Raw genomic sequence first — 53,484 nt, forward strand, 5'->3', positions numbered from 1 at the left:
GCCTTCTTGCCGTTGGCCAGCTTGAGGCCATGCTGGAAGCTGGGCGTACCAAGACCAGCGTACTCACAAGCCTTGACCCACACCTCATACAAGGCAGCGGCGCGCGGGGCCTCGCCTTGCAGCATGTCGCGGCGCTTGGCCAGCATGCGTTCGCGCACGTAGTCCTGGAACGACAGCGTGCTCATGGCCAGGGTTTCGGTGTCCTGCGCCACGCTGCTGCTGGCCGAGAACGCCTGCGGCGCGGGCAGCTGGTCGGCGGCGCGCTGCTGCAGGCGGCTGGGGGCCTGGGGCGCAGCGGCTGGCTGCGGCGCACGCACGGGGGGTGCGCCGTCGTCCATACCGGGCAAGGCGCGCAGGCCTTCCTCGGTCATGGCCAGCACCTCAAAGCCGTCTTCGGTGGTGCGGGTCGATAGGATCACCGCCGCATCGCCCAGCGAGGCTTTGACTTTGTTCATGGCCTCCCGCGAAGTGGGAGCTAAAAAGCGTTGGACGTTCATGCGGGTTCTCCTAGGATCGGGCCAATCCGAATCAGGTGCGTTTCTGGAATTTCACTGTGGGCCAGCACTTGCAGGCGCGGCGCGGCGCGGCGCAGCAAGCGGGCCATGGCGGAGCGGATGGCGTCGGGCACCAACAGGCACGCTGGCACACCCGCTTCCTCTTGTTTGTTGGCCACGGCAGCGGCCGATTTGGTGAGCATGTCGGCCACGCCGGGGTCGAGTGCGGCCATCGGGCCACCGCTGAGGGCTTGCGTGAGCAAGCGCTCCAAGCCAGGTTCGATGGCGATGACTTCCAGCTCGTTGACCGGGCCGTAAATCTGCTGCACGATGGCCGGGGCCAGCGCCTGGCGCACACGCCGGGCCAGCTCCACCGGGTCTTGCGTCTGGCTGGCGTGCTCGGCCAGCGCCTCGATGATGGTGCGGATGTCGCGGATGTTCACAGCTTCGTCGAGCAGAAGCTGCAACACTTTCTGGAACACACCGATGGACACCATTTTGGGGACGACTTCTTCAATCAGTTTGGGAGCGAGTTTGGCCACATGTTCCACCAGCTCCTGGGTCTCGGTGCGAGACAGCAACTTGGCCGCGTGGACTTGCATCAAGTGTGACAAATGTGTGGCCAGCACGGTCTCTGAATCAACAACGGTATAACCGGCCATTTGTGCGGTTTCCTTCTGGCGCTCGTCAATCCACTGCGCGGGCAGACCAAAAGCGGGGTCGGTGGTGGCGGTGCCAATCAGCGGCGTCTTGATGTGGCCGGGGTTGATGGCCAGGTGCTGGCCCGGGAACACCTCGCCCTCGCCCACCACCACGCCGCGCAGCGTGATGCGGTAGTTGCTCGGGCGCAGCTCCAGGTTGTCGCGCACATGCACAGCGGGCGGCAAGAAGCCCACTTCCTGCGCAAACTTCTTGCGCACACCCTTGATGCGGGTCAGCAAGTCGCCCTGGCGGGTCTTGTCCACCAGCGTGATCAGGCGGTAGCCCAGCTCCAGGCCCAGCAAGTCCACCGGCTGCAGGTCGTCCCAGCTGGCCTCGCCCCCTTCGGGCGGGGCGGCAGCGGCAGCGGCGGCCTGCACCTCGGCCTCCGACGGCTTGGGCTTGGCCTGCTCGCGCGCCTGCCAGTACGCCAGACCGCCAAACAGGGCCGCAAAGCCCAGGAACACCGTGTGCGGCATGCCCGGCACCACGCCCAGCAGGAACAGCACGCCGCCCGTCACGCCCAGCACCTTGGGCGACTCGAACATCTGGCCCACGATCTGCGCGCCCAGCTCCTCTTCCTTGCCCACGCGCGACACCACCATCGCCGACGCCACCGAAATCAGCAGGCCCGGAATCTGCGCCACCAGCGCATCGCCCACCGCCAGCGTGATGTAGCTGTCGGCCGCCGCGCCCACCGACAGGCCGTGCTGGAACACGCCAATCGCAAAGCCGCCCACGATGTTGATGACCAGGATCAGGATGCCGGCCACCGCGTCGCCGCGCACGAACTTGGACGCACCGTCCATCGAGCCAAAGAAGTCGGCCTCGTCGCCCACCTCGGCGCGGCGGCGCTTGGCCTCGGCCTGGTCGATGAGGCCGGCGTTCATGTCGGCGTCGATGGCCATCTGCTTGCCCGGCATCGCGTCCAGCGTGAAGCGTGCGCCCACTTCAGCAATGCGCTCCGCGCCCTTGGTGATCACCACAAAGTTGATCACCACCAGAATCAGGAACACGATCAGGCCCACGGCAAAGTTGCCGCCAATCAGGAAAGTGCCAAACGCCTCGATCACCGCACCGGCAGCACCCGGGCCGCTGTGCCCTTCCACCAGCACCACCCGCGTGGAGGCCACGTTGAGCGACAACCGCAGCAGCGTGGTCAGCAGCAGCACGGTCGGGAAGGCGGCAAAGTCCAGCGCACGCTTCATGTACGCCGACACCATCATCACCATCAGCGCCAGGCCAATGTTGAGGGTGAAGAAGATGTCCAGCACCCAGGCGGGTAGCGGCAGCACCATCATCGACAGCACCAGCATCACCAGCAGTGGCGCGGCCAGGCCGCTGACGTGGGCTGCGTTGCGCTGCAGCCAGACCTGGATTTTTTGCAGTTGGGGGTTCATGGTCAAAACTCGGTGCAAACGTCAGGCCACGGTGGCGGCGGGGGCGGTATCGCGGCCGTGGTGCGGGTCGAGCTCCACCGGCACATCGGGCACAGGGGGCTGGCCGGGCATGGGGCCTTCGCCACGCAGGGCGGCGCGCAGCTGGTACACATACGCCAGCACCTGCGCCACGGCGGTAAAGAGCTGGGTCGGGATCTGCTGGTCGATCTCGGTGTGCGCGTACAGCGCACGCGCCAGCATGGGCGACTGCAGCACCGGCACCTTGTGCTCCTGCGCCATGTCGCGGATGCGCAGCGCAATCATGTCGGCGCCCTTGGCAATCACCTGCGGCGCAGACATGGAGTCGTCGTACTTGAGCGCCACCGCATAGTGGGTCGGGTTCATCACCACCAAGTCGGCCTCGGGCACGCGCTTGACGCTGTTGCCCTGCGAGATCTCGCGCTGGAATTGGCGCCGGCGGCCCTTCATCTCGGGGTTGCCTTCGCTTTCCTTGTGCTCGTCCTTGACCTCCTGCAGCGACATGCGCAGGCGGCGCTGGTGCAAGAAGCGCTGCAGCGGCACGTCAATCAGCGTCACCACCAGCACCACCGCCAACAACGATGTCACACCCGACACCAGCCATTCGCGCAACTGGCTCAGCGACGCCTCCAGCGGGCGCAACATCAGGCTGGCAAAGTCGAGCAAATGCTTTTGTACAAAGAAGCCGGCAATCACCCCCATCACCAGCATGATGAAGGTCAACTTAAGCACCTCTACCGCCTGCTGGGCCGAGAACAGGCGGCCAAAGCCACTCAACGGGCTGACCTTGGAAAACTTGGGCATCAGCGACTCGGTGCTGTAGGCGTAGGCGCCCGAGGCCACCATCGCCACCAGCGCGGCCAGCGCCACCAGCACGCCCAGCGGCAGGTACGACAGCAGCGCCAGCTGGCTCATGTCCACCAGCGCCTCGCCCATGGCCTGCGGGTGCTTGATGATGGATTCGTCGAACGAGAACAGGCGGCGCAAGCCCTCGCGCATGCGGTCGAACATCCACGCCGCCAGCCACGACAGCGTCAGCATGCCCCCGCCCAGCACGACCAGATGCGTCAGGTCGCGCGAACGCGGCACCTGGCCTTGTTCTTTGGCCTTTTGCAGCCGCCGGGGGGTGGCGGGTAAGGTACGGTCTTGGGAGGAGTCCATGTGCGGTTTACCAGTGGTGAACCGCATTGTCTGGTGGCATGGGCCACCGCTAAAGCGCAATAAAGCCGGGAAAACCCGGCTTCATCGCTGTTGGCTGTGCTGGTGTGTGGCCCGCACGAGGCCACCCGGGGCGTCAGAAGCCCAGGCTGGCCAGCAAGTCGTCCACTTCGGACTGGTTGCTGACCACGTCGGTGCGCCCTTCGGGGTCCACCACCGGCCCGGCCAGCGCCGAATGCTCGGGCGTGCCCACCGGCGCGTGGCTGTGTGAAGACGCAATTTTGGGCAAAGGTGGCAACATCTCCGTCACCACCGCCTCCACCGATGCCGGCACCACCACCACCGGCGGTTGTGGCGCAGCCTGTACCAACAACTGCACCAACTGAGCTTCAATCGTTGCGGCCAAGTTCACCACACGTTTGATGACCTGTCCCGTCAAATCGTGGAAATCCTGCGCCATCATGATGTCGGTCAGGTGCTGGTCGGTACGGCGTGCATCCTGTTGGATTTTTTCTGTCCACTCCAGCAATTCAGGCATCGCCCACTTTAAACCAGGCACGCCGCGTATGGTGCGCAGCAACTGCTCGGTGTGCTCAATCACACGTTCCTGCTCCAATTTGGCTTCGTCTACGCGGTTGAGCACTTTTTCGGCGGCTTCACCCGTTAAACGGGCAATGTACTGCAAGCGACTGCGCGCGTCGGGCAGTTCATCGACGGCATCTTTGAGCACCGGGGTGTAGCCCAACTCATTGAGCGACTCGTGCAACTGGCGCGTGATCGATCCTAGGCGCTGGAACACCTCGGTCGACTTGAGACTGTCGTGGGTATCGGGCTCGCTGCTCATAAGCGGTCTCCTACCAACCCATTTTCTTGAAAATGTTGCTCAACTTCTCTTCAAGAGTGGCTTTGGTAAAGGGTTTGACAATGTAACCGGCGGCACCGCCCTGTGCAGCGGCAATAATGTCTTCCTTGCGCGCTTCAGCGGTCACCATCAGCACCGGAATGTGCTTGAGGGTTTCGTCCGACTTGATGCTGGTCAGCAATTCAAAGCCGTTCATGTTGGGCATATTGATATCGCTGACCACGATGTCGAACTTGCCATTCTGCAGCTTGTGCAGCGCCACCGAGCCGTCCTCGGCCTCGTCCGCGTCGGGGTAGCCGATTTCCTTGAGCAGGTTGCGCACGATGCGGCGCATGGTGGAAAAGTCGTCAACGATCAAAAATTTTAATTCAGGCATAAAAAGCTCCGAGGGGAGAGGGTTACAGTGTAAGGTGTGCGGCGATCCTGCAGCCAGCGTGGCTGCAGAACCCCGCAAGGTGCGACGGGGTCAAGGCGACGCAGGCGCGGCGGCAGCAGGTTGCTCGGCCCCGGCGGGGGCCAGCTCCGCCTCGGTGTCGGCGGCAATGGCCTCGAACGATTTGAGCATGCGCTCCTCGGCTTCCTTGGTCATGACCAGGATGCTGATGCGCCGGTTGATGGGATCGAACGGCTTGTCGGCCAGCAGCGGCGCGCTGGAGGACAACCCCACCACGCGCGCCAGCTTGCCATCGGGCAGCCCGGCCTGCACCAGCTCGCGCCGCGACGCGTTGGCGCGGTCGGCCGACAGCTCCCAGTTGCTGTAGTTGCGGTCGCCGCTGGCGTAGGGCGTGGCGTCGGTGTGGCCCGACAGCGAGATACGGTTTTCCACATCCTTCATGGCCAGGCCAATCTCGACCAGGATGTCGCGCATGTAGGGCTTGACCAAGGCGCGGCCGCTGTCGAACATCGGGCGCTGCTGGTCGTCCACGATCTGGATGTTGAGGCCGTCCTGCACCTTCTCGAGCTTGATCTGGTTCTTGAACTCGGCCAGCTTGGGCGTGCTGTTGATGACGTCCTCGATCTTCTTCTTCAGGTTCTCGAGGCGCAGCTTGTCCTGGCGCAGCATCTCGGCGCGCGCAATCTGGGCGCCCAGCGTCTTCATGCTGCGCTCGGCGTCACCGCCATCGACCTGGCCCACGCTGCGGCTCAAGTCCTTGCCGCCGCCGGGCAGGATGCTGTCGCTGTTGCCGGTGCCGTCCCCGCCCATCAGCGCCACCTTGAGCGGCATAGAAAAATATTCCGAGATGCCCTGCAGGTCGCCCTTGGCGGTGGAGCCCAGCAGCCACATCAGCAGGAAGAACGCCATCATCGCCGTCACGAAGTCGGCGTAGGCAATCTTCCAGGCGCCCCCATGCGCCGCGTGGCCGCCCTTCTTGACGCGCTTGACGATGATGGGCTGCAGCTGCTTGCCGGAAGTGGAGGGACTGCTCATGGCGCGCCGGTGAGGTGGTTGGGTTACTTCTTGGTCTTGACGTAGGCTTCAAGCTCAACGAAGGTCGGCCGCTCGGTCGAGAACAGCACCTTGCGCCCGAACTCGATCGCGGTCATGGGCGCGTAGCCCTGCATGCTGGCCAGCAGCGTGGTCTTGATGCACTGCAGCTCCTTACTGCCCTCTTCGCTTTTCTGGTCCAGCAGGCCCGCCAGCGGCTCGGCAAAGCCATAGGCCAGGAAGATGCCGAGGAAGGTGCCCACCAGCGCCGAGCCGATCATGCCGCCCAGCACCGCCGGCGGCTGGCCCACCGAGCCCATGGTCTTGATCACGCCCAGCACCGCCGCCACAATGCCGAACGCGGGCAAGGCGCCCGCCAGGCGGTTGAGGGCCGCCACCACCGCGTGATCCTCCTGGTGGTGGGTGTCGATCTCGCTGTCCATCAGGGCCTCGATCTCGTGCGCGTTGAGGTTGCCCGACACCATCATGCGCAGGTAGTCGGTGGTGAACTCGACCACGTGGTGGTCGCTGCCCACGGTGGGGTATTTCTGGAACAGCGCCGAGTTCTCGGGGTTCTCGACGTCGTCCTCGATCGCCATCAGGCCTTCCTTACGCGCCTTTTGCAAGATCTCGTACAGCAGCGCCAGCAGCTCCAGGTAGCGCTCCTTGCTGTAGGGCGAGCCCTTGAACACCGTGGGCAGCTTCTTGAGCACCGCCTTGAGCACCTTGGGCGGGTTGTTCACCACGAACGCCCCCAGAGCACCACCAAAGATGGTGATCAACTCGAAAGGCAATGCCGCCAGGATCACCCCGATATTGCCGCCGTGGACGATGTACACCCCAAAGATGCAGATCAATGCCACCGAGTAACCAATCACCACCAACATGCGCGTACATCCCGTATTTTGAAAGCCTGCCACTACTTCGGCAACTGCGCCGGTCTCTTGATGCCTTAATCCGGGCGCAAGCGGTTTGTGGCGTACTGGCGCCACGCCTGCCAGCGTTGCCACCAGGGCCGCCAGCGGTGCTGTGACTGCTGCCACCAGCGCCAGCCACCCCACAGGCGCCAGCCCCAGCGCCACACCCAGCGTGGGCGCCACCACAGCACGGCCAGTGCCAGCGCAGCGGGCACCAGCGGGTGCTGGCGCATCCAGTGCCAGGCGGCGCGCACCTGCACGGCACGCTCCAGCCACGGCTGGGCGGCATGGGCATGCTGCACCAGGCGATCGCGCAACTGCGACGATTCCTGCACCAGCGCCAGACGGCGCTCCAGCAGGCGCTGGCGGCGGGCCGACATCATGGCGGCGTCAGGCGGTCTTCGTCGCGCCGGAACTCGTCCAGCGTGGCCTGGAACCAGCGCCGGGTCTGCGCCCAGCGCGCCTTGGCCAGCCCCACCGCCACCGCCCCCAGCGTCAGGAACACGGTGGTGAACACGGCCAGCGCCAGCAGCCGGTGGCTGTCCCACAGCAGCACCGTCAGCAACACAGCCAGAAACGCCAGCCCCAGCACCAGCAGCAACACCGCCGCCAGGCCCAGCAACAAAACCTCCAGCACGCTCAAGGCGTGCTCACGCGCCTCGACGCTGAACAGCTCCAGCCGCACCCGCAGCCACTGCAGGCCGTCGTGCAGCCAACCGCTGGCACCGCGTGGCGGTGGTGGTGCCGAGGGCGCAGCCGCTGCGCCGCTGCGGGCCGCCGGTTCAGGGCGCGACATCACGGCCACGCAACGCAGCGGTGTGGCTCACGCCCAGGCTCAACGGCGGCCAATCAGCAGGCCAATGACCAAGCCTGCACCCGCGGCCACGCCAATCGAGCGCCACGGATGGTCGTGAACGTAGTCGTCGGTGGCGTGGGCCACTTCGCGGGTCTTGGCGCGCAAGGCTTCTTCGGCGTCGGCCAGCTTGATGCGGGCGCTGCGCAGGTTGTCTTGCATGCGGGCACGCAATTCGGCCACGCGCTCGCCAGTTTGGCTGGCAGTGGCTTGCAGCAGTTCTTCTGCGTCACTCACCACCACACGCAGGTCGGACAACAGTTTTTCTTTGGGTTCAAGGCCGATTTGGTTTTGTTCAGACATGAGCGTCTCCCGTCCAGGTTGAAGAAGGTTTCACTATATCAGGCAGCGGCCTTGCCCGCGTCGGGGTTGCGCAAACGGATGTGCAGTTCGCGCAATTGTTTCTCGTCCACCAAGCTTGGGGCTTGCGTGAGCAAGCACTGGGCACGCTGGGTTTTCGGGAAAGCAATCACGTCGCGGATGGACTCGGCCTTGGTCATCAGCGTGATCAGGCGATCCAAACCGAAGGCCAGGCCACCGTGCGGGGGCGCGCCGTATTGCAGCGCGTCCAGCAGGAAGCCGAACTTGATCTGTGCGTCTTCGGGCGTGATGTTGAGCGCGCTGAACACCTTGCTTTGCACGTCGGCACGGTGAATACGCACCGAACCGCCACCCAGCTCCCAACCGTTGAGCACCATGTCGTAGGCCTTGGCAATGCACTTGCCCGGATCGGTGTCCATGTACTCTTCGTGGCCGTCCTTGGGCGCGGTGAAGGGGTGGTGGACCGCGTTCCAGCGGTTGTCGTCCTCGTCGTATTCGAACATCGGGAAGTCCACCACCCACAGCGGGGCCCAGCGGTCTTCAAAGAAGCCTTCTTTCTTGCCCAGTTCGCTGTGGCCGATTTTGATGCGCAGTGCGCCAATCGCATCGTTGACAACCTTGGTTTTGTCGGCACCAAAGAACAGGATGTCGCCGTTTTGTGCGCCAGAACGCTCCAGAATGGCGGCAATGGCCGCATCGTGCAGGTTCTTGACGATGGGCGATTGCAGACCGTCGCGGCCAGCGGCCAGGTCATTGACCTTGATCCAGGCCAAGCCCTTGGCACCGTAGATCTTGACAAATTCGGTGTAAGCGTCGATCTCGCTGCGCGGCATGGCGGCACCGCCCGGCACGCGCAGGGCCACCACGCGGCCATTCTTCATCTGGGCCGGGGCACTGAAGACTTTGAAGTCCACATCGGCCATCACGTCGGTCAGCTCGGTGAACTGCAACTTGACGCGCAGATCGGGCTTGTCGGAGCCGTACAGGTGCATGGCCTCGGCGTAAGCCATGACCGGGAAGTCGCCCAGATCCACGCCCATCGCATGCTGGAACACGCTCTTGATCATGCCTTGGAACATCGTGCGGATGTCCTCTTCGGTCATGAACGAGGTCTCGATATCGATCTGGGTGAATTCGGGCTGGCGGTCGGCGCGCAGGTCCTCGTCGCGGAAGCACTTGGTGATTTGGTAGTAGCGGTCGTAACCGGCCACCATCAGCAGCTGCTTGAACAGCTGGGGCGACTGCGGCAGCGCGAAGAACTGGCCGTCGTGGACGCGGCTGGGCACCAGGTAGTCGCGCGCACCTTCGGGCGTGGACTTGGTGAGCATCGGGGTTTCGATGTCGATGAAGCCGTTGGCATCCAAGAACTTGCGCACTTCCATCGCCACTTTGTAGCGCAGCATCAGGTTCTTCTGCATGTACGGGCGGCGCAGATCCAACACGCGGTGCGTCAGGCGGGTGGTTTCGCTCAGGTTGTCGTCGTCGATCTGGAACGGCGGCGTGACCGAGGCGTTGAGCACATTGATCTCGTGGCACAGCACTTCGATCTTGCCGCTTTTGAGGTTGTCGTTGATGGTGCCGGCGGGGCGCGCACGCACCAGACCCTTGATCTGAACGCAGAACTCGTTGCGCAGGACTTCGGCCACCGCAAACATCTCGGGACGGTCGGGGTCACACACCACTTGCACATAACCTTCGCGGTCGCGCAGATCGACGAAGATCACACCACCGTGGTCGCGGCGGCGGTTGACCCAGCCGCACAGGGTCACGGTTTGGCCCAGCAGGGCTTCGGTCACCAGACCGCAGTATTCAGAACGCATTGCCATGTTGTGTTTGCTTTCGGTATCGCGTCAGGCGCGCGGCGAGGCGGCTTCGGCAGAGGGAGGAAGGGGAACGCCTTTCGCACCAGTTGGCACGATCACGCCCATGGAAATTACATACGTCAGCGCCTCATCGACGCTCATCGCGAGTTCGATGCAGTCGCTCTTGCGCACCATCACAAAGTAGCCCCCGGTCGGGTTGGGGGTGGTGGGTACATACACGCTGACAAATTCTTGCGTGTTGAGGTGGGTGGCCACGTCGCCACCGGGGCTGCCGGTCAAAAAGGCGATGGTCCACACCCCTTCGCGCGGCCACTGCACCAGCAAGGCCTTGCGAAAGGCGTTGCCTTTTTCAGAAAACAGGGTGTCGGACACCTGCTTGACGCTGGAATAGATGGAGCGCACCACCGGAATGCGGTGCAGCAGCGCGTGCCACCAATTGACCAGCTTGTTGCCGACAAAGTTGGAGGCCAACGCGCCAATGCTCAACAGCACCAGCAACGCAAACAACACGCCCAGGCCAGGAATGCGCACACCCAGCCACTGCTCGGGCTGCCACGAGGCGGGCAGGATGGTCAAGGTCTGGTCCAGCGTGGACACCACCCAATCCAGCACCCACAAGGTGATGATGAGCGGGGCCAGCGCCAGCAACCCGCTCAACAGCCATTTGCGCAAGGCGGCCATGGACACCATCAACTCAATGACAGCCGCAGGCCGCGCCACAGGCGGCCGGGGCGCTGCTGCTGGCGGTGGCACCGCTGTCGGCCGCCGGGGCCGACGCTGCAGGAGCCGGGCTGGTGCTGGCGGCGGTGGTGCTGGGCGCGACCGCACCGGTGGCGGCGGCGCTGGAGCCGCCGTTGCGGAAGTCGGTGACGTACCAGCCCGACCCCTTGAGCTGGAAACCGGCGGCGGTGAGCTGCTTCTTGAAGGTGGCGGCACCGCAGGCCGGGCAATCGGTCAGCGGCTCGGCGGAGATTTTTTGCAACACGTCCTTGGCGTGGCCGCAGGACTCACACTTGTAAGCGTAGATAGGCATGGCTAGACCTCAAGGATTTGAACAAAACCGATCATTATAAATAAGGGTTTTCACTGCGTCAGTGCCAGAGCCACCACCAGCGTGGCACGGCATGCACCAGCCACCAGCCCAGCGCAAAGCCCCCCGCGCCGTAGATGAGGTTTTGCAGCAGCCGGTTGGTCTGGCGCTGTTCCTGCAGCAGGGCGCGCAGCTGGCGTTCGGTGTCGGACGGGCCGCCGTGGGCACGGTGTTTCAGGTAGTCGTGCAGCAGGCGTGGCAGGGCGGGCAACAGTTTGGCGTAGTGCGGCGCCTCGGCCTTGAGCTGCTCCCAGAACTGCTTGGGGCCAACCTGGTCCAGCATCCACTTTTCCAGGAACGGCTTGGCGGTGCTCCACAAGTCCAGCTCGGGGTCCAGGTCGCGCCCCAGCCCTTCGATGTTGAGCAGCGTCTTTTGCAGCAGCACCAGCTGCGGCTGGATCTCGACCTGGAAGCGGCGCGAGGTCTGGAACAGTCGCATCAGCACCATGCCCAGCGAGATTTCCTTCAGCGGGCGGTCAAAGTACGGCTCGCACACGGCGCGGATGGCGGCCTCCAGCTCATCGACGCGCGTGCTGGCGGGCACCCAGCCCGATTCGATGTGCAGTTCGGCCACGCGCTTGTAGTCGCGGCGGAAGAAGGCGGTGAAGTTCTGCGCCAGGTACTCCTTGTCGAACTGCGTCAGCGTGCCGACGATGCCAAAGTCCAGCGAGATGTAGCGCCCGAAGGTGGCCGGATCGAGGCTGACCTGGATGTTGCCGGGGTGCATATCGGCGTGGAAAAAACCATCGCGAAACACTTGGGTGAAGAAGATGGTCACGCCGTCGCGCGCCAGTTGGGGGATGTCCACCCCCGCCTCGCGCAGGCGCTGCACCTGATTGATGGGCACGCCCTTCATGCGTTCCATCACCATGACCTCGGTGTGGCACCAGTCCCAGTGCATTTCCGGGATCAGCACGAGGTTCAAGTCCTGCATGTTGCGGCGCAGCTGGGCCGCGTTGGAGGCTTCGCGCACCAAATCCAGCTCGTCGTGCAGGTACTTGTCGAATTCGGCCACCACTTCGCGCGGCTTGAGGCGCTTGCCATCGGTGGAGAGCTTTTCCAGCCAGCCCGCCATCATGCGCATCAGGGCCAGATCCTTGTCGATGACGGGCCGCATGTTGGGCCGCAGCACCTTGACCGCGACCTCGCGCCCATCCTTGAGCGTGGCAAAGTGGACTTGAGCAATGGAAGCACTGGCGACTGGGGTCTGCTCGAATTGGGCAAAGATGTCGTCGAGCTTTTTGCCAAAGGCGCGTTCGATGGTGGCCACCGCCACTGCGCTCGGGAACGGCGGCACGCGGTCTTGCAGCCGGGCCAGTTCCTCGGCAATGTCGGGCGGCATCAGGTCGCGCCGGGTCGAGAGCACCTGACCAAACTTGACAAAGATCGGCCCCAGCCGCTCCAGCGCCTCGCGCAGACGCTGGCCGCGCGGGGCTTGCAGGTTACGCCCCAGGCTGATGACGCGCCGCAGCAGCGCCACCAACGGATTCGGAAAGCCCGACAGCACCAGCTCGTCCAGCCCGTAACGCAGCACAATCCAGACGATGAACGCCCCCCGGTAGAAACGTGTCATGGCGCGGCCCTGGAGCGGTTGATGAACTTGGGCAGGGCCTGCGCCAGCGTGCGCACACCTTGCACCAGCGTGTGCGCCGGGGCATCCCCCAGCAGGCGCGACAGGTCTTCTTCCACGTCCCAGCGCACGTTGTCCACCAGCCAGGCCACATCGGCCGCCAGTTGCACATCGCCCTGGATATCGACCTGCGGCTTGCCCCCGGCTAGCACGGTCTGTGCCAGCGCCAGCGGCGAGGTGTCGGCGAGTTGCAGGCGCAAGTCGGGCTGACCCGCCACATCAGCCAGCGCCAGCAGCCCGGCGGCGGTGGGTTGCAGCCCCAACGTGAAGCGGCCCCACTGCACCTGCACGGTCTTGCCGCACTGGCGCTTGAGGCGCTCCATGGCCACGGGCTCCTGCATCAGCACGTGGTTGAGCAGCAGCACCAGGCGGTTGTGCAGCTCGGCCTGCAACCACGGCGGCGGGGGCGGCAGAGTGTCGAGCAGCGTTTGCAGGCCACCCAGCGGCGGCAAAGAAAAAGGGGGCTTGTTCATAAGCCCCCGATTTTGACCGATTGCGGCGCCGCACTGGCGCCGTGGTGTCAATCCATCAATGCAGCGCCTGCACGCCCGCCACCAGCCAGCCGCCCTGCCCGTGCTTGCTGCGGGTGATGTTCCACACCTCGCGGAACGGGTTGGGGCCAGCGCCCACTTCTTCGCGGATCAGGCCCGAGAACTCGACGCTGGCCATGTACTCGTTGGGCAACTCTTCAATGCCCAGCAGTTGCGCGTTGAGCGTCACGACCTCGGTCTTGTTGTGTTTGGCTCCGGTGTGGCTTTCGCGCTCGGCCAGTTGTTGCTGGATTTGCGCCAACATGTCGTCGGTCATCATGGCGCGCAGGCCCGAGATGTCGGAGCGATCCCACGCGTCTTGCAGTTGCACGAAGTTGGCTTTGGAAGCTTGGAGGAAGCCTTCGGTGTCGAAGTCGGCTGGAATGAACCAAGTGGCCGCAGACGTGGCAGCAGCGGTACCCAAACCGGCACCAATCATGGAACCTGCTGCGCTGGCCGCCGGGGCGGCGGTGCCGCTGTTGCTGTTGCTGTTGCTGTTGCTGTTGCTGTTGCTGTTGCTGTTGCTGTTGCTGTTGCTGTTGAAGCCATCGAACAAGCTGTTGCTGCGCTCGAATGGGCGGGCCGAAGCATCGTTGCCGACGTTGTGCGGGTTGTAGCCACCGCTGTACGCTGGGGCAGCACCGCCAGCACCCGCTGCGCCAAACGCCATCGGGTTGGCGGCTTGGGCTTTGGCGGCACGGGCGCGCAGAATGGCCCCGACCACACCCATCACCACCAGCGCCAGCAGGCCAAACAACAGGATCTGGCCAAATTCTTCGCCGAAACCCAGCGAGGAAGCCAACCAGGCCAGACCCAAGCCAGCGGCCAGACCACCCAACATCGCACCCCACGGACGTTTGGGCTTGGCGGCGGCGGTGGCAGGGTTCATAGCGGGCGCGGTGGCGGGCTTGGCAGCAGCGCCACTGTTTTGCATACCCGGCATGCCAGCGGGCGCGGCAGGTGTGGCCTCGCGCTGGGTCACGTTGCTGGACTGTTTGCCCAGCGACGAACCGCCGCCCAGGCGCTTGGCCAGTGCGTGTTGCGACGAAAACGCCATCGCAGCCACCAGAATCAACGACAAAATCTTCATGTCTCTCAACCTCTCTTGTTGTAACAGTTCAACACTTGATGCCCACGTGCAGCGCCGTGATGCCGGCGCTCAGGTTGTGGACATCGACGTGGCCAAAGCCTGCCTCGCGCACCATGCCGCGCAAGGTTTCTTGGTCGGGGTGCATGCGGATGGATTCGGCCAGGTAACGGTAGCTGGCCTCGTCCTTGGCAATCCATTTGCCCAGTTTAGGCAGAAGGTTAAAGCTGTACCAGTCGTAAGCCTTTTGCAGCGGCGGTGCCACTTTGGAGAATTCCAACACCAACAGTTTGCCGCCGGGGCGCAGCACGCGGTGCATTTCTTTCAAGGCCACGTCTTTGTGCGTCATGTTGCGCAAGCCAAACGCCACGGTCACGATGTCGAAGTACCCTTCGGGGAAGGGTAACTTTTCGGCATCGCACACCAGCGTGGGCAGGATGTGACCGTGGTTGAGCAGGCGGTCGCGCCCCTCGCGCAGCATGGCCTCGTTGATGTCGGTGTGTACCACCATGCCGGTGGGGGCCACCTTGGGCGCAAAGGCCAAGTCCAAGTCGCCGGTACCGCCCGCAATGTCGAGCACGCGGTCGCCGGGCCGAGGGTTGGCCACTTGGATGGTGTAGGCTTTCCACCAACGGTGCAGGCCCGCCGACATGAAGTCGTTCATCACGTCGTAGTTGGAGGCAACGGAATCGAACACGCCGCGCACGTGGCGCGCCTTGTCCTTCTCGTCCACAGTCTGAAATCCGAAATGGGTCTGGCTCATGGCACTGATGTTAGGCGATTCGGGAGCAAATCAACGCCGCGTGCTGCAACTGGCGGTGGCGGGGGCCGGCATGGGATCGTCGCGGTGGCGGCCTGCGGCTTGCAGGTGGCGTTCGTAGTCGGCCCAGAATTCGGCCTGACGGGCACCCAACTGGTACAGCAAATCCCAACTGAAGATCCCGCTGTCGTGGCCGTCGGAGAAGGTGGGGCGCACAGCGTAGTGGCCGATGGGTTCCAGCGCCAACACATCGACCTCACGCTTGCCGGTTTGCAGCGTCTCCTGACCTGGGCCGTGGCCTTGCACCTCGGCGGAGGGCGAGTACACGCGCATCAATTCAAACGGGATGCGGAACTGTGCGCCATCGGAAAACGCAATTTCCAACGTACGCGAGCGAGCGTGTACGGTGAGGTTGAGCGGCGTGGGGGTGTCGGGGGTCAGACCGGCCATGACGGCTCCATAATATGTGGGCACTGAGCGGGGCAGAAGTTCAAGCGTCCAGCGACAGCGCGGCCAGCGCCGCGTCCACCGCAGGCAAACGGGCATTGAGCTGGGCCAGCCGTTCGGCATCGTTGTCGCGCACCGGCACAGCCCACACCGGGGCCGGAAAGCGGTTGTCCCAGTCAAAGCGTGCAATCACGTGCCAGTGCAAATGCGGCACCACATTGCCCAGCGCGGCCAAGTTGATTTTGGTGGGTTGCAGCTGCTGGCGCAGCACGCGCTCCACCGCCGTCACGGTGCGCATGCACAGGGCCTGGTCGGCTTCGGCCAGATCCGACCATTCGGCCACGTGCGCGTTCCAGACCACACGGTAGAACGCGGGCGTGTCGGCCACGTCGGGGCTGGTGGCCCGGATGATGCGGCATTGCGCGTGGCGCAGCAGCACCAGGCCGCCGTCCTCCACGCACAGCGGGCAGGTGGAAATCACACCAGCACCCGCTCGATGCCGCCGGCGTTGGCGCGGGCCACGTAGTCGGGCATCCAGTTCTCGCCCAGGATGTGGCGCGCCATCTCGACCACGATGTAGTCGGCTTCCAGCAGGCCGTTGGGCAGGTCTTCGCCGTAGCGGCTCAGGCCCTGGTAGCAGCTGGGGCAGCTGGTCAGGATCTTGGTCGTGCCCACAGGCTTGGCGACGCCGTTTTGGTCGGCCAAGGCGGCCAGCTCCTGCGCGTTCTTGTTGAGCTCTTCTTCTTTGCGGAAGCGCACCTGGGTCGAGATGTCGGGCCGGGTCACGCCCAGCGTACCGGACTCGCCGCAGCAGCGGTCGCTCTTGACCACGGTATCGCCCACCAGCGCCTTGACCGTTTTCATCGGGTCTTGCAGCTTCATGGGGCTGTGGCAGGGGTCGTGGAACAAGTACGCCCCTTTGTTGTCGAGCTTGAAGCCTTTTTCCAGCAGGTATTCATGGATGTCGATGATGCGGCAGCCGGGGAAGATCTTGTCGAACTGGTAACTCTGCAGCTGGTCGTAGCAGGTGCCGCAGCTCACCACCACGGTCTTGATGTCGAGGTAATTGAGGGTGTTGGCCACACGGTGGAACAACACGCGGTTGTCGGTGATCATCTGTTCGGCCTTTTCAAACTGGCCGCTGCCGCGTTGCGGGTAGCCGCAGCACAGGTAGCCCGGCGGCAGCACCGTCTGCACGCCAGCGTGCCACAGCATGGCCTGGGTGGCCAGCCCGACCTGGCTGAACAAGCGCTCAGAGCCGCAACCAGGAAAGTAAAACACCGCCTCGGTGTCGCTGGTGGTGCCCAGTGGATCGCGGATGATGGGCACGTAGTTGCGGTCTTCAATGTCGAGCAACGCACGGGCCGTCTTTTTGGGCAGGTTGCCCGGCATCTTTTTGTTGATGAAGTGGATCACCTGCTCCTTGATGGAGGCGGTGCCCACCGTGGCTGGTGGCGCGCTGGTTTGCTTTTTGGCCACGACCTTGAGCATGTCGTTGGCAAAGCGTTGCGCCTTCATGCCCACGTCCACCATGGCGCTGCGCGCGAGCTTGATGGTCTCGGGGTTGGTGGCATTGAGCATGAACATGGCCGCCGCGTTGCCGGGGCGGAAGCTCTTCTTGCCCATCTTGCGCAGCAGGTTGCGCATGTTCATCGTCACGTCGCCAAAGTCGATCTTGACCGGGCACGGCGACAGGCACTTGTGGCACACGGTGCAGTGGTCGGCCACGTCCTCGAACTCCTCCCAGTGCTTGAGGCTGATGCCGCGGCGCGTCTGTTCCTCGTACAGGAAAGCCTCGACCAGCAGCGAGGTGGCCAAGATCTTGTTGCGCGGCGAATACAGCAGGTTGGCGCGCGGCACGTGCGTGGAGCACACCGGCTTGCACTTGCCGCAGCGCAGGCAATTCTTCACGGAATCGGCAATGGCACCAATGTCGCTTTGCTGCATGATGAGCGACTCGTAGCCCATCAGGCCAAAGCTGGGCGTGTAAGCGTTGCTCAGGTCGGCCTGGCGCAGGTCGCTGCCCTGCTGGAACAGGTCGCTGTGGCGCAGCAGCTTGCCCTTGTTGAAGCGGCCTTGCGGATCGACCTTTTGCTTGTAGCCGGCAAACGGGGCCAGTTCCTCGTCGGTCAGGTACTCCAGCTTGGTGATGCCGATGCCGTGTTCGCCCGAGATCACACCGTCCAGGCTGCGCGCCAGCACCATGATGCGGCCCACCGCCTCGTGCGCGGTCTGCAGCATCTCGTAGTCGTCGCTGTTGACGGGGATGTTGGTGTGGACGTTGCCGTCGCCCGCGTGCATGTGCAGCGCCACCCACACCTTGCCCTTGAGCACGCGCTGGTGGATGGCCTTGCACTCCTCGAGCACCGGCGCAAACACGCTGCCGGTGAAGATGGCGCGCAGCGGCTCGCGGAGCTGCTGCTTCCAGCTCGCGCGCAGGGTGTGGTCCTGCAGCTGCGGCAGGTAGGCCTCCAGGTCGGCGGCCCAAGTGGCCCAGGTGGCGCGCACCTCGCGGATCACGGCCAGCGCGCGCTCAATGTGCTCCTGCAGCGCCTCGGGGCTGGGCACCTCGCTCTCGTCGTCGGCCTTGCCCAGCGGCAGGTTGCCGCGCCGGAAGAAGGCCTCCAGCTCGTCGGCAATCTTGATCTTGTTGCGCAGGCTCAGGTCGATGTTGATGTATTCGATACCCAGCGTGTACTCGCCCATGCGCGGCAGCGGGATCACCACGTCCTCGTTGACCTTGAAGGCGTTGGTGTGCTTGCTGATGGCGGCGGTCTTCTTACGATCCGACCAGAACTTCTTGCGCGCATCCGGGCTGACGGCGGTGAAGCCCTCGCCCGCACGGCCATTGGCCAGGCGCACCACCTCGCTGGCGGCGCGGGCCACGTCGTCGGGGTTGTCGCCCACAATGTCGCCAATCAGCACCATCTTGGGAAAGCCGCCGCGCTTGCTCTTGGTGGCGTAGCCCACGGCGCGCAGGTAGCGGTCGTCCAGGTGCTCCAGCCCCGCCAGCAAGGTGCCGGTGCGCTTTTGCTCGGCAAACATGAAATCTTTGATTTCGACGATGCTGGGCACGGCGTCCTTGGGGTTGCCAAAGAATTCCAGGCACACGGTGCGGGTGTGCTCGGGCATGCGGTGCACCACCCAGCGCGCGCTGGTGATGAGGCCGTCACAGCCCTCCTTTTGCACCCCCGGCAGGCCGGACAGGAATTTGTCGGTCACGTCCTTGCCCAGGCCTTCCTTGCGGAAAGTCTTGCCCGGGATGTCGAGCCGCTCGGTGCGGATCAGCGTCTTGCCGTCGGCCTGGAAGTATTGCAGCTCGAAGCTGGCCACTTCGGCGTCGTGGATCTTGCCCAAGTTGTGCCCGATGCGGGTGACTTGCAGCCATTCGGCGTTGGGCGTGACCATGCGCCAGCTGGCCAGGTTGTCCAGCGCGGTGCCCCACAGCACGGCTTTCTTGCCGCCAGCGTTCATGGCAATGTTGCCGCCCACGCACGAGGCCTCGGCGCTGGTGGGATCCACCGCGAACACGAAACCGGCGCGCTCGGCGGCGTCGGCCACGCGCTGGGTGACCACGCCGGCCTCGGTGTAGATGGTGGGCACCTTGTGGTCCACGCCAGGCAGGTCGATCAGCTCGACCTCGGTCATGATCAGCAGCTTTTCGGTGTTGATGACGGCGCTCTTCCATGTGAGCGGAATGGCGCCGCCGGTGTAGCCGGTGCCACCACCGCGCGGCACGATGGTCAGGCCCAGCTCGATACAGGCCTTGACCATGCCGGCCATTTCAGCCTCGGTGTCGGGCGTGAGCACCACGAAGGGGTATTCCACGCGCCAGTCGGTGGCGTCGGTGACGTGGCTGACACGGCTGAGGCCATCAAACTTGATGTTGTCCTTGGCGGTACAGCGGCGCAGCGTGCGCTCGGCGTGCGTGCGCAGCGTGGCCATGTCGTTGAAGGTGGCGGCAAAGTTGCGCACCGCCTGCTGCGCGGCAGCCAGCAGTTCGCCCACCAGCGCGTCGCGCGCGCCGTCTTCGTGCGGGCGGCGGCGTTTCTCGATGTCGCCCAGGCGGTGCTGCATGGCCTCGACCAGCGACTGGCGACGGCGCGGGTTGTCCAGCAAATCGTCGTGCAAGTAGGGGTTGCGCTGCACCACCCAGATGTCGCCCAGCACCTCGTAGAGCATGCGCGCCGAGCGGCCGGTGTGGCGCTCCTGGCGCAGCTGGTTGAGCACGTCCCAGGCGCGCGCGCCCAGCAGGCGCACCACGATCTCGCGGTCCGAGAAGGAGGTGTAGTTGTAGGGAATTTCGCGCAGGCGCGGCGCCTCGTCGGCGGCGGCAAGCAGGTGCTGGTGGGGTGTAGGTGCGTTCATATCGGAGAAAAAGCGGCCGAGGAATATCGGGTCATACCGGGCATTGGATGTTACCGCAGCGCGGCATACACCCACCCACGTCAGGGGGAAGGGGACGTGCAGTGGCAGCGCAAGACGTAAGCCAAGGTGCCCATGATCCAGACCATCGCGGTGTAGGTGGCCATTTTGCCGTCGCGGCCAAAATACCACAGTCCCAGCCACAACAGGATTACCCCCACCGTGTTGAGCACACCCCACACCCGCCAAGGGTGGGCACGTGCGGGCCGACCACACACCACCCCCACACCCACCACCAGCCACGTCAGGAGCAGGGACATGACCAGAGCCGGCGCCATAAAATTGACCACGTGCCCACAGAATGCCCAGATACCCATCGGTGCCGCTTGTTTTTGAAAAAATGACATCGATTTTATAATCCCGCACATGGCAGTCTGGGCGCTCGGCATCAATCACCACACGGCTCCGCTCGATTTGCGCGGGCGGTTCGCGTTCGCGCTCGACCAGTTGCAACCCACCTTGCAGGGTTTTCGGGCTGCGCTGGCGCACCAGCCCGAGGCCACGCTGCTGTCCACCTGCAACCGCACGGAGATTTATTGCGCCGCGCAAGAGACTGCGCTGGACGACACCGTGCAGTGGCTGGCCCGCACCGGTGGCGTGACCCCGCAGGAATTGCTGGATCACGCCTACGTGCTGCGTGAAGGCGAGGCAGCGCGCCACGCCTTCCGCGTGGCCAGCGGGCTCGACAGCATGGTGCTGGGCGAAGCGCAGATTCTGGGCCAGCTCAAGGACGCGGTGCGTGTGGCCGACGAAGCCGGTGCCCTGGGCACCACGCTGCACCAATTGTTCCAACGCTCGTTTGCCGTGGCCAAGCAGGTGCGCAGTTGCACCGAAATCGGTGCCCACTCCATCAGCATGACCGCCGCTGCCGTGCGGCTGGCGGGCCAACTGTTTGAGGACCTGAAAGCCATCAAGGTGCTGTTTGTGGGCGCGGGCGAGATGATTGAGCTGGCCGCCACCCACTTTGCCGCCAAACAACCCAAAAGCATGGCGATTGCCAACCGCACGCTGGAACGCGGCGAGGCGCTGGCCAGCCGCTTTGGGGCCGAGGTGCTGCGCCTGTCCGATCTGCCCGAACGGCTGCACGAATTCGATGCCATTGTGAGCTGTACCGCCTCTACACTGCCGCTGATCGGCTTGGGCGCGGTGGAACGTGCTCTGAAAAAACGCAGACACCGCCCCATGTTCATGGTCGATCTGGCGGTGCCGCGCGACATCGAAGTCGAAGTCAAAGCGCTGGACGACGTGTACCTCTACACCGTGGACGATCTGGCCAGCGTGGTGCAAACCGGCAAAGACCACCGCCAGGCCGCCGTGGCACAAGCCGAGGCCATCATCGACGCTGGCGTGCAAAGCTTTGTGCATTGGATGAACCAGCGCAACCCGCAAGCGGGCGTGGTCGGGCTGATCCAGCAACTGCACCAGCAGACCGAACAGTGGCAACAGGCCGAGCTGGCCAAAGCCCGCAAACGCCTGGCCAAGGGCGACGACGTGAACACCGTGCTCGAAGCCTTGGCGCGTGGTCTGACCCAGAAGATGCTGCACGGCACCCTGGCCGAACTGCACGCAGGGGATGCTGCCCAACGCCAAGCCACCGCCGACACCGCCACACGCTTGTTTCTGCGCGGAGCCCTCCCCCCTGAACCCCGCGCCCACCGATGAAACCCTTTATCCGCGACACCCTGGAACGCCAGCGCCTGCGTCTGCACGAACTCGATGCCTTGCTCAGCGCCCCGGATGCCACCGGCGACATGGAACGCTTTCGGCAACTGACGCGCGAACACGCCGACACCGATGCCGTGGTGCAACCCTACCTGCGCTACCTGCAACGCGAGGCCGACCTGCGCGAAGCCCAGCACATGGCCCAAGACAGCGATGCCGACATGGCCGCCATGGCGCAAGAGGAAATCGAGCAAGCCCAAACCGACTTGGCCGCGCTGGAGCAGGAACTGCACACCCTGCTGCTGCCCAAAGACCCCGACGACGCGCGCAACGCCTTCCTGGAAATTCGTGCCGGTACCGGTGGGGATGAAGCCGCATTGTTTGCGGGGGACTTGGCCCGGATGTACACCCGCTACGCCGAACGGCAAGGCTGGCGCGTCGAAACCATCAGCGAATCACCGGCTGAACTGGGCGGCTACAAGGAAGTGGTGCTGCGCGTGGTGGGCCAACAACCCTATGGCCAATTGCGGTTCGAGTCGGGCGGCCACCGCGTGCAACGCGTGCCCGTGACCGAAAGCCAAGGCCGCATCCACACCAGCGCCTGCACCGTGGCCGTGATGCCAGAACCGGATGAAACCGAAGCCATCCGACTCAACCCGGCGGATCTGCGCATCGACACCTTCCGCGCCAGCGGTGCGGGGGGCCAGCACATCAACAAAACCGATTCCGCCGTGCGTGTCGTCCACTTGCCCACCGGCATCGTGGCCGAGTGCCAAGACGGGCGCAGCCAGCACAGCAACAAGGCCAAGGCGCTGCAAGTGTTGCAAGCCCGCATCCAAGAAAAAGAACGCAGCGAACGCGCCGCCAAAGAAGCCGCCGAACGCAAAGGCCTGATCGGCAGCGGCGACCGCAGCGACCGCATCCGCACCTACAACTTTCCGCAGGGCCGCCTGACCGACCACCGCATCAACCTCACGCTGTACAAGCTGCTGCAAGTGATGGAAGGCGACCTGGACGAGGTGCTGCACGCCCTGCAACTGGCACGCGGGGCCGAGCTGATGGCCGAACTGGAACACAGCGCCAGCCAAAACGCGCACGGGGCGTTGGCGTGAGCGCCACCCCCACCGTCCAAACCGCCCTGCAACACGCCCGCCAGCAAGGGCTGGAACGGCTGGACGCGCAAGTGCTGCTGCTGCACCTGCTGGGCCGCTCCCCGCACGACCGCGCTTGGCTGCTGGCGCACGACACCGATACCCTGCCCGCCGACACCACCGCCGCTTTTGCCGCCCTGTGCCAGCGTCGCCTAAACGGTGAACCCGTGGCCTACCTGACCGGCCAGCGCGAGTTCTATGGCCTGACGCTGCAGGTGGACGCCCGCGTGCTCGACCCCCGACCCGATACCGAAACCTTGGTCGATTGGGCACTGGACGTGCTGGCCGATCACGCCCACCCCACCGTGCTGGACTTGGGCACCGGCAGCGGTGCGATTGCGCTGGCCTTGCAACAGCAACAGCCCGACGCCCACGTCTGGGCCGTGGATGCCAGCACAGATGCCTTGAGCGTGGCCCACGCCAACGCACAGCGGTTGCATCTGCACGTGCAGTTTTTGCAGGGGTATTGGCTGCAAGGCTGGCAGCCCTTTCCAGCGGCCATCAGCGCCACAAGCCAACCCGAACCACAAGGCACCACCACCCACCCCGCCACACCCCCGCAGCAGTTTGACCTGATCGTCAGCAACCCGCCCTACATCTGCCACGACGACCCGCACTTGGCGGCGCTGACGCACGAACCCTTGCAAGCCTTGACCAGTGGCGCTGACGGGCTGGACGACATCCGCACCATCGTGGCACAGGCTACCGCACACCTGTTGCCAAGCGGCTGGTTGCTGCTGGAACACGGTTGGGACCAGGCCGATGCCGTGGCCGCCTTGCTGCAAGCGCACGGCTACGGGCCCGCCCAACACCGGCACGATCTGGCCAGGCACGTGCGCTGCACGGGTGCCCAGTGGCCAGGGGCAGCACCTGCACCACGGGCCCCACCCCAAGGTTGAAGCCCCTCCCCAGGGCCCAAACGGGCGCGCCACACCCAGAGCTTGCCGCACCAGCGCGGCGGTGCTACCATGTGGCCCATGCAACGCTTGGCAGGATCCTTCACTGGTGTGTCCTTCCGCTTTCCCGCTGTGGCCCGCACATTGATGGGTCACCAGGCTGGAGAGCGCGCCTTTGCGCGCGTGCAGTGGTTGCACAAGCCCGTCGCACATTCCTGAGCCCGGCGATCCTCCTCCCCCTCCCCGTTTTCTGTTAGCGCAGACCACCGATCGCCGGGCCCCATCACAGCGCACAGGCGTACCACCGGCCCACAGGCTGGTTACCGTACGCCGCAACGATGGAACCGCGACATGCAATCCACTTCTTTTTCCGAACGCGTGCTCACCGAGCTGGATCACGCCCGCCTGAGCAAACTCCACACCCCCCAGCTGCCCGAGGACTTGGCCGACGAGCTGCAAGCGGTCGATCTGGTCACCTCGCAAGACGTGGCGCCCGACGTCGTCACCATGAATTCCGAGGTCGAGCTGGTGCTGGCCGGACAGACCGAGCCCCAGCGCCTGACGCTGTGCTATCCGCACGACGCGCAAGTCGGTGCCGGTCGCATCTCGGTGCTGTCGCCCATTGGCGCGGCGCTGCTGGGGCGGCGCGTGGGCGATACCATCCACTGGCGCATGCCCAACGGCGAGACGTGCCAGGCCGAGCTGGCGGCGATCGTGTTCCAGCCCGAAGCCGCTGGCGACTACACACGCTGAAAGGGTACGGCCATGATGCAACACACCCTGACCCCACCCAGCCGTACGGGCCACGGCAGCGCCTTGGTCGGCCCAATGGAGCTGACCAAACGCTTTTTGCGCGCCAAGAACCCGTGCGCCAACGGCTTTCGCTGGTTTGTGCGCCATATTGAAGACGGCGTGAGCTACCAGCAGGCGCTGGACACGCTGGTGCAGGCCGGGCGCGTGGACGACGCGTGCTGGCTGCTGCAACAGTTTGGCCCCACCGATGAGGTGCTGGAGCTGGAACATCTGGAGGCCGACGCCATCGTGTTTGCGGGCAGCCTGTACATCCGCAAACACATCGAGGTGGGCACACTGCTGCGTACCGGACAACACCTGCGCGCTGGGGGCAGCGTGCGCGTGGGGCAGCAGCTGCACGCCGGGGGTGATGTGTGGAGCGGTGGCGGCGTACGCTGCGAAGGCCCGCTGCACACCGGCGGCGACCTGCGTGCCGACTGGAGCGTGGAAGCGGCCCAGTCCATCCACTGCGGTGGCGAGCTGCGCGTGGGCGGCGACCTGACGGGTGGCGCCAGCCTGCAGGTGCAAGGCCCGGCCAGCGTCAAGCACGATGTGGTGGTGCGGCAAGGCATCACCTGCCAGGCCGGGCTGCGCGTGGGTGGCCTGCTGCACAGCGGTCACAGCGTGCAGGCGGGCCAAGGCATCCTAGTGGGGCAGGACATCGTCTGCGGCATGCACCTGGAAGCGGGCTGGGGCATACGCGCTGGCGGTGGCATCAGCGCGCAAGGCGCCATCCGGGCGGGCGAGAGCCTGCAGGCCGGGAGTGACATTGGCGCAGGTCCGGGGTACGGCGTGTACGCCGGGCTGGGTGTGCCCATCAACGCCTGGGGCAGCAGCGGCCACGTGGTGGCAGCACGCAAGCCCGAGGCGCTGCTCAGCGGCCACTGGAGCGGGCCAGAGGCCAGCCGCGGCGACGGCCCCGACGCGCTTGCAGACTTGGCAACGCTGGGTTGACATCCTCCTCGCCATCAATGGCGAAGATTCCCGCTTCACAGAAACCCGCCCATGCCTCAACGAGACACAGGACTTACAGCTTCTCCACGGGCTGACACCGCCAGTCCGGCGGCCAGTACGTTGCGGGCGGCGTTGATGTCCCGATCATGGTCAGACCCACATTCGGGACACGTCCACTGCCGCACCTTCAAAGGCATCTTTTGTGCCGTGTACCCACAGTCGCTGCAACGCTTGGACGACGGGTACCAGCGGTCGATCTTGACCACTTCTCTGCCATACCAGCGGGCCTTGTATTCGAGCTGGCGCACAAATTCGGCCCAGCCCGCGTCACCGATGGATTTGGCGAGCTTGCGGTTCTTCTGCATGTTGCTGACAGCCAGCGTCTCAATGGCGATCACTTGGTTTTCGTGGATCAACCGGGTCGAGAGTTGGTGCAAGAAATCCTGGCGGATGTCGGCGATCTTGGCGTGCAGCTTGGCGACTTTGAGCCGCGCTTTGGTACGGTTCTTGGAACCTTTCTTCTTTTTGGCCAGCTTGCGTTGCAGCTTGGCCAGTTTCTTCTCGTGCTTGCGGAAGGTGTTGGGCGCTGGGATTTTTTCGCCGTCGGAAAGGATGGCGAAATGAGTCAGGCCCAGATCAATCCCCACTTGGCTGGACGCTTCCGGTTTGGCGCAAACCACGTCATCGCACAACAGGCTGACGAAGTAACGACCTGCCGCGTCCTTGCTGACCGTCACCGTTGTGACTTTGGCCGCCGGTGGAATCTGGCGCGACCAGCGGATGCCCAGCGGTGCGTCCATCTTGGCCAGTTTGAGCACCTGACCATCCCAGCGGAACGCGCTGGCGGTGTATTCCGCCGACTGGTGGCCGCTTTTGCGCTTGAACTGCGGGTAACGCCCACGCTTGGCAAAGAAGTTACCGAACGCTGTTTGCAAATGCCGCAACGCTTGCTGCAACGGCACGCTGGACACAACGTTGAGCCAAGTGTATTCGGGCTGCTTTTTCAAAACGGTCAACGCGGCAGAGGTGTCGTGGTAGCCCATGCGTTCCTGCCGTTGCTCCCACGCCTCGCTGCGCAGGCGCAGCATGTGGTTGTAGACCACACGCACGCAGCCGAACGTCTGAGCCAAGAGGGTTTCTTGCTCAGGCGTGGGGTAAAACCGGAAGCGGTACGCGCGCTTGATGTCCATGTAGGCAATTTACACGAAAATCATCCTATCAACCCAAAGGATAGCCAAACCAAAAAGAAGTGGATTCAGGGGCTTGACGTACAAGCCGCGCTATCCCTTACCGGCATGAATACCGGGGTTTCCCGCACGGATTGATAATCGACCCTTTTGCACACCACCGGCCCGCAGGCCACCCACGGAGTTACCCCCATGAGCGACACCCAACAACGCATCGACGACCTCGTCAAAACCAACGACATCGTGCTGTTCATGAAAGGCACGGCCAGCTTTCCGATGTGCGGCTTCTCGGGCCGCGCGGTGCAGATCCTCAAGGCCTGCGGCGTGGACACCAAGACGCTCAAGACCGTGAATGTGCTAGAAGACCCGGCCATCCGCCAAGGCATCAAGGAATACAGCAGCTGGCCCACCATCCCGCAGCTCTACATCAAGGGCGAGTTCATCGGTGGCTCCGACATCATGATGGAGATGTACGAGTCGGGCGAGCTGGCGCAAGCCATCAACGGCCCGGCGGCCTGACACCCGCACGGCCCACCTGGGATCATCCAGGGCCACAGGAACAAAGACCGGGCAGCGCGCAGGCCACCCGGTCTTTTGCTTTTGTCTTGCAGGAGCAGCGGGCAGCACGGGGCAACCCGCCACGTATTTCAACGCCTCACAGCAGATCGAAGCGGTCGGCGTTCATGACCTTGACCCACGCAGCCACGAAGTCGCGCACGAACTTCTCCTGGTTGTCGTCCTGGGCATAGACCTCGGCGTAGGCGCGCAGCACCGAGTTAGATCCGAACACCAGATCGACCCGGGTCGCCGTCCAGCGTGTAGCACCGGTCTTGCGATCCACGATGGCGTAGCTGTTGCGCCCCGTGGGCTTCCACGTGTAGGCCATGTCAGTCAGGTGGACAAAGAAGTCGTTGGTCAAGACGCCCACGCGGTCGGTGAACACGCCGTGCGCGCTGCCGCCGTGGTTGGTGCCCAGCACGCGCATCCCGCCCACCAGCGCCGTCATCTCGGCGGCGGTCAGGCGCATGAGCTGGGCGCGGTCCAGCAACAGTTCTTCGGGCTGCACCACGTAGTGCTGCTTGAGCCAGTTGCGGAAGCCATCGGCCAACGGCTCCAGCACGTCGAACGACTCGGCGTCGGTCTGCGCCTGGGTGGCATCGCCCCGGCCCGGCGCAAATGGCACTTCCACGTTGAAGCCCGCGGCGCGGATAGCCTGCTCCAGCCCCACGTTGCCGCCCAGCACGATCACGTCGGCCACGCTAGCCCCCGTGTCGGCGGCAATTTTTTCATAAATGGCCAGCACGCGCGCCAAGCGTTCGGGCTCGTTGCCTGCCCAGTCTTTTTGCGGCGCCAGGCGGATGCGCGCACCGTTGGCACCACCACGCTTGTCGGAGCCACGGAAGGTGCGGGCGCTGTCCCACGCGGTGCTGACCAGGTCGGCCACGCTCAGGCCAGCGGCAGCAATCTGCGCCTTGACGGCGGCCACGTCGTAAGCGGTGTTGCCAGCGGGTACCGGGTCTTGCCAGATCAGGTCTTCGGCGGGCACGTCGGGGCCGATGTAGCGGGCCTTGGGGCCCATGTCGCGGTGGGTCAGCTTGAACCAGGCGCGGGCAAACACGTCGTCAAAGTAGGCCTGGTCGGCGGCAAAGCGTTCCGAGATCTTGCGGTACTCCGGATCCACCTTCATCGCCATGTCGGCATCGGTCATGATCGGCATGCAGCGGATGGAGGGGTCTTCCACGTCCGGCGGCATGTCCTCGGGCTTGATGTTGACCGGTACCCACTGCCAGGCACCGGCCGGGCTCTTGGTAAGCTCCCAGTCGTAGCCCAGCAGCAGCTTGAAGTAGCCGTTGTCCCACTGGGTCGGGTTCGTGGTCCAGGCGCCCTCGACGCCGCTGGTCACGGTGTCGCGGCCCACGCCACGGGTCTTGTGGTTCATCCAGCCCAGACCTTGCTCTTGCAGGTCGGCACCTTCGGGGGCCGGGCCCAGGTTGGCGGCGTTGCCGTTGCCGTGCGCCTTGCCCACGGTGTGGCCGCCAGCGGTCAGAGCCACGGTCTCCTCGTCGTTCATGGCCATGCGGGCAAAGGTCACGCGCACGTCATGGGCGGTTTTCAGTGGGTCGGGCTGGCCGTCCACGCCTTCGGGGTTGACGTAGATCAGGCCCATCATCACGGCGGCCAGCGGGTTTTCCAGGTCGCGCTCGCCACTGTAACGGCTGCCTTCGCCGCCGCTCTTGGCCAGCCATTCTTTCTCGGAGCCCCAGTAAATGTCCTTCTCGGGGTGCCAGATGTCTTCGCGGCCAAAGGCAAAGCCGAAGGTCTTGAAGCCCATAGCCTCGTAGGCCATGTTGCCTGCCAGGATGATCAGGTCGGCCCAGCTCACCTTGTTGCCGTACTTGCGCTTGATGGGCCACAACAGGCGACGTGCCTTGTCGAGGTTGCCGTTGTCGGGCCAGGAATTGAGCGGCGCAAAACGCTGGTTGCCAGTGCCCGCGCCACCCCGGCCATCGGCGATGCGGTAGGTGCCCGCTGCGTGCCAAGCCATGCGGATCATCAGGCCGCCATAGTGACCCCAGTCGGCAGGCCACCAGTCCTGGCTGTCGGTCATCAGCGCCTTGAGGTCGTTCTTGAGCGCCGCCACGTCCAGCTTTTTCAGCTCCTCGCGGTAGTTGAAGCCCGCGCCCAGCGGGTCGGTCTTGGTGTCGTGCTGGTGCAGGATGTCCAGGTTCAGCGCCTTGGGCCACCAGGTCTGACTGGCCATGCTGGCCGACGTGGCGCCACCGTGCATGACGGGGCATTGACCGGGCGCGCCTGCGTTGTTGTTGTCCATGGTTGTCTCCTCGGTTGGGGGTGGTTTATCAAGCGACGGGTTTCACTATAGCCCCAAACATGGCGTCTTGACCACCCGGGGGGCGGGCGGGTATTTATCGCCGCCATAGGCGGTGCCAATCGGCGCGGTGCCACGCAGCGCAAGGCAGGGCCGGATCGATCGTGTATGCTATTTGGCATGTACCTGTCCGATTTTTTTGCAGACGCAAGCAGCGACGTGATTGGCTGCATCCGGTGCCGCAACACCAAGCCGTTCGAACCAGCGCTGAAAATGGCCTTCCAGCCCATCGTGGACGTGGACGCGCGCAGCGTGTTTGCCTACGAGGCGCTGGTGCGCGGGGCCAACGGCGAATCGGCGGGCGAGGTGCTGGGCGCAGTCCAGCCCGAAGACTTGTACGCGTTTGACCAGACCTGCCGCGTGCTGGCCATTGCCACCGCGCAACGCCTGGGCATGCAAAGCTACCTGTCCATCAACTTCCTGCCCAACGCGGTGTACGAGCCCGCCACCTGCATCCGCCTGACGCTGGCGGCGGCGCACAAGGTGGGCTTTGCGCCCGAGCGGCTGATCTTCGAGCTGACCGAGGGCGAGAAGATCCAGAACCCGGCGCACGCGCTGCGCATCATCAGGGACTACCAGCAGCGCGGCTTCATGACCGCCATCGACGACTTTGGCGCGGGCTATTCGGGCCTGAACCTGCTGGCCGACTTTCAGCCACACTTGGTCAAGCTGGACATGGCGCTCACGCGCGACATCGACCGCGACCCGGTGCGCCGCGCCATCGTCAGCGGCGTGGTGGGCACATGCAAGGCACTGGGCTGCAAGATCGTGGCCGAAGGCATCGAGCGCCCCGGCGAGCTGCACGCACTGCGCGACATGGGCGTACACCTGTTCCAGGGCTACCTGCTGGCGCGCCCGGGGCTGGAGGCACTGCCCGAGCCCGATTTCAGCTGCATCTGAAATCGGCGGTGGGCCACCCACGGCCCGCCAGACGGCAACGCCCGGGTGGATGGTCGCGCCCCGCCGGGCACCTCGCCCAAACGGGGGCTTTGGTCTACACTGGGGCAAACAATAGCTGCAGGAGACCTTGCCGATGGCCACACCACCGCACAACACCCCCACCCAGTCGCCCGACCAGGCTGCGTCGCAGCGGCTGTACAGCCAGCGTTGCGGCTATTACGACTGGCAGCTGGCGCCCTACGAGCACATCCGCGCGCAGGCCATTGCCCTGCTGCAACTGCAACCGGGCCAGACGGTGCTGGACGTGGGCTGCGGCACCGGCATGAGCCTGGAGCGGCTGCAACAGGCGGTGGGGCTACGCGGCCAGGTGGTGGCGGTGGATCAGTGCGCCGACATGCTGGAACACGCCCACCAGCGGGTACGCCAGCACGGCTGGGCCAATGTGCAGGTGACGTGCTCTCCGATCGAGCGATCCACCCTGCCCGCACAAGCCGATGCGGTGCTGTTCCATTTCACCCACGACATCCTGCAAACCCCGGCGGCGGTGGCCCATGTGCTGCGCCACCTCAAGCCCGGCGCGCGCGTGGTGGCCACGGGGCTGAAGTGGACATCGCCCCTGTACGGCGGCATGAACGCGCTGGTGTGGTGGAACGCGGTGCAGTCCGTCACCACCCTGCAGGGGCTGGACATGCCGTGGCGCACGCTGGAAGCACAAGGGGTGGCACTCGACATCACCACCTGCCTGCTGGGCACCATCTACACCGCCAGCGGCCAGCTCAAGGCCTGACGCGTACGGCGTACAGACACAAAGCTCAGGCCCAGCGTTGCTGCGCCGCCAGCACCGCGTTGGGGTAGCTGGCGCGGCCCCGGCTGCCGTTGTAGCGGCCCAGCGCCAGGAACAGGTCGCCCCGTTCGCGGTCGAGGTAGTGGCGCAGGATGACGCAGCCAAAGCGGATGTTGGTTTGCAGGTGGAACAGCTTGCCTACGTCGCCATCGCCGATGGTGCGCGCCCAGAACGGCATGATCTGCATGTAGCCGCGCGCCCCGGCCACCGAGACCGCAAACTTGCGGAACGCGCTTTCCACCTGAATCAGCCCCAACACCAGCGACGTGTCCAGCCCGGCGCGCTTGCTCTCGTACCACACGGTCTGCAAGAAATCGACCCGGGTTTGCAGCTCGGGCTTGCGCGCTTGCAGGCGCGGACTCATGCGGCCCAACCAGCGCAGGTAGGCCAGGCGCGCCTCGGTGGAGGCGAACTCGGGCTCGGGCGGGGCGCTGGCGTCGATGGCGGCCCGCAACGCCAGCCGCACCGCGTTGGCCAGCGGCTCCTCGGCTTGTGCGCCCGCCTGAGCGGCGCCAGTCCAGCCACCCGTACACGCAGCCGCTGCGGCCAGTCCCAGCCGCAAGCAGGTACGCCGCCCCGCATCCGGCAGCTCATGCGGCAAGGCCGCCACAGTGGCCGATGTGGCCAGCCCGGAGGCAGCGCCTGGCCAGACGGGGCCGTTCATGCTCAGATCGCTCACACCGTCAGCCGGCCCTTCAGCAGCGCCAGCACCTCGGCCAAGGGCACCTTGGTGGCGGCAGTGTCGCGGCGGTGCTGGTATTCGACCAGACCTTCCTTGAGTCCCTTGTCGCCGATGGTGACGCGGTGCGGCACACCGATCAGTTCCCAATCGGCAAACATGGCACCGGGGCGCTCGTTGCGGTCGTCCAGCAGTACGTCCACGCCCAAGGCAGACAGCTCATCGTGCAACCGCTCGGCAGCGGCCTTGACGGCCTCGCTGCGGTCCATGCCGATGGGGCAAATCACCACGGTGAACGGGGCAATGGCATCGGGCCAGATGATGCCGCGTTCGTCGTGGTTTTGCTCGATGGCGGCGGCGGGCAGGCGTGTCACGCCAATGCCGTAGCAGCCCATTTCAAAGTGCTTGGGTTTGCCGTCTTCGGCCAAAAAGGTGGCGTTCATGGCGCGGCTGTACTTGGTGCCGAGGTAGAACACGTGGCCCACTTCAATGCCGCGCTCGATCGCCAGTTCGCCTTGGCCGTCCGGCGACAAGTCACCCGCCACCACGTTACGGATGTCGGCCACCAGATCGGGTTCGGGCAAGTCGCGGCCCCAATTGACACCACTGAGGTGGGCATCGGCCTGGTTGGCACCGCAGATCCAGTCGGCCAGTACGGCCACCTCGCGGTCGGCAATCACGTTGAGCGGTTGCTGGAGGTTGACCGGCCCCAGGTAGCCCGGCTTGCAACCGAAATGGGCCACGATCTCGGCTTCGGTGGCAAAACGGAAACCCAAATCGAGCCCCGGCAGTTTGCCCACCTTGACTTCGTTCATCTCGTGGTCACCGCGCAGCAGCAACAGCCACACTTGGGTCTTGACGATCTCGTCGTTCTCGTTGATTTCATCGGTGGCCAGCACCACGCTCTTGACGGTGCGGTTCAGCGGCACGCCCAGCAACTCGGCCACATCGGCGCAAGTGGTCTTGCCGGGGGTGGGCACGGTGGTCAGGGGCTGGCTGGCGGCCGGGCGTGGGCCTTGCGGGGCCAAGGCTTCGGCTTTTTCGATGTTGGCGGCGTACTCGCTGTTGGGGCAGTACACGATAGCGTCTTCGCCGGTGGCGGCAATCACCTGAAATTCTTCGCTCAAGTCGCCCCCGATGGCGCCGCTGTCGGCGGCCACGGCGCGGTAACGCAAGCCAAAGCGGTCAAAAATGCGGCGGTAGGCTTGTGCCATCGTCTGGTAGCTGAGTTGGGCGCTGTCGCGGTCGCGGTCAAAGCTGTACGCGTCCTTCATCACGAATTCGCGACCACGCATCAGGCCAAAACGCGGGCGGCGTTCGTCGCGGAATTTGGTCTGGATTTGGTACAGGTTCTTGGGCAGTTGCTTGTAGCTGCGCAGCTCTTGGCGGGCAATGTCGGTCACCACTTCTTCGGAGGTGGGTTGCAACACAAAGTCGCGCTGGTGGCGGTCTTGAATGCGCAACATTTCCGGCCCCATTTTGTCGAAGCGGCCGGTTTCTTGCCACAACTCGGCGGGTTGCACCACCGGCATGGTCAGCTCCACGGCACCGGCGCGGTTCATCTCCTCGCGCACGATTTTTTCGACTTTTTGGATCACGCGCAGCCCCATGGGCATGTAGGTGTAGATGCCAGCGCCGAGCTTCTTGATCATGCCCGCACGGGTCATGAGCTGGTGACTGACCACCTCGGCATCGGCGGGCGCTTCTTTAAGGGTGGAAATGAGAAATTGGGAGGCTTTCATGGGGCAATCGGGCGTGAAGACGCTGCGATCATGGCCTGCGGCGCGGGGCCTGCCGTGCGACTCGGGGTTTACCCCTTGCGGTGGTTCGCAAGCCGGGGCCGACAAGGCATAATCGAGACAATTTACAAATTTGGGGTTGATTATGCTTGACAGAGATGGCTTCAGGCCCAATGTCGGCATCATTCTGCTCAACCAGAAGAATCAGGTGTTTTGGGGCAAGCGCATTCGCACCCACTCGTGGCAGTTTCCGCAAGGTGGCATCGACCGGGGCGAGACCCCCGAGCAGGCCATGTACCGCGAGCTGTTTGAAGAGGTGGGGTTGCAGCCGCAGCATGTCAGTTTGGTCGCCCGCACGCGGGACTGGTTGCGCTACGAGGTGCTGGATCACTACGTCCGCCGCGACGTGCGGGGGTTTTACCGTGGTCAGAAACAAATCTGGTACTTGGTGCGCCTGGACAGCGGCGACTGGAACCTGAACCTGCGAGCCACCGAACACCCGGAGTTCGACGCCTGGCGCTGGAACGACTACTGGGTGCCGCTGGACATGGTGGTGGAGTTCAAGCGCGACGTGTACGAGCGCGCCCTGCGCGAGCTGGCGCGCTACCTGCCGCGCGGTGGCAACCGCTACCTGCGCGGCAATGTGCGAGCCCGTACCTACTACAACGACACGCTGTACCACCAGCGCCACGTGCTGCCCGCGCACATGGAACTGCCCCCCGGCGCCAGCTTTGACCCCGACCCGCAGCGCAGCTACGCCGACTTGGTGGCCAAGGTTGAGGACGCCGCCGCAGACGTCGGCCAGCACACCACCACCGTCCCCTGAACCGCAGCGGTCAGGCGGGCAGCGACAGCACCAGGTTGTCGCGGTGGATCATCTCGGGCTCGGCGGCGTAGCCCAGCAAGGCTTCAAAATCGGCCGACGCCTTGCGGCACAGCAGGCGGGCCTCGCTGGCGGCGTAGTTGGTCAGGCCGCGTGCAATCTCTTGCCCACTGGCGTTGCGCACGGCAATCACCTCGCCGCGCGAGAATTCGCCCTCCACCGCCGTCATGCCTGCGGGCAGCAGGCTCTTGCCGTCCTGCAGGATGCGCCGGGCTGCGCCATCGTCCACCACCACCGCGCCGCGCAGCTGCAAGTGGTCGGCGATCCATTGCTTGCGCGCCTGCTGCTTGGGCGTGGCGGCCAGCAGACAGGTACCAATCGGCTCGCCCGCCACCAGGCGCAGCAGTGCCTGCGGCTCGCGGCCCCAGGCGATGACGGTGGACGCGCCAGAACCCGCGGCGCGCTTGGCGGCCAGGATTTTGGTGATCATGCCGCCCGTACCCACGCGCGAACCTGCGCCACCGGCCATGTCTTCCAGCACCGGATCGCCCGCACGGGCCACATGCACGAACTGCGCCGCCGGGTCTTTGCGCGGGTCGGCGGTGTAGAGGCCTTTTTGGTCGGTCAGGATGATGAGCACGTCGGCATCGACCAGGTTGGCCACCAGCGCGCCCAGGGTGTCGTTGTCGCCAAACTTGATTTCGTCGTTGACAACGGTGTCGTTCTCGTTGATGACGGGCACCACGTGGTGCGCCAGCAGCGTCAGCAAGGTGGAGCGCGCGTTGAGGTAGCGTTCGCGGTCGGCCAGATCGGCGTGCGTGAGCAGCACCTGCGCGCTGCCGATGCCTTGCTCGCGCAGCTTGGTTTCGTACATCTGCACCAGCCCCATCTGGCCCACGGCGGCAGCGGCTTGCAGTTCGTTGATGACCTTGGGCCGTGTGGCCCAACCCAGGCGCTTCATGCCTTCGGCAATGGCACCGCTGCTGACCATGATGACCTCGCGCCCATCCTTGACCAAGGCGCTGAGTTGCTCGCTCCACTGGCCGATGGCCTGTTCGTCCAAGCCCCGACCTTCGTTTGTCACCAAGCTGGAGCCCACTTTGACCACAATGCGCCGCGCCTGGCGCAACACGTCGGCAGGGTCGGCTTGGGGCACGGCAGGAACGGACGGGGCAACAAAGGCTGAAGTCATGGCAACACAGGCGGGCAAAGAACGAAAGCAAGGCGGAGCGTGGCAAACGCGGCCCCAACGGGCCGCAGACAGCGCGCTCAGTCGTCGAGGTTGCGGAAACGCGGGTCGATAGGGGCCTCGGTGGGCACGTCTGCGTCCTGCGACGCTACGCCTTTCTTGCTGGTGCGTTTGGCGGCGGGCGCGCGGCGCTTGGCGGGCGTGGGCACAGCATCAACGGGGGACACAACCTCAGCCACATCCGCTGCATGCGCAGTCTTGGTCGGGTCAAAGCGCGGATCGACTTCGACGTGCGGGCGCTCGGCTTCGCGGGTATCCACGATGTGCTGGAAGATTTTTTGCACCAGCAGCTCACAGCCTTCGCGCGTCAGGGCCGAGATCTCGAACACCGGGCCTTTGTGGCGGAAGCGTTTGACGAAGTCTTTCACGCGCGCGGCACGCTCTTCAGCGGGCACCATGTCGAGCTTGTTCAGCACCAACCAGCGCGGTTTGGCGTGCAGCGCGGGGTCGTATTTTTTGAGTTCTTTGACGATGGCACGCGCTTGCAGCACCGGGTCCACGGCATCGTCGAACGGGGCCATGTCGATGACGTGCAACAGCAAACGGGTGCGTTGCAGGTGGCGCAAAAATTGGTGCCCCAGCCCCGCGCCTTCCGAGGCCCCTTCGATCAGGCCCGGTACGTCGGCGACGACGAAGCTTTTTTCCGGCCCCACACGCACCACGCCCAAGTTGGGGTGCAGGGTGGTAAAGGGATAGTCGGCGATTTTGGGCCGCGCGTTGGACACCGCCGCAATGAACGTGGATTTGCCCGCGTTGGGCATGCCCAGCAGACCCACGTCGGCCAGCACTTTCAACTCCAGCGCCAAGCTGAAGCGTTCACCCGCGTGGCCCAGCGTTTTTTGGCGTGGCGCGCGGTTGATGGCGCTCTTGAAGCGCAGGTTGCCATAGCCACCCTCGCCGCCCTTGGCGATGAGGATCTGTTCGCCGGGTTGCAGCAGTTCGTGCATCACCTCGCCGGTGTCGGCGTTGCGGATGATGGTGCCGACCGGCATTTTGAGAACGATGTCGTCGCCCTTGCAACCAAACATGTCAGAGCCTTTGCCGTGCTCGCCGCGTTGGGCCTCGAAGCGGCGGTTGTAACGGTAGTCGATCAGGGTGTTGAGGTTGTCGTCGGCCAGCGCCCACACCGAGCCGCCCCGGCCACCATCGCCGCCATCGGGGCCGCCAAATTCCTTGTATTTCTCGTGCCGGAAGGACGCACAGCCGTTGCCACCATCCCCAGCGGCAATGTCGATATAAGCTTCGTCAACGAATTTCATGGCTGCTATTGTCCTTGAATCGGAAAAACACAAAAGGCCCGCAGTGCGGGCCTTGCTGGCAAACAGGGCCACATGCGTGCGGCCCAGTCTGACGGTTCACGTGCGCCGGATTTAAGCGGCGGTCACGTTCACCACTTGGCGGTTCAAGGAGCCCTTGAAGCCAAAGCTCACCACGCCGTCGGTGGTGGCAAAAATGGTGTGGTCTTTGCCCAGGCCCACGCCCACGCCGGGGTGGAACTTGGTGCCGCGTTGACGCACGATGATGCCACCGGCGCTGATGACTTGGCCGCCGAACACCTTCACGCCGAGCATTTTCGGCTTGGAGTCACGACCGTTGCGCGTTGAGCCGCCGCCTTTTTTCTGTGCCATGGTGCTTTAACTCCTTAGCCGTTGATCGAGCCGATTTGCAGCTCGGTGAAATTTTGACGATGGCCTTGGCGCTTTTGGTAGTGCTTGCGACGGCGCATCTTGAAGATGCGAACCTTGTCGCCACGACCGTGGGAGACCACGGTGGCCGTGACCGTTGCGCCGGAGACCAAGGGGGTGCCGATCTTGAGTTCAGCGCCGTTGCCGACTGCCAGAACCTGGTCGATCACGATCTCTTGACCCACGTCCGCAGCAATCTGTTCTACTTTAAGTTTTTCGCCGACAGCAACACGGTATTGCTTGCCGCCGGTTTTTATGACCGCGTACATATGAACCTCAAACGTTTGGAAACGTACTTTGGCAAACGGATTTTTGCCAAACCCGAGATTGTAACCTTGCCCTTGCCCGCTGACAAGTGTTTGCAGTGTGCCGCTGCGCCCGGAGCCGCTGCTTGAACGCAGCGGATGGGTTCAGAGGGTACGAGAAGGTTCCACGCTCAAGGTGGCATCGCAGCCCTGGCCAGCGGCAATCCAGCGCCGTGCCAGCGGGGCCAGCCACGGCACCGCCAGCGCACCGCACAGGTAGCGTTGGTGTTCGTCGCTCCAGCGCAGGGCGGCGCAGGCACCGTGGCGGCGACGTGACCACAACACCCCCAGCGGGCAAGGCTCGGCCAGACAGCACACGCCGCAGCCGTTGCAGGGTGTGCCGGGTTCGGGCTTGGGCGGTGCGTCGGGGTGGATGTGGATGGTTTGCGGGGCGGGCATACTCGGTGGCTTTTGTGGCTGGCAGCGGCACACCATAGCCGCAAAATGGCTGGCCTGTTGCCGTCTTGTCTTGTTGTATGCCCACCACTCCGCTGCATTCCACCGAAATCCACAGCCTGCTGAGGCCGCGTTACGTGCAGCGCTTCCGCTGCATCGGGGCGGCGTGCGAGGACAGCTGCTGCGCAGGCTGGCATGTGCCCATCGACGAACGCACCTTCCGCGCCTACACCAGCGGGGAGGCACCGGCCACCTTGCGCACACAGCTGGCAGCGGTGGTACAGCTGGAGGCCACGCCGCGTCCACAGCAGCACGCCCGCATCGCACTGGATGCGCAGACCAACGCCTGTCCGCTGCTGGAGGACGGCTGGTGCGCCATCCAACAGGATTGGGGCGAAGGGCAGCTGTCGCACACGTGCTTCAGCTACCCGCGCTACACGCGGCAATGGCAGGGGCGAATGTTGCAGGCGCTCACGCTGTCGTGCCCGGAGGCGGCGCGGCTGGCCCTGCTGGCGCCCGATGCGATGGCGCTGGAAACCGGCACGGCAACAGTGCGCACCGAGGCGGTGCAGGCCATCACAGCCCCCGCATCAAGCACAGCAGCGGCAGCGCAAGCCAAGGAAGAGATGACGCTGGACGCCCTGCGTGCCTTTGCGCTGCAACTGGTGCGCACGCCGGAGCGGCCGCTGTGGCAACGGCTGGCCGTGCTGGGCCAGTGGTGCCAGGAGCTGACAGCGCAACTGGGCCGGACGGCCACACCCTTGACGGCAAATGTCGGACATGGCTCTACCCGACCCACACCAACCCACCCCAATGCCAGGCAGCGCCCTGCCCCCGACCTGATGGCTTGGCAAGCGGGGTTTACCGATCCAGTGCAACTGGATACGCTGTTCAGCGCGCTGGAGGCCGTGCCCGTGCAGCGGCAATTGCAAGCCCAAGTGTGGGCCGCGTTGTGGCGACGCAAAAGCGACCGGGGTTTGTCGCCGGTGCAGCGACAGGTCATCGCGGCGGTGGAACAAGGGCTGGGTTGGGCCGAAGATGGCAGCGAAGTCCACGCGGCCACGTCTGCCGCCCGCTACGCCGACGGGCTGGCGCAACTGCCGCTGGCGTTGCAAACCAGGGCACCGCACTTGCTGGAGCATTTTGTCGTCAACGAGTTGTTCCGCGATGTGTTCCCGTTTCAGGCCAGCACACCGTGGGCGCAATACGTGCAGTTGGTCGTGCAAGTTGGGCTGTTGCGTTGGATGCTGGCCGCGCAATGCAGCCGTGCCACGCTGCCCGACACCACCGCACTGGTGCGCACGGTGCAGGTGCTGTGCCAACGGTTCCAGCACGATGCCGACTTTGGCCCCTGGATGGCCAGCGCCTTGCGCGAGAGCGCACTCGACACCCTGCCCACGCTGTGGGTGCTGCTGCGCGACTGATTTCTGCCCCTTTACCCCCGCGCCAGCACTGGGGCCAGCGCCAGCCCGGTGGGGGTGCGCTGGCGCACCACGTCCTCGGGCGTGCCAGCGGCGACCAGTTGGCCACCAGCGTCACCGCCATCAGGGCCGAGATCAAGCACCCAATCGGCTTCGGCAATCACGTCCAGATCGTGTTCGATCACCACCACGCTGTGGCCACCATCGACCAGCCGGTGCAGCACGCGGATGAGTTTGTCCACGTCGGCCATGTGCAACCCGACGGTGGGCTCGTCCAGCACGTACAGGGTGTGCGGTGCCTTCTGGCCGCGCTTGCCGATGTCGTCGCGCACTTTGGTAAGTTCCGTCACCAGTTTGATGCGCTGGGCCTCGCCGCCCGACAGCGTGGGCGACGGCTGACCCAATGTGAGGTAGCCCAGCCCCACGTCCTGCAACAGTTGCAGCGGGTGCGCAATGGCGGGCATGGCGGCAAAGAAATCGACCGCATCGTCCACTTCCATGCGCAACACATCGCCGATGTTCTTGCCGCGCCAGGTGACGGCCAGCGTTTCGGGGTTGAAACGCGCGCCGTGGCAGGTTTCGCACGGCACTTTCACGTCGGGCAAAAAGCTCATTTCGATGGTGCGCACGCCCTGCCCTTCGCAGGCGGGGCAGCGGCCATCGCCGGTGTTAAAGCTGAAGCGCCCCGGGCCGTAGCCACGCGCCTGGGCCTCCAGCGTGGCGGCAAAGAGTTTGCGGATGTTGTCCCAAAAGCCGATGTAAGTCGCGGGGCAGGAACGCGGGGTCTTGCCGATGGGGGTTTGATCGACTTCCAACACGCGCTGGATGACCTCGGTGCCCAACAGGCTCTGGCATCCCTGCCACTTGGGACGTTGACCTGCGGCCCAGGCCTCGCGCCCAGCCTTGCTGCCGCTGTGCAACTGTACGGCGCTGGCCACGTTGGCCAGCAACACGTCGCGCGCCAGCGTGGATTTGCCCGAACCGCTCACGCCTGTGACGGCCACCAAACGGCGCAGCGGCACCTGAGCGGTGACGTTTTGCAGGTTGTGAAGGGCGGCTCCTTCGACGGTCAGCCAAGTGAGTTCCTGGTCACCCAAAGGTTCTTGCTGAGGCGACGCGGGGGTGCCGGGTGCCGATTTTTGGCCGCGCAGCGGACGGTATGAGGCGCTCGGCACCCCCTCGTCGCTGGCAGCCACAGAGACAACACCCCGCCGTGGCTGCAACGGGTGGCGCATGGCGTGCAGCAGATACCGCCCGGTCTGCGAGTCGGCGGCGGCCATCACATCGGCCACCGACCCCTGGGCTACCACGTGGCCACCACGCACCCCGGCACCGGGGCCGATGTCGATGACGTGGTCGGCGCGGCGGATGGTGTCTTCGTCGTGTTCCACCACCACCAGCGTGTTGCCCTGCTGGCCCAAGCGGTGCAAGGCGTTGAGCAGGATGTGGTTGTCGCGCGCGTGCAGGCCGATGGTGGGCTCGTCCAGCACGTAGCACACGCCTTGCAGGTTGGAGCCCAATTGCGCGGCGAGCCGGATGCGCTGGGCCTCGCCACCGCTGAGGGTGGGCGCGCCACGGTCGAGCGTCAGGTAGCCCAGTCCGACTTGCTCCAGAAACGCCAGACGGCTCTGGATTTCGGGCAACAGGTCGCGCGCAATGTCGGCTTCGCGCCTATGCAAGCCACCTTGGGCTTCCAAGGTCAATACCCACTGGTGCAGGTCGCGCACACTGAGGTGGGCCAGTTCGGTGATGCTGCGGCCCAAAAAGCGCACCGCGCGGGCGGTGGCGTTCAGGCGCGTGCCGCCACAACTGGCGCAGGGCTGATCGGTCAGGTCGTCGATGTCGGGTTCGGCAAACGCTTGTTCGCGGCCTTTGTCCTTGTCGTCGGCCACCGAATCGTCCAGCGCACGGCGTTGCGCGGCACTCAACTGCACGCCCGTGCCCACGCAATCGGGGCACCAGCCATGCTTGCTGTTGTAGCTGAACAGGCGCGGATCGAGTTCGGCGTAACTGGTGGCGCACACCGGGCAGGCGCGCAAGGTGGAGAACGCCTGCCAACGGCCCATCTGTGCCGTTGACGTGCCCGCATCGAGGGCGGCTTGCAGGCCGTCGATTTCGCTCAACACGTGAACCACGCCCTTGCCGTGTTGCAGGGCTTGTGCCAATTGGGCGCGCAGCAGGGGCTCGGTCTCAGGCAGCACGTCCAAGCTGAACACCGGCAGTTCGATGCTGTGTTCCTTGAAACGGTCGAGGCGCGGAAAGCCGGTGGTGGGCACAAATTCGCCGTCCACGCGCAGGTGCGTGTAGCCACGCAGGCGGGCCCAGTCGGCCAGTTCGGTGTAAATGCCTTTGCGGTTTGTCACCAACGGGGCCAGCAGGCCGATGTGCTGGCCCCGGAATTGCGTCATCATTTGCGCCAAGAGGCTGTCGGGCGTTTGCGGCTGCACCGGCGTGCCGTCGTGGACGCAGTGCTGCGTGCCCAGTTTGACGTAGAGCAAACGCAGGAAGTGCCAGACCTCGGTGGCGGTGCCCACGGTTGATTTGCGCCCGCCCCGGCTCAGGCGTTGCTCGATGGCCACCGTGGGCGGAATGCCATAGACGGCATCCACTTCGGGGCGGCCCGCCGGTTGCACCATGCTGCGGGCGTAGGCGTTGAGGCTTTCCAGGTAGCGGCGCTGGCCTTCGTTGAACAGGATGTCGAACGCCAGTGTGGATTTGCCCGACCCGCTCACGCCGGTGATGACATTGAACTGGCCGCGCGGAATGTCCACGCTCAGGTGGTGCAAGTTGTGCTCGCTGGCGTTGACGATGCGGATGGCGTTGGGGGCCGCACTGGCGGACGCAGGGGCCGGGGCCAACGCGGTGCCGTAAGTGGCGGGAGCCTCCTGTACACACGCCACGGTGCCATCCATGTCGGCGGCGTAGTCGCGCAAGGCGCGGGCGGTGTGGCTGGTGGGGTGCTGCTGCACCTCTTGCGGCGGGCCTTCGGCCACCACCAGGCCACCACCATCGCCGCCTTCGGGGCCCAGGTCGATGAGCCAGTCGCTGGCGCGGATCACGTCCAGGTTGTGCTCGATCACCACCAGCGAATGCCCGGCCTCCAGCAACTGGCGCAAGGCGCGCATGAGTTTGGCGATGTCGTCAAAGTGCAGGCCGGTGGTGGGCTCGTCGAACAGGAACAATGTGCCCTTGCTGGCCAGCGGTTGGCCCGAGGCGGTCTTGGGAACCTTCGTTTTGGACGTTTTGGAGGCACGGCTGGCCGCCGCTTCGGCCAGAAAACCTGCCAGCTTGAGGCGCTGGGCCTCGCCACCGCTCAAGGTGGGCACAGGCTGGCCCAAGCGCACGTATTCCAGCCCCACCTCCACCACCGGCTGCAACGCACGCAACACGTGGGCATCGTCGGCAAACCACCGCGCCGCTTCGCTCACGGTCAGCTCCAGCACCTGCGCCACGTTGAGGTGTTGCCCGTGGCGCTCCAGCGTGACTTCCAACACCTCGGGGCGGTAACGCTGGCCGTTGCAGTCGGGGCAGCGCAGGTACACGTCGCTGAGGAACTGCATCTCCACGTGCTCAAAACCGGAACCGCCACAGGTGGGGCAACGCCCGTCACCGCCGTTGAAGCTGAACTTGGCCGCCGTGTAGCCACGCTGTTGCGCCAGCGGCGTGGTGGCGAACAGGGTACGGATCGCGTCCCACGCGCCCACGTAGCTGACCGGGTTGGAGCGCGCGGTCTTGCCGATGGGGCTTTGATCGACAAACACCACGTCGGCCAGCGCATCGGCCCCCAACAGCGCGGCGTGCGCGCCGGGGGTTTCGGTGGGGCGGCCAAAATGGCGCATCAGGGCGGGGGCCAACACATCCTGCACCAGCGTGGATTTGCCCGACCCGCTCACACCGGTGATGACCACCAAACGCTGCAACGGCAACACCACCGTAATGTCGCGCAAGTTGTGCTCACGCACGCCTTGCAGCGTCAGGCGTGGGGTGGACGGCGTGACCCTGCGCTGGATACCCAACCCCACCCGCTTGCGCCCGCCCAGGTAAGCCCCGGTCAGGGTGTCGGCCTGACGCAGCGCGGCCACCGGGCCGTCAAACACAATTTGGCCGCCGCGCTCGCCGGGGCCGGGGCCCATGTCGATAATGCGGTCGGCGGCCAGCATCACGGCGGGGTCGTGTTCCACCACCACCAGCGTGTTGCCCGCGTCGCGCAGGCGGCGCATGGCTTGGTTGATGCGGGCCATGTCGCGCGGGTGCAGCCCAATGCTGGGCTCGTCCAGCACAAACAGGGTGTTGACCAGCGAGGTGCCCAAGGCCGTCGTCAAGTTGATGCGCTGCACCTCGCCGCCGCTGAGGGTGCGGCTCTGGCGGTCCAGCGTCAGGTAGCCCAACCCGACTTCGCACAGGTAGCGCAAGCGGGTCTGGATCTCGTCCAGCAACAGGCACAGGGCCTGGGCATCGCCGCTGCGCTGAAGTGCCACCACAGGGGCCGGGGCACCGGGCTCCTCATGCTGCGAGCAGAAATCGTCACCCGGCACCCCAGCCCCTGTGGCGTGGGGCGTTGAGGTACCGATACGGTCAAAGAACCGGCGCAGGCGCGCTATGGGCAAACACATCAAATCGTGCAGGCACAGGCCCGGCAAGGCGTGCAGTTGGGCGCGTGTCCACGCCACGCCATGCGGCATAAAGCGTTGTTCCGGGGGCAACACCGCGTCCGCGTCGGCTTTGGAACCGATGCGCCACAGCAAGCTGTCGGTCTTGAGCCGCGCACCGCCACAGTCCGGGCATTCGGTGTAACTGCGGTACTTGGACAGCAGCACCCGGATGTGCATTTTGTAGGCCTTGCTCTCCAGGTAGTCAAAGAAACGCTGAACGCCGTACCAACTCTGCGTCCAGTTGCCGTCCCAATCGGGCGCACCGTGCAGCACCCAATGGCGCTGCGCGTCGGTGAGTTGCGCCCACGGGGTGTCGCGCGGAACGCCCGCCGCTGCGGCGTGGCGCAGCAAGTCGCTCTGGCATTCCTGGTAGGCCGGGGTCTGGATGGGCTTGATGGCCCCATCGCGCAACGACAGCCGCTGGTTGGGCACCACCAGCCCCCAGTCCACGCCGATGGTGCGTCCAAAGCCCCGGCAGGTGGGGCACGCGCCCACCGCCGAGTTGAACGAGAACATGGACGGCAGCGGTTCGGCGTAGTGCAGATCGCTTTCGGGGCAATGCAAGCCGGTGGAAAACCGCCAACGCTGGGGTTCGGGCGTGTTGCCTTCTGCCGCCGTGGGGGGCAAGGCGTACACCGTAAGGCGACCGCCACCACGCTTGAGGCCCAGCTCAATCGCTTCCATCGCCCGCACCGGGGCGGTGCCCGACAGGCGGAAGCGGTCCGCCACCACGTCCAGCACGCGCACGGTGCTGCCGGACGGGCGCGGCTCCACCCGTTCGGCCTGCACGCGGGCAAAGCCGCTGGCCGACAACCATTGCTGGATGTCGTCGGGCGTGGCGCTGCTGGGCAATTCCACCGAAAACGTCACCACCAGCCGGGGGTCACCGGCCTGCGCGGCGCGGCGTTGCAGCTCGGCGTAAATGGTCTCGGGCGTGTCGTGGCGCACCGGCAACGCGGTCTGACGGTCAAACAATTGGGCCGCACGGGCCAACAGCAGCTTGAGGTGGTCGTTGAGCTCCGTCATGGTGCCCACGGTGGAACGCGACGAGCGCACCGGGTTCGTCTGGTCGATGGCAATGGCCGGGGGCACGCCCTCCACCTTGTCCACCGCCGGCTTGTCCATGCGGTCCAGAAACTGGCGCGCGTAGGCGCTGAAGGTCTCGACGTAGCGGCGTTGGCCTTCGGCAAACAGGGTGTCAAACACCAGGCTGGACTTGCCCGAACCGCTGGGGCCAGTCACCACCGTCCATTCGCCGGTGCGGATGTCCAGATCCAGGTTCTTCAGGTTGTGCTGGCGCGCGCCCCGGATGCGGATCACGCCGGTGGCGCCGGGCGGGGTGGCGGGACAAGTATCGGTGGGAGACTGCTGTGCCATGGTGTGCCTTCGTTGGAAGGCTGCCATTCTAGGCAGGCGCCCTGGCCACCGCTGGCGCACGTGTATGGGGCTGGCCCCCTACCCGCCACCGCCACGGGCAGGAAAGCGGGCAGAGGTGCGAACCGCTTATTGCGGCTTGACGATCAGCACCGGCACCTTGGCGTGCGTCAGCACTTTTTGCGCCACGCTGCCCAGGATCAGCGCCTGCATGCCCTTGCGGCCGTGCGAGCCCATCACGATCAGGTCGCAACCTTCGGCGTCGGCGGTTTCCAGAATGCCCTCGTAGGTCACGTTGCGCTCGATGGTGTCGCCGTCAAACGCCACGCCACGCGCCACGCAGCAGGCGCGCACGTCGTCCAGCGCGCGGCTGGCCGAGGCTTGCGCCTCCGACAGGTAGGCCTGGATGCCCACGGCGGACGCATCGCCAATGCCGATATACGGGAACGGGTCGATGACGTAGATGCCGATCACGTGCGCGTTGTGCTGCTTGGCCAGGTCGGCGGCAAACTCGGCCGCCTGGTGCGACAGTTGCGAGCCATCACAGGGCACCAGAATCTTTTTGAACATGGGTTGAACCTCCAAGGTTGAGAACAATCTATCCCCACATCTTAAACACACCGCCGCCCCGGCCCCGGTGGGCGCGCAGCGCGGGTGTTAGGATGAAAGCAGTTTCAACACCACACACAAGGAGCCACGTTATGGGTTTGTTCGACATGTTCAAGGGCGACAGCGGCGAGAAGATGACCCCGCACCTCGCATTTGCCACCGGCTTGCTGTACATGATGTCGGCGGATGGCGAGATGGACAACGAGGAAGTGGGCCACCTGCTGAGCGTGCTGGGCGGTCAGGACGACGGGCGGGGCTCGATTGGCGTGGGCGCGCAAAGCCAGGCGCTGCTGGATTCGGCGGTCAAGTACCGCCGCAAGCATTCGGTGGAAACCTTCCTGCAGGAAGCCACGCCGGTGCTGTCGGACGCACAGAAGATGTGCATCCTGGTCAACCTGATCGACTCCTCGCTGGTCGATGGCCAGCCCGAGCCCGAAGAACAAGTGCTGTTTGGCAAGTTCCTGCAGGCGTTTGGCATTTCGGAAGAACGCTTCCGCCCGTTCTTCGAGGTGATCGTGCTCAAGAACGACCGCAGCGTCTTCACCAACCCCAACCACCCCAAGAACAGCAGCGGCTACCGCGTCAGCCTCAGCGGGCTGTGATGCCGTGATCCGCCGTCAGCGCGGGACGCCCGCCGCGTCCTGACGCTGCTCCACCAGGCGCCAGATGGCCAGCTTGGTGGCGTCGTCGGCCTTGCCCCAAGCGCGCAATTCTTCCAGCGTGCGCCAGCAGCCTTCGCACAAGCCGCTGCTGGCCGACATACGGCACACACCAATGCAGGGTGATGGCACCGTCTGCCCCGGTTTGGGAGCGGTGGTGGCCAAAGCAATGAAAGGGCGGGGTACGGGCTCAGACATGCCCGGATGATACCGAAGCCAGCAAGGCGGGCAACTGTGCCATGTGGTGGAACACCCGCGCCACGGGCAGGCCAGCAAAAGCGCGCCCGTGCCCTTGCGGGCAGTAGCCCCACACCGTGGCCCCAGCGGCCAACCCGGCACGCACGCCGGTGGGGGTATCTTCAATCACCAGACAACGCTCAGGGGCCACGCCCACGCTTTGGGCCGCCACCAGGTACACATCGGGCGCGGGTTTGGAGCGTGGCAAGTCGTGGCCGCTGAAGACGCGCTCGCCAAAATGCGGTGCCATGCCCGCCATGTGCAACTGCATCAGCACCTTGGCCCGATCGGCCCCCGACGCGCAGGCAATGCGGCCCTGCACCAGCGCGTGCACTTGGGCTACCGCCTGCACCGCACCGGGCATGGGTTGCAGTTCGGCACGCAAGCGCTCATCGCGCCGGGCATAGAAAGCACGCATCCATTCGTCGGTCAAGGGTTTGCCGGTGCGGGCCTCGATTTGCGCGCGCTCGTCGCGCACGGCCTTGCCCAAAAAAATGGCCATCGATTCTTCCAGCGTCATGGCCCAGCCGGCTTCTTCCAGCACGTCGCGCAACACGCTGTGGGTGATGGGTTCGCTGTCCACCAGCACACCATCGCAGTCGAACAGCACGGCATCAAACAAGGGGCTGGGTGCGGTCATCAAGTTGGTGGTCACAGCAGGTCTCCATCCACGTAGTACCACTGCCCGGCTTCGCGCACAAAGCGGCTGCGTTCGTGCAGGCGCTGGCCTTGGCCACCGATGCGGGAACGGGCCACGAATTCGACCTCGGCGTGGTCGGTGTCCAGCACGCGGTGCTGACGCACCTCCAGCCCCAGCCATTTCACGCCGGGTTCCAGCGTCAGTTCCGCCGGGCGGGTGCTGGGGTGCCAGCTGGCTTGCAGGTAGGCCACATTACCGCGCACAAAGGCGGTGTAGCGCGAGCGCATCAGGGCTTCGGCGCTGGGGGCCGGATGGGCGGTGCGGTCGGCCAACAGTGGGCCGCAACAGGCTGAAAACGGCAGCGGCTGGCGGCGCGCGTTGTGGCGGCCGCACGGGCACGGCTCGGAAGGAGAGGGATACACAGGGTTCATCTGGGGGTTTTTCGTCGGGACGGCACACCATCAGCGGCGGCATCCGGGGCCGTGGTTGGTTCCGGTTGATCGTCCAACGGGGCCAGCGGCGCATTGGGCACGGGGCCTTGGGGTGGGCGCGGCTGGCCGGGTTCGCGGTGGTGGGCGCGCGGATGCGCGGCTTCGTAGATGCGGGTCAGGTGCTGGAAATCCAACCGGGTGTAGACCTGCGTGGTGGTGATGCTGGCGTGGCCCAGCAGCTCCTGCACCGCACGCAAGTCGCCGCTGGATTGCAGCAGGTGGCTGGCAAAGCTGTGGCGCAGCATGTGCGGGTGTACCGGCGTGTCCAGCCCCGCCTGCAAGGAGCGGCGCTTGAGGCGCACGCGCAAATACTGCGGCGTCAGGCGCGTACCGTGCTGGCCCACGAACAGGGCCGGTTCACCTTGCGCCCACAGCGCGCGGTAGGGCAGCCAGTCGGCCAACGCCGCCAGCGCAGGCGCGCCCACTGGCACGCTGCGGCGGCGGCTGCCTTTACCCAGCACGTGGGCTTCGCCCGCCTCGGCATCAATCCAGCCTTTGGCGTTGGCGCTGGGCCGGGCATCCAGCCCCACCAATTCGCTGATGCGCAGGCCGCAGCCGTACAGCAATTCCACCAAACAGCGGTCGCGCGCCTGCATGGCGGGGTCGGCATCGTCGCGTTCGTGCTCGGCCAGGCGGATGGCGGCTTCCACCCCCAGCGCCTTGGGCAAGGGTTTGGGCGCCTTGGGCGAGCGCACGTCCAGCAGCGGGTGGTGCTCCAGCAGGCCTTCGCGCCCGAGCCAGGTGTAGAACGCGCGCCAGCCCGACAGGATGAGCGCAATGCCGCGCGCGCTGCGCCCCGCCGAGTGCATCTGCGCCACCCAGCGCCGCACGTGGGTGGGCTGCAGGTTGCGCAACGTCAGGCCATCGTGAGCGCACAGCTCGGTCAGGCGTTTGAGGTCGAGGGTGTAGAGCACCAGCGTGCGCTCGGCCAGGCGTTTCTCGACCTGGGCGTGTTGCAGGTAGCGTTGCACCCAGTCGGCGCCCTCGGCGTCAAAGGTGCCGCCCGGGGGCAGTGTTGGGTCGGCAGGTATGGCCATTAGGCCAGGTCGGGCACGTCGATGCTGCCCTGGAACACCGTCACCGCCGGGCCGGTCATCAACACAGGCGCGTCCAGACGGCTGGCGCCGGCCCAGGCGATGGTGAGCTGGCCGCCACGGGCCTGCACATCCACGCGCTCGTCCAGCCAGCCCAGACGGATGCCCGCCACCACCGCCGCACAGGCGCCGGTGCCACAGGCCAGGGTCTCGCCCGCGCCGCGCTCGTACACGCGCAGCTTGACGTGCTGGCGGTCCAGCACCTGCAAAAAGCCCACGTTGACGCGCTTGGGGAAGGTGGGGTGGCGCTCCAGCAGCGGCCCCCACGCGGCCACGGGGGCGGTGTCCACATCGTCCACACGCAGCACGGCGTGCGGGTTGCCCATCGACACCACCGCCACCGGCACGTGCAGCGGCTGGCCCGCCGGGGCGATGTCCAGCGGCCACTGCTGCCAGTGGCCCTGCGCCAGCGGCTGCAAGCCTGCGGGCTGGAACGGGATGCGCGGCAGGTCGAACACCGGCGCGCCCATGTCCACGGTCACGCGGCCATCGGGGTTGAGACGCAGTTCGATCTCGCCGCCTTGGGTCTGCACGCGCACGGTGCTCTTGGTGGTGAGGCCACGCTCATGCACGTAGCGCACAAAACAGCGTGCGCCGTTGCCGCAATTTTCTACCTCGCCGCCATCGGCGTTGTGGATGATGTATTCAAAATCCACCCCCACATGGGGGGCGGGGCGCACGGTCAGGATCTGGTCGGCACCCACGCCAAAGTGGCGATCCGCCAGAAAACGGTACTGCGCGGTGCTCAGACCGAGCCGACCGCGCGTCTCGTCGAGCACGACAAAGTCGTTGCCCGCGCCCTGCATCTTGGTAAATGGAATCAGCATGGGCGCATTATCGGGCAGCTGGTTATTGCGCCGGGGCCGTTTCGGCCATGAAGATCTCGACGCGGCGGTTGCGCGCGCGGCCTTCCGATGTGGCGTTGCTGGCGATGGGTTCGTAGGAGCCACGGCCATCGATGGCAATGGCCGCTGCGGGCACGCCGCGCGCGGTCAGGTAGTTGCGCACGCTGGCGGCGCGGTTGACCGACAGCGGGTTGTTCACGGCGTCGGAGCCGGTGTTGTCGGTGTGGCCAATGATGCGCACACGCGCGTTGGGATTCTGCATCAGGCCCTGGGCAAAGGTGTCCAGGATGGTGCGAAAGTTGGGCTGGATATCGGCGCGGCCACTGGCAAACGAGATGTCGCTCGGGATGTTGAGCTTGAGCTGGTTGTCGGCGGTCTGTGTCACTTCCACGCCGGTGCCGGCGGTGCTGGCCTGCATCTGGCGCTTTTGCTCTTCCATGCGGGTGGACCACACGTGGCCACCAATGGCGCCCACGCCCGCCCCCAAGGCCGCACCGCGCAGCGCGCCCTTCTTGCCGTCGGTGGCGGCGCCCAGCACGGCACCGGCCAGCGCGCCAATGCCCGCGCCCTTGGCGGTGCCGCTCTTCTGTTCTTCCGACATATTGGCGCAACCGCCCAAAGCCAAGGCACCGGCCAGCATGGCGGCCAGAAGGCGTGTGTGTTGTACTTGCATGGAAGTTCTCCTGAAACAATGGTTGGACAATCGGACTTCGGCATCATAGGACGCCCCGGCTTGCGCCTGGCCCCACTATGACACAGGTTTTCCGGTTTTACCCACCGGCGCCTGGCCGCCACATTTTCTTACACCGCCCCATGGTACGCCCGACCCAACTGCTCCACCCCTCCCACCCGCCCGCGCCAGCACGCGCCGCCGCCACCGTGCTGCTGCTGCGCGATGGCCCCGACGGCCCCGAAGTGCTGATGACGCGCCGCGCCAGCACCGCCAGCTTTGCGCCCGATGCCTACGTGTTCCCCGGCGGCGGGATTGATCTGGCCGACACACAAGTCCACCACCACGCGCAGCGCCGCCCCACGCAAAACGACGAACTGCTGACGCAGGCCATTGCCGCCATCCGCGAAGCCTACGAAGAACTGGGTATCCTGCTGGCGCGCCACGCCGATGGCCGCTGGGCCAGCGACGCCGACATCGCCACCCTGCCCCGCCACGGCAACTTTGCCGCGCAATGCGCCGAGCGCGGTCTGACACTGGCCGCCGACGCGGTGTTGCCGCTGGCGCACTGGGTCACCTCGCGCGACTTTGGCAAACGCTTTGACGTACCCTTCTTGGTAGCGCGCATGCCCCCCGATCAAACCCCGGTGGCCGACGAAACCGAACAGTTCGAACCCGTGTGGGTGCGGCCCGCCGACGCGCTGGCCCGCCACGCTGCGGGCAACTTCTTCATCATCTACCCCACCATCCGCACGCTGGAACGGCTGCAGGCGTTTGCCAGCGTCGATGCCGTGCTGGCCACCTGCACCAGCGAACATCCCTGGTGGCACAGCTGCCCGCGCGGTGGCCAGGTGGCAGGCCAGGCGCGCTACTACATGGAGCACGAAGCCCCATTTGGCGAACTGGCGCTGGTGTGCCCCGACGGCCAGATCGCGCACCCTTTGGACTGGCAAAGCGACCACCCCGTGGCCTTGCTCAAGAACGTGCAACGCCTGACCGCACCCAACCCCGGCTTCATGACCGGCCCCGGCACCAACAGCTATCTGGTGGGCGACCCCGCCACCGGCTACATCGCCATCGACCCCGGCCCGGACGAACCAGCCCACCAAGAACGGCTGTGGCGCGCGGCTGGCGGGCGCATCCTGCACATCGTCTGCACCCACTCGCACCCCGACCACTCGCCCGGTGCGGCCCGGCTGCAAACCCTGACCGAACAACACGGCCAACCGCGACCGCCCATCTTGGGCCTGCCCAGCGCCAGCACCGCCGCCACGCACAGCCACTTTGTGCCCGACCGCACCCTGACCGACGGCGAAACCCTGCGCCTGCACGGCCCCGCGCCCGACGCGCCCAACGGCGTGGTCACGCACACCCTGCGCGCGCTACACACCCCCGGCCACGCCGCCAACCACGTGTGTCTGGTACTGGAAGAGGACGGCCTGCTGTTCAGCGGGGATCACATCCTCAACGGCAGCACCACCGTGGTCAACCCGCCCGATGGCAACATGGACGACTACCTGCGCTCGCTGGACAAATTGACCCACGCCTGCACCGAACACCATATCGCTTTCATCCTGCCCGCGCACGGTTACGTGCTGGGCGAGGCAGAGGCCGCCATCGCCCAACTCAAGGCCCACCGGCTGCAACGCGAGGCCAAGGTGCTGGCCGCCATGCGCACCCTGCCCCACGGCACCCCCGACGACTGGGTGGCACTGGCCTACCACGACGTGCCCGAACGCCTGTGGCCCGTGGCCAAACGCTCGCTGCTGGCGCACGTGGAACGCATCGACAACCTAGGAGGCTTCAATGTCTGAACAACACCCCAACACCCCACCCGTCGGCGAACGCCTGGCCAAACGTGTCGCCGCCTTGCGCCCCTGCTCGCGCGCCGAGGCCGAACGCCTGATCGAAGGCGGCTGGGTGTGCGTGGACGGCACCGTGGCCGACGACCCGGCACGACGCATCACGCACGAAACCGTGACCATAGACCCAGAGGGCCGCCCCGACGCGCTGGAACCCGTGACGCTGCTGTGGCACAAACCCGCCGGCATCGCCCTGCACGACGACCAGCCGCTGGCGGGCCTGATCGCCGCCAACACCACCCTGCGCCCCTGGCACCTCAAACACCTGCGCTGCGTCAGCCCGATGTCGGCGGCCAGCAGCGGCTTGGCGGTGTTTGCCCAAAGCGCGGGCGTGCTGCGCAAGTTGCGCGAAGACAGCCCGCTGCTGGAACACGAATGGATGGTGGAAATTGCGTCCGCCCTGCCCGCTGCCACGCTGGACGCGCTGCAACAGCCCGCCGCCACGGCCAACGCCCTGCACGCCAAATGGAGCATCAGCAGCCAGAACGCCTCCCGCACCCGGCTGCGTGTGGTGACCAAGCGCCACACCCCGGCCGGCCTGGCGCAATGGCTGCAACAGCACCCGCTGCAACCCGCCGTGCTGCACCGCCTGCGCCTGGGCCGTGTGGCGCTGGGCCCGCTGCCCGTGGGCGAGTGGCGCGTGCTGGGCGCGCACGAGCGGTTCTGAACCAGAGTACGTCAGCCGCCCTGGTGCGCCAGCGGCAGCGTGAACCAGAAGGTCGAGCCTTCGCCCACCGTGGACTCGAACCCCATGCTGCCGCCCATGTGCTGCACCAGATTTCGGCTCAGCGACAGGCCGATGCCGGTGCCGGGGATCTGGCTGAATTCGGCATCACCGCGC

The 53,484-nt window shown here is 65.4% G+C and carries 51 protein-coding genes and 1 pseudogene; 13 read left to right on the forward strand and 39 right to left on the reverse strand.

Annotated features, from left to right (window positions below):
• The 21 genes and pseudogenes from CON76_RS00175 to CON76_RS00275 all read right to left on the reverse strand — a co-directional run.
• Positions 1–497 (reverse strand): annotated as a pseudogene (locus tag CON76_RS00175) (hypothetical protein); the annotation flags it as partial.
• A complete protein-coding gene (gene flhA / locus CON76_RS00180) occupies positions 494–2,593 on the reverse strand; it encodes a flagellar biosynthesis protein FlhA (protein WP_101100910.1) in 2,100 nt (699 codons plus the stop codon). The gene flhA and the pseudogene CON76_RS00175, both read right to left, overlap by 4 nt.
• A 21-nt stretch (positions 2,594–2,614) precedes the next feature.
• On the reverse strand, positions 2,615–3,772 hold the full coding sequence (flhB, locus tag CON76_RS00185) for a flagellar biosynthesis protein FlhB (RefSeq protein WP_101100996.1): 1,158 nt from the start codon (positions 3,770–3,772) through the stop codon (positions 2,615–2,617).
• A 133-nt stretch (positions 3,773–3,905) separates the two neighbouring features.
• On the reverse strand, positions 3,906–4,613 hold the full coding sequence (locus CON76_RS00190; protein WP_101100912.1) for a protein phosphatase CheZ: 708 nt from the start codon (positions 4,611–4,613) through the stop codon (positions 3,906–3,908).
• A 10-nt stretch (positions 4,614–4,623) separates the two neighbouring features.
• On the reverse strand, positions 4,624–5,007 hold the full coding sequence (gene cheY / locus CON76_RS00195; RefSeq protein WP_101100914.1) for a chemotaxis response regulator CheY: 384 nt from the start codon (positions 5,005–5,007) through the stop codon (positions 4,624–4,626).
• A 90-nt stretch (positions 5,008–5,097) separates the two neighbouring features.
• The gene (gene motB, locus CON76_RS00200) at positions 5,098–6,060 is read right to left on the reverse strand and encodes a flagellar motor protein MotB (protein ID WP_101100917.1); all 963 of its coding nucleotides are present in this window, start codon (positions 6,058–6,060) and stop codon (positions 5,098–5,100) included.
• Positions 6,061–6,083: 23 nt separating this feature from the next.
• Entirely contained in the window at positions 6,084–6,944 is an 861-nt protein-coding gene (gene motA, locus CON76_RS00205) for a flagellar motor stator protein MotA (protein ID WP_101100919.1), read from the reverse strand.
• A gap of 65 nt (positions 6,945–7,009) precedes the next feature.
• Positions 7,010–7,357, reverse strand: coding sequence for a YqjK family protein (locus tag CON76_RS00210; protein ID WP_101100921.1), 348 nt, complete (start codon positions 7,355–7,357; stop codon positions 7,010–7,012).
• The gene (locus tag CON76_RS00215; RefSeq protein ID WP_101100998.1) at positions 7,354–7,770 is read right to left on the reverse strand and encodes a phage holin family protein; all 417 of its coding nucleotides are present in this window, start codon (positions 7,768–7,770) and stop codon (positions 7,354–7,356) included. Before CON76_RS00215 ends, CON76_RS00210 begins: the two co-directional genes overlap by 4 nt.
• A 39-nt stretch (positions 7,771–7,809) precedes the next feature.
• Positions 7,810–8,130: an ElaB/YgaM/YqjD family protein gene (locus tag CON76_RS00220; protein WP_101100923.1), complete on the reverse strand. Its 321-nt coding sequence runs from the start codon at positions 8,128–8,130 to the stop codon at positions 7,810–7,812.
• A gap of 38 nt (positions 8,131–8,168) precedes the next feature.
• Complete coding sequence (aspS, locus tag CON76_RS00225) at positions 8,169–9,974, reverse strand: aspartate--tRNA ligase (protein ID WP_101100925.1); 1,806 nt, start codon at positions 9,972–9,974, stop codon at positions 8,169–8,171.
• A gap of 24 nt (positions 9,975–9,998) precedes the next feature.
• Positions 9,999–10,652 (reverse strand): DUF502 domain-containing protein, encoded by a 654-nt coding sequence (locus CON76_RS00230; protein ID WP_101101000.1) that lies wholly within the window; start codon positions 10,650–10,652, stop codon positions 9,999–10,001.
• A 13-nt stretch (positions 10,653–10,665) separates the two neighbouring features.
• Entirely contained in the window at positions 10,666–11,004 is a 339-nt protein-coding gene (locus CON76_RS00235) for an FmdB family zinc ribbon protein (RefSeq protein ID WP_101100927.1), read from the reverse strand.
• 58 nt (positions 11,005–11,062) lie between these two features.
• Positions 11,063–12,634, reverse strand: a complete 1,572-nt coding sequence (gene ubiB / locus CON76_RS00240; RefSeq protein ID WP_101100929.1) for a ubiquinone biosynthesis regulatory protein kinase UbiB — start codon at positions 12,632–12,634, stop codon at positions 11,063–11,065.
• On the reverse strand, positions 12,631–13,164 hold the full coding sequence (locus CON76_RS00245) for a ubiquinone biosynthesis accessory factor UbiJ (RefSeq protein ID WP_145995277.1): 534 nt from the start codon (positions 13,162–13,164) through the stop codon (positions 12,631–12,633). Before CON76_RS00245 ends, ubiB begins: the two co-directional genes overlap by 4 nt.
• Before the next feature lie 55 nt (positions 13,165–13,219).
• A complete protein-coding gene (locus CON76_RS00250; RefSeq protein ID WP_101100933.1) occupies positions 13,220–14,311 on the reverse strand; it encodes a Tim44 domain-containing protein in 1,092 nt (363 codons plus the stop codon).
• Positions 14,312–14,339: 28 nt separating this feature from the next.
• Positions 14,340–15,071, reverse strand: coding sequence for a bifunctional demethylmenaquinone methyltransferase/2-methoxy-6-polyprenyl-1,4-benzoquinol methylase UbiE (ubiE, locus tag CON76_RS00255; protein WP_101100935.1), 732 nt, complete (start codon positions 15,069–15,071; stop codon positions 14,340–14,342).
• Between the two features lie 30 nt (positions 15,072–15,101).
• The gene (locus CON76_RS00260; RefSeq protein ID WP_101100937.1) at positions 15,102–15,518 is read right to left on the reverse strand and encodes a gamma-butyrobetaine hydroxylase family protein; all 417 of its coding nucleotides are present in this window, start codon (positions 15,516–15,518) and stop codon (positions 15,102–15,104) included.
• Positions 15,519–15,558: 40 nt separating this feature from the next.
• Positions 15,559–15,996, reverse strand: a complete 438-nt coding sequence (locus CON76_RS00265; RefSeq protein WP_101100939.1) for an HIT family protein — start codon at positions 15,994–15,996, stop codon at positions 15,559–15,561.
• A complete protein-coding gene (locus tag CON76_RS00270) occupies positions 15,993–19,883 on the reverse strand; it encodes a DUF3683 domain-containing protein (protein WP_101100941.1) in 3,891 nt (1,296 codons plus the stop codon). Before CON76_RS00270 ends, CON76_RS00265 begins: the two co-directional genes overlap by 4 nt.
• An 80-nt stretch (positions 19,884–19,963) precedes the next feature.
• Positions 19,964–20,200: a hypothetical protein gene (locus CON76_RS00275; RefSeq protein ID WP_145995278.1), complete on the reverse strand. Its 237-nt coding sequence runs from the start codon at positions 20,198–20,200 to the stop codon at positions 19,964–19,966.
• Positions 20,201–20,306: 106 nt separating this feature from the next.
• Here CON76_RS00275 and hemA point away from each other — a divergent pair, with 106 nt between their 5' ends.
• From hemA to CON76_RS00300, 5 genes are all read left to right on the forward strand, one after another.
• Entirely contained in the window at positions 20,307–21,602 is a 1,296-nt protein-coding gene (gene hemA / locus CON76_RS00280) for a glutamyl-tRNA reductase (protein ID WP_101100945.1), read from the forward strand.
• Entirely contained in the window at positions 21,599–22,714 is a 1,116-nt protein-coding gene (gene prfA, locus CON76_RS00285; protein WP_101100948.1) for a peptide chain release factor 1, read from the forward strand. The genes hemA and prfA overlap by 4 nt, the downstream gene beginning before the upstream one ends.
• Positions 22,711–23,652, forward strand: a complete 942-nt coding sequence (prmC, locus tag CON76_RS00290) for a peptide chain release factor N(5)-glutamine methyltransferase (RefSeq protein WP_101100950.1) — start codon at positions 22,711–22,713, stop codon at positions 23,650–23,652. Before prfA ends, prmC begins: the two co-directional genes overlap by 4 nt.
• Positions 23,653–24,000: 348 nt before the next feature.
• Positions 24,001–24,402, forward strand: coding sequence for a GreA/GreB family elongation factor (locus CON76_RS00295; protein WP_101100952.1), 402 nt, complete (start codon positions 24,001–24,003; stop codon positions 24,400–24,402).
• 12 nt (positions 24,403–24,414) lie between these two features.
• Positions 24,415–25,395, forward strand: coding sequence for a hypothetical protein (locus CON76_RS00300; protein WP_240592689.1), 981 nt, complete (start codon positions 24,415–24,417; stop codon positions 25,393–25,395).
• Between the two features lie 56 nt (positions 25,396–25,451).
• Here CON76_RS00300 and tnpB read toward each other — a convergent pair whose 3' ends face one another.
• The gene (gene tnpB, locus CON76_RS00305) at positions 25,452–26,585 is read right to left on the reverse strand and encodes an IS200/IS605 family element RNA-guided endonuclease TnpB (RefSeq protein WP_101100954.1); all 1,134 of its coding nucleotides are present in this window, start codon (positions 26,583–26,585) and stop codon (positions 25,452–25,454) included.
• A 189-nt stretch (positions 26,586–26,774) separates the two neighbouring features.
• On the opposite strand from tnpB, the gene grxD reads away from it, so the two are divergent.
• The gene (gene grxD / locus CON76_RS00310; RefSeq protein WP_101101004.1) at positions 26,775–27,101 is read left to right on the forward strand and encodes a Grx4 family monothiol glutaredoxin; all 327 of its coding nucleotides are present in this window, start codon (positions 26,775–26,777) and stop codon (positions 27,099–27,101) included.
• Positions 27,102–27,237: 136 nt separating this feature from the next.
• Here grxD and katG read toward each other — a convergent pair whose 3' ends face one another.
• Positions 27,238–29,412 (reverse strand): catalase/peroxidase HPI, encoded by a 2,175-nt coding sequence (gene katG / locus CON76_RS00315; RefSeq protein ID WP_101100956.1) that lies wholly within the window; start codon positions 29,410–29,412, stop codon positions 27,238–27,240.
• Positions 29,413–29,589: 177 nt separating this feature from the next.
• Between katG and CON76_RS00320 the strand changes: the two genes are divergently transcribed.
• Together CON76_RS00320 and CON76_RS00325 are read left to right on the forward strand one after the other, a co-directional pair.
• Positions 29,590–30,369: an EAL domain-containing protein gene (locus CON76_RS00320; protein WP_205758146.1), complete on the forward strand. Its 780-nt coding sequence runs from the start codon at positions 29,590–29,592 to the stop codon at positions 30,367–30,369.
• Positions 30,370–30,502: 133 nt separating this feature from the next.
• Entirely contained in the window at positions 30,503–31,156 is a 654-nt protein-coding gene (locus CON76_RS00325) for a class I SAM-dependent methyltransferase (RefSeq protein ID WP_101100958.1), read from the forward strand.
• 25 nt (positions 31,157–31,181) lie between these two features.
• On the opposite strand, the gene CON76_RS00330 is transcribed toward CON76_RS00325, so the two are convergent.
• Together CON76_RS00330 and CON76_RS00335 are read right to left on the reverse strand one after the other, a co-directional pair.
• Positions 31,182–31,877, reverse strand: a complete 696-nt coding sequence (locus CON76_RS00330) for a lytic transglycosylase domain-containing protein (RefSeq protein WP_101100960.1) — start codon at positions 31,875–31,877, stop codon at positions 31,182–31,184.
• Between the two features lie 11 nt (positions 31,878–31,888).
• Positions 31,889–33,634: a proline--tRNA ligase gene (locus CON76_RS00335; protein ID WP_101100962.1), complete on the reverse strand. Its 1,746-nt coding sequence runs from the start codon at positions 33,632–33,634 to the stop codon at positions 31,889–31,891.
• A 142-nt stretch (positions 33,635–33,776) separates the two neighbouring features.
• On the opposite strand from CON76_RS00335, the gene CON76_RS00340 reads away from it, so the two are divergent.
• Positions 33,777–34,457 (forward strand): RNA pyrophosphohydrolase, encoded by a 681-nt coding sequence (locus tag CON76_RS00340; RefSeq protein WP_101100964.1) that lies wholly within the window; start codon positions 33,777–33,779, stop codon positions 34,455–34,457.
• A 10-nt stretch (positions 34,458–34,467) separates the two neighbouring features.
• Here CON76_RS00340 and proB read toward each other — a convergent pair whose 3' ends face one another.
• From proB to CON76_RS00365, 5 genes are all read right to left on the reverse strand, one after another.
• Positions 34,468–35,646: a glutamate 5-kinase gene (gene proB, locus CON76_RS00345; protein ID WP_101100966.1), complete on the reverse strand. Its 1,179-nt coding sequence runs from the start codon at positions 35,644–35,646 to the stop codon at positions 34,468–34,470.
• 77 nt (positions 35,647–35,723) lie between these two features.
• Positions 35,724–36,962 carry an Obg family GTPase CgtA gene (gene cgtA, locus CON76_RS00350; RefSeq protein WP_101100968.1) on the reverse strand — a complete coding sequence of 413 codons (1,239 nt, stop codon included), beginning with the start codon at positions 36,960–36,962 and terminating at the stop codon, positions 35,724–35,726.
• Between the two features lie 111 nt (positions 36,963–37,073).
• Positions 37,074–37,331, reverse strand: coding sequence for a 50S ribosomal protein L27 (gene rpmA, locus CON76_RS00355; protein WP_101100970.1), 258 nt, complete (start codon positions 37,329–37,331; stop codon positions 37,074–37,076).
• A gap of 14 nt (positions 37,332–37,345) precedes the next feature.
• Positions 37,346–37,657 carry a 50S ribosomal protein L21 gene (gene rplU / locus CON76_RS00360; protein WP_101100972.1) on the reverse strand — a complete coding sequence of 104 codons (312 nt, stop codon included), beginning with the start codon at positions 37,655–37,657 and terminating at the stop codon, positions 37,346–37,348.
• 141 nt (positions 37,658–37,798) lie between these two features.
• Positions 37,799–38,092 (reverse strand): hypothetical protein, encoded by a 294-nt coding sequence (locus tag CON76_RS00365; RefSeq protein ID WP_101100974.1) that lies wholly within the window; start codon positions 38,090–38,092, stop codon positions 37,799–37,801.
• 77 nt (positions 38,093–38,169) lie between these two features.
• Between CON76_RS00365 and fliB the strand changes: the two genes are divergently transcribed.
• Positions 38,170–39,513: a flagellin lysine-N-methylase gene (fliB, locus tag CON76_RS00370; protein WP_101100976.1), complete on the forward strand. Its 1,344-nt coding sequence runs from the start codon at positions 38,170–38,172 to the stop codon at positions 39,511–39,513.
• Positions 39,514–39,524: 11 nt separating this feature from the next.
• On the opposite strand, the gene uvrA is transcribed toward fliB, so the two are convergent.
• Both uvrA and CON76_RS00380 read right to left on the reverse strand, forming a co-directional pair.
• Positions 39,525–45,539 (reverse strand): excinuclease ABC subunit UvrA, encoded by a 6,015-nt coding sequence (uvrA, locus tag CON76_RS00375; RefSeq protein ID WP_101100978.1) that lies wholly within the window; start codon positions 45,537–45,539, stop codon positions 39,525–39,527.
• A gap of 126 nt (positions 45,540–45,665) precedes the next feature.
• Positions 45,666–46,106, reverse strand: coding sequence for a universal stress protein (locus CON76_RS00380; protein ID WP_101100980.1), 441 nt, complete (start codon positions 46,104–46,106; stop codon positions 45,666–45,668).
• Positions 46,107–46,237: 131 nt separating this feature from the next.
• Here CON76_RS00380 and CON76_RS00385 point away from each other — a divergent pair, with 131 nt between their 5' ends.
• Complete coding sequence (locus CON76_RS00385) at positions 46,238–46,747, forward strand: tellurite resistance TerB family protein (protein WP_101100982.1); 510 nt, start codon at positions 46,238–46,240, stop codon at positions 46,745–46,747.
• 15 nt (positions 46,748–46,762) lie between these two features.
• Here the strand turns inward: CON76_RS00385 and CON76_RS00390 are convergent, their stop codons facing one another.
• The 6 genes from CON76_RS00390 to CON76_RS00415 are packed head-to-tail and all read right to left on the reverse strand — an operon-like array spanning position 46,763 to position 50,784.
• Positions 46,763–47,002: a DUF1289 domain-containing protein gene (locus CON76_RS00390; RefSeq protein ID WP_101100984.1), complete on the reverse strand. Its 240-nt coding sequence runs from the start codon at positions 47,000–47,002 to the stop codon at positions 46,763–46,765.
• Positions 46,995–47,681, reverse strand: coding sequence for an HAD family hydrolase (locus CON76_RS00395; protein ID WP_101101008.1), 687 nt, complete (start codon positions 47,679–47,681; stop codon positions 46,995–46,997). Before CON76_RS00395 ends, CON76_RS00390 begins: the two co-directional genes overlap by 8 nt.
• Before the next feature lie 11 nt (positions 47,682–47,692).
• A complete protein-coding gene (locus tag CON76_RS00400; protein ID WP_101100986.1) occupies positions 47,693–48,112 on the reverse strand; it encodes a YchJ family protein in 420 nt (139 codons plus the stop codon).
• Positions 48,109–49,209 carry a tyrosine recombinase XerC gene (locus CON76_RS00405; RefSeq protein WP_101100988.1) on the reverse strand — a complete coding sequence of 367 codons (1,101 nt, stop codon included), beginning with the start codon at positions 49,207–49,209 and terminating at the stop codon, positions 48,109–48,111. Before CON76_RS00405 ends, CON76_RS00400 begins: the two co-directional genes overlap by 4 nt.
• Entirely contained in the window at positions 49,209–50,093 is an 885-nt protein-coding gene (dapF, locus tag CON76_RS00410; protein ID WP_101100990.1) for a diaminopimelate epimerase, read from the reverse strand. Before dapF ends, CON76_RS00405 begins: the two co-directional genes overlap by 1 nt.
• Positions 50,094–50,115: 22 nt before the next feature.
• The gene (locus tag CON76_RS00415; RefSeq protein ID WP_205758147.1) at positions 50,116–50,784 is read right to left on the reverse strand and encodes a YiaD family glycine zipper/OmpA-like lipoprotein; all 669 of its coding nucleotides are present in this window, start codon (positions 50,782–50,784) and stop codon (positions 50,116–50,118) included.
• A gap of 140 nt (positions 50,785–50,924) precedes the next feature.
• Here CON76_RS00415 and CON76_RS00420 point away from each other — a divergent pair, with 140 nt between their 5' ends.
• Positions 50,925–52,595 (forward strand): MBL fold metallo-hydrolase, encoded by a 1,671-nt coding sequence (locus CON76_RS00420; protein ID WP_101100992.1) that lies wholly within the window; start codon positions 50,925–50,927, stop codon positions 52,593–52,595.
• Positions 52,588–53,310 (forward strand): RNA pseudouridine synthase, encoded by a 723-nt coding sequence (locus CON76_RS00425; RefSeq protein ID WP_101100994.1) that lies wholly within the window; start codon positions 52,588–52,590, stop codon positions 53,308–53,310. The genes CON76_RS00420 and CON76_RS00425 overlap by 8 nt, the downstream gene beginning before the upstream one ends.
• Positions 53,311–53,321: 11 nt before the next feature.
• On the opposite strand, the gene CON76_RS13655 is transcribed toward CON76_RS00425, so the two are convergent.
• A complete protein-coding gene (locus tag CON76_RS13655; protein WP_276308984.1) occupies positions 53,322–53,459 on the reverse strand; it encodes an ATP-binding protein in 138 nt (45 codons plus the stop codon).
• Positions 53,460–53,484: the final 25 nt, after the last annotated feature.

The organism is Macromonas bipunctata (assembly GCF_002837135.1).
Lineage (GTDB): Bacteria > Pseudomonadota > Gammaproteobacteria > Burkholderiales > Burkholderiaceae_C > Macromonas_A > Macromonas_A bipunctata.

Excerpts from the sequence above, each read along its gene's own strand:
- flhA (WP_101100910.1), bottom strand. The coding sequence starts at position 2,593 with ATGAACCCCCAACTGCAAAAAATCCAGGTCTGGCTGCAGCGCAACGCA.
- flhB (WP_101100996.1), bottom strand. The coding sequence starts at position 3,772 with ATGGACTCCTCCCAAGACCGTACCTTACCCGCCACCCCCCGGCGGCTG.
- CON76_RS00190 (WP_101100912.1), bottom strand. The coding sequence starts at position 4,613 with ATGAGCAGCGAGCCCGATACCCACGACAGTCTCAAGTCGACCGAGGTG.
- cheY (WP_101100914.1), bottom strand. The coding sequence starts at position 5,007 with ATGCCTGAATTAAAATTTTTGATCGTTGACGACTTTTCCACCATGCGC.
- motB (WP_101100917.1), bottom strand. The coding sequence starts at position 6,060 with ATGAGCAGTCCCTCCACTTCCGGCAAGCAGCTGCAGCCCATCATCGTC.
- motA (WP_101100919.1), bottom strand. The coding sequence starts at position 6,944 with ATGTTGGTGGTGATTGGTTACTCGGTGGCATTGATCTGCATCTTTGGG.
- CON76_RS00210 (WP_101100921.1), bottom strand. The coding sequence starts at position 7,357 with ATGATGTCGGCCCGCCGCCAGCGCCTGCTGGAGCGCCGTCTGGCGCTG.
- CON76_RS00215 (WP_101100998.1), bottom strand. The coding sequence starts at position 7,770 with ATGTCGCGCCCTGAACCGGCGGCCCGCAGCGGCGCAGCGGCTGCGCCC.
- CON76_RS00220 (WP_101100923.1), bottom strand. The coding sequence starts at position 8,130 with ATGTCTGAACAAAACCAAATCGGCCTTGAACCCAAAGAAAAACTGTTG.
- aspS (WP_101100925.1), bottom strand. The coding sequence starts at position 9,974 with ATGGCAATGCGTTCTGAATACTGCGGTCTGGTGACCGAAGCCCTGCTG.
- CON76_RS00230 (WP_101101000.1), bottom strand. The coding sequence starts at position 10,652 with ATGGCCGCCTTGCGCAAATGGCTGTTGAGCGGGTTGCTGGCGCTGGCC.
- CON76_RS00235 (WP_101100927.1), bottom strand. The coding sequence starts at position 11,004 with ATGCCTATCTACGCTTACAAGTGTGAGTCCTGCGGCCACGCCAAGGAC.
- ubiB (WP_101100929.1), bottom strand. The coding sequence starts at position 12,634 with ATGACACGTTTCTACCGGGGGGCGTTCATCGTCTGGATTGTGCTGCGT.
- CON76_RS00245 (WP_145995277.1), bottom strand. The coding sequence starts at position 13,164 with ATGAACAAGCCCCCTTTTTCTTTGCCGCCGCTGGGTGGCCTGCAAACG.
- CON76_RS00250 (WP_101100933.1), bottom strand. The coding sequence starts at position 14,311 with ATGAAGATTTTGTCGTTGATTCTGGTGGCTGCGATGGCGTTTTCGTCG.
- ubiE (WP_101100935.1), bottom strand. The coding sequence starts at position 15,071 with ATGAGCCAGACCCATTTCGGATTTCAGACTGTGGACGAGAAGGACAAG.
- CON76_RS00260 (WP_101100937.1), bottom strand. The coding sequence starts at position 15,518 with ATGGCCGGTCTGACCCCCGACACCCCCACGCCGCTCAACCTCACCGTA.
- CON76_RS00270 (WP_101100941.1), bottom strand. The coding sequence starts at position 19,883 with ATGAACGCACCTACACCCCACCAGCACCTGCTTGCCGCCGCCGACGAG.
- CON76_RS00275 (WP_145995278.1), bottom strand. The coding sequence starts at position 20,200 with ATGTCCCTGCTCCTGACGTGGCTGGTGGTGGGTGTGGGGGTGGTGTGT.
- hemA (WP_101100945.1), top strand. The coding sequence starts at position 20,307 with ATGGCAGTCTGGGCGCTCGGCATCAATCACCACACGGCTCCGCTCGAT.
- prfA (WP_101100948.1), top strand. The coding sequence starts at position 21,599 with ATGAAACCCTTTATCCGCGACACCCTGGAACGCCAGCGCCTGCGTCTG.
- CON76_RS00295 (WP_101100952.1), top strand. The coding sequence starts at position 24,001 with ATGCAATCCACTTCTTTTTCCGAACGCGTGCTCACCGAGCTGGATCAC.
- CON76_RS00300 (WP_240592689.1), top strand. The coding sequence starts at position 24,415 with ATGATGCAACACACCCTGACCCCACCCAGCCGTACGGGCCACGGCAGC.
- tnpB (WP_101100954.1), bottom strand. The coding sequence starts at position 26,585 with ATGGACATCAAGCGCGCGTACCGCTTCCGGTTTTACCCCACGCCTGAG.
- grxD (WP_101101004.1), top strand. The coding sequence starts at position 26,775 with ATGAGCGACACCCAACAACGCATCGACGACCTCGTCAAAACCAACGAC.
- katG (WP_101100956.1), bottom strand. The coding sequence starts at position 29,412 with ATGGACAACAACAACGCAGGCGCGCCCGGTCAATGCCCCGTCATGCAC.
- CON76_RS00320 (WP_205758146.1), top strand. The coding sequence starts at position 29,590 with ATGTACCTGTCCGATTTTTTTGCAGACGCAAGCAGCGACGTGATTGGC.
- CON76_RS00325 (WP_101100958.1), top strand. The coding sequence starts at position 30,503 with ATGGCCACACCACCGCACAACACCCCCACCCAGTCGCCCGACCAGGCT.
- CON76_RS00330 (WP_101100960.1), bottom strand. The coding sequence starts at position 31,877 with ATGAACGGCCCCGTCTGGCCAGGCGCTGCCTCCGGGCTGGCCACATCG.
- CON76_RS00335 (WP_101100962.1), bottom strand. The coding sequence starts at position 33,634 with ATGAAAGCCTCCCAATTTCTCATTTCCACCCTTAAAGAAGCGCCCGCC.
- CON76_RS00340 (WP_101100964.1), top strand. The coding sequence starts at position 33,777 with ATGCTTGACAGAGATGGCTTCAGGCCCAATGTCGGCATCATTCTGCTC.
- proB (WP_101100966.1), bottom strand. The coding sequence starts at position 35,646 with ATGACTTCAGCCTTTGTTGCCCCGTCCGTTCCTGCCGTGCCCCAAGCC.
- cgtA (WP_101100968.1), bottom strand. The coding sequence starts at position 36,962 with ATGAAATTCGTTGACGAAGCTTATATCGACATTGCCGCTGGGGATGGT.
- rpmA (WP_101100970.1), bottom strand. The coding sequence starts at position 37,331 with ATGGCACAGAAAAAAGGCGGCGGCTCAACGCGCAACGGTCGTGACTCC.
- rplU (WP_101100972.1), bottom strand. The coding sequence starts at position 37,657 with ATGTACGCGGTCATAAAAACCGGCGGCAAGCAATACCGTGTTGCTGTC.
- CON76_RS00365 (WP_101100974.1), bottom strand. The coding sequence starts at position 38,092 with ATGCCCGCCCCGCAAACCATCCACATCCACCCCGACGCACCGCCCAAG.
- fliB (WP_101100976.1), top strand. The coding sequence starts at position 38,170 with ATGCCCACCACTCCGCTGCATTCCACCGAAATCCACAGCCTGCTGAGG.
- uvrA (WP_101100978.1), bottom strand. The coding sequence starts at position 45,539 with ATGGCACAGCAGTCTCCCACCGATACTTGTCCCGCCACCCCGCCCGGC.
- CON76_RS00380 (WP_101100980.1), bottom strand. The coding sequence starts at position 46,106 with ATGTTCAAAAAGATTCTGGTGCCCTGTGATGGCTCGCAACTGTCGCAC.
- CON76_RS00385 (WP_101100982.1), top strand. The coding sequence starts at position 46,238 with ATGGGTTTGTTCGACATGTTCAAGGGCGACAGCGGCGAGAAGATGACC.
- CON76_RS00390 (WP_101100984.1), bottom strand. The coding sequence starts at position 47,002 with ATGTCTGAGCCCGTACCCCGCCCTTTCATTGCTTTGGCCACCACCGCT.
- CON76_RS00395 (WP_101101008.1), bottom strand. The coding sequence starts at position 47,681 with ATGACCGCACCCAGCCCCTTGTTTGATGCCGTGCTGTTCGACTGCGAT.
- CON76_RS00400 (WP_101100986.1), bottom strand. The coding sequence starts at position 48,112 with ATGAACCCTGTGTATCCCTCTCCTTCCGAGCCGTGCCCGTGCGGCCGC.
- CON76_RS00405 (WP_101100988.1), bottom strand. The coding sequence starts at position 49,209 with ATGGCCATACCTGCCGACCCAACACTGCCCCCGGGCGGCACCTTTGAC.
- dapF (WP_101100990.1), bottom strand. The coding sequence starts at position 50,093 with ATGCTGATTCCATTTACCAAGATGCAGGGCGCGGGCAACGACTTTGTC.
- CON76_RS00415 (WP_205758147.1), bottom strand. The coding sequence starts at position 50,784 with ATGCAAGTACAACACACACGCCTTCTGGCCGCCATGCTGGCCGGTGCC.
- CON76_RS00420 (WP_101100992.1), top strand. The coding sequence starts at position 50,925 with ATGGTACGCCCGACCCAACTGCTCCACCCCTCCCACCCGCCCGCGCCA.
- CON76_RS00425 (WP_101100994.1), top strand. The coding sequence starts at position 52,588 with ATGTCTGAACAACACCCCAACACCCCACCCGTCGGCGAACGCCTGGCC.